Below are 54,659 nucleotides of genomic sequence, written 5' to 3' on the forward strand. Positions count from 1 at the left end.
GCGCGATCACGGGCGCCGTGGCCGCCGCCTCGGTCAGCAAGGTGGCGATGGCCTCCTTGCCGGAGCCAGTGATCCAGACCAAGCCGGACACCATGCCGCCGCTGGCACCCCGCACCGGCCGGCCGTACAACCCGGTGGTCACCCTCAACGGCTGGACCGCCCCTTGGCGCATGAACAACGGCGTCAAGGAGTTCCACCTGGTGGCCGAGCCGGTGGTGCGCGAGATGACGCCCGGCTTCAAAGCCCACCTGTGGGGCTACAACGGGCAGTCGCCCGGGCCCACGATCGAAGTGGTCGAGGGCGACCGCGTGCGCATCTTCGTGACCAACAAGCTGCCCGAGCACACGTCGATCCACTGGCACGGTCAGCGGCTGCCCAACGGGATGGACGGGGTGGGCGGCCTCACGCAGCCGCACATCGCGCCCGGCAAGACCTTCGTCTACGAGTTCGAGGCGCGGCGCCCCGGCACCTTCATGTACCACCCGCACGCCGACGAGATGGTGCAGATGGCGATGGGGATGATGGGCTTCTGGATCACGCACCCGAAGGGCCGCCATCCGCTGATCGACGCGGTGGACCGCGACTTCGTCTTCCTGCTCAACGCCTACGACGTCGATCCCGGCAGCTACACGCCGAAGATCATGACGATGCTCGACTTCAACCTCTGGAGCTGGAACAGCCGCATCTTTCCGGGCATCGATCCGCTCGTCGTGCGGCACATGGACAAGGTGCGCATCCGCATCGGCAACCTCACGATGACCAACCACCCGATCCACCTGCACGGGCATGAATTCCTTGTCACCGGCACCGACGGCGGGCCGACGCCGAAGAGCGCTCGCCAGTACGAGGTGACGACCGACATCGCCGTGGGCCAGATGCGGCAGATCGACTTCCTTGCCGACGAAGAAGGCGACTGGGCCTTCCACTGCCACAAGAGCCACCACACGATGAACGCGATGGGCCACGACGTGCCCACGATGATCGGCGTGGACCACCGCGGCGTGGCGAAGAAGATCACCGGCCTGGTGCCCGACTACATGGTGATGGGCGAGCGCGGCATGAAGGACATGACCGAGATGGAGATGCCGCTTCCCGACAACACCGCCGCCATGATGGCCGGGCAGGGGCCGTTCGGTGCGGTCGGCATGGGCGGGATGTTCAGCGTCGTCAAGGTGCGCAAGGACCAGAAGCGCGGCGCCTACGGCGACCCCGGCTGGTTCAAGCATCCGCCTGGCACCGTGGCCTACGAGTTCGGCGGCGCGCTGCCCGAACCCGCTCGCTTCAAGGCCGAAAGCAGCGGCTCCATGCCGGTCGTCAAGCAGGCACCGCAGGACGTCGAAGTGAAGGTCCGGAAGCCCTCCGGTGGCCATTCCGGCCATTGATCTCCATTCAAGAAAGGCACTTCATGCAAGTGATCAAGCCACTCCTGCTCGCCACCGCCGTGGCGTTCTCGTTCTCCGCCCTCGCGCATGAGGGCACGGACCACTCGAAGAAGGCCGGCCCGGTGAGGAAGGAGCAGAAGGACTGGGGCATCGCAGGCGACGCCAAGGCCGCCAAGCGCACGATCGAAGTCGGGATGGCCGACACCATGCGCTTCACGCCCGACAAGATCGAAGTCCGGCAAGGCGAGACGGTCAAGTTCGTCGTCAAGAACAACGGCAAGCAGATGCATGAGTTCGTGATCGGGACCAAGGCCGAGAACGACAAGCATGCGGACATGATGATCAAGTTCCCGACGATGGAGCACGACGAGCCCTACATGGCGCATGTGGGCCCCGGCAAGACGGGAGAGATCGTCTGGACCTTCAACCGCGCCGGCGACTTCGACTTTGCGTGCCTGATCGCGGGTCACTACCAGGCCGGCATGGTCGGGAAGATCAAGGTCGTGGCGGCGGGCTCGACCGCTGCTGCGAAGGCAGGCAAGCCATGACTCGGGCTCGCATCCATGGCACAGCGCGTCGGACGCTTCTCATGTTGGCGCTCTCCACGCCGTTCGCCTCTCGCGCGCAAGCTCGTACCGCGATGGAGGTCTGGAAAGGCCCCAAGTGCGGCTGTTGCAAGGACTGGGTGACGCATATGGAGAAGAACGGCTTCTCCGTCCGGGTTCACGACGACGGCAACACCGACGCCCGCGAGCGGCTGAAGGTGCCGATTGCCTTCGGCTCTTGCCACACCGCCTCCGTGGGCGGCTACGCGATCGAGGGCCACGTACCGGCGGCCGATGTACGCCGGCTGCTGAAGGAGCGGCCCGATGCGGTAGGTCTTGCCGTGCCCGGCATGCTGATCGGCTCACCAGGCATGGACGGTCCCGCCTACGGCAAACGGAAGGACCCCTACGACGTGCTGCTGATCGGCGCCGACGGCCGCAGCAGCGTTTTTTCCCGCTACTCCTCCAAGTGAAAGGTTCCGACATGAAGTTCATCCGACCCCTCGTTCTCGTTGCCGCCGCATCGGTGGCTGGTATCGCCTTCGCCGCGGGCGACCACGGCGGTGCGGTCAAGGTGCAAACCCAAGCTACCGCACCTTCCGCGTCATCCGCCGAGATGACCGACGGCGAGGTGCGCAAGATCGACAAGGAAGGCGGCAAGCTCACGCTGAAGCACGGCGAGATCAAGAACCTTGAAATGCCCGGCATGACGATGGTGTTCAACGTGAAGGACAAGTCGATGCTCGACGCGGTGAAGGCCGGCGACAAGGTCAAGTTCAAGGCCGTCAACGAGGCCGGCAAGTTCACGATCACCGAGATGCAGATGGCAAAGTAGGACCCGCTCGCTGCAGGACGGCCTCATGCCGCACGAGCTGAAGGGGTTCGACAAGCTGCCGCATGACACCTACACGCTGATCATCATCGGTGCCGTGTTCATCGCGGTGGCGCTGCCCGCGATCGTGGCCTTCTTCAAGTGGCGGCACCCTTCGAAGAAAAAGCCTCGCTCGTCGCGTGCACCGCCTAGGCAAGGTAAGCCGGGCGGCCGCAGTCGTTGAGCGCCTCACGCCTGGCCTCCGTTCAACCGGTGGCACTGGCGGGGTGCCGAGGTCGTCGGCCCGGTTGACTCAGTGGCGGTAGCCGGCATCACCGTGTTTGAGTTGCTTCGCGGGTGATGGCAGCAGCAACTGCCTCTCCTCGGTCACCGCAACGCCGCGTGCGCTTCGCTTGCAAGCATTGAACGACCGAGGCACTGCTGCAGCCAGAGAGGGAACGTGATTTGCCGCATGGTTCGAGCGCCTGTGCGCCCTCGGACATGCAGACCGAATCACGCCTCTCCTACTTGTTCGCCTTGCACCGCCAGCCATCTAGGCTGGGAGGCTTGCGGCGCCCGAGCCAGGGGCGATGGCCACCCCGGCGCTTTCACCGCTGGGTCGCGATGGTCGCGTTGCTGAGCTTCGTAGCGTCCGTTGGCGCCATGATGATTTGCGAGGTGCATTGCGTTGCTCAGATGCTCGCGGGAGGCCAAGGGTCGTCCCTAGCGCACGACCATGTCGATGAGAACTCGGCGTCGAAGGGGTTGGGGAGTCATCTCAAGGATGCCGGCCCTTGCCATTTGGCGGCGACGCCGATCTCCACCCTGGCGACATCGGACGCCACCGCAGTAGCCCCTCCACTGGAGGATCTGTGGCTGTCCGGATCGTCGCTCCCTTTCGCGTCGGTTATCTGGCCCCCGCCGAGACCCAGGCCGAAGTTCGTCTCCTGAAAAGCTTCTCGCCATCGCGGCTGACGCCGCGGCACGTTGTCGTTGGGCAGTCGCCCAACGCGGCACCCTTTTCTCAGGAGACTCTCATGCCCCACCAGATCAATCAAGCCTGCATCGAGGCTTGCAACGCATGCGCAACGGCGTGCGACCACTGCTTCGCGTCGTGCCTACAAGAGCAAGACGTCAAGATGATGGCGCGCTGCATCGCGCTCGACGCCGACTGCGCTGCAATCTGCCGACTCTCAGCCGGCTACATGGCTCGCGGCAGCCAATTTGCGAAGCAGGTTTGCCAGCAATGCGCGCAGATCTGCGACGCGTGCGCCGAGGAGTGCGGCAAGCACCGCATGGACCACTGCCAGGCCTGCGCCGAAGCGTGCCGCCGATGCGCCGAGGCCTGCCGAGCCATGGCGACTTGAGACGGCGCCGCTTGCTCTGTCCACCGCCTACCGGAGCTGCCTCACGGGGCAGCTCTACGACACCCCTATGGAGATGCACATGAAGTCTTTCAGAACCATCGCGGGCGCCATCGCGCTTGCCGCCACGCAGACATCTGCCCTCGCCGACGCCCCCGGCCAAGGACTCACCGCTCGATACGAGGTCGAGTTCATGCAGATGACCATCGATCACCACTACTCGGCGCTGCGCATGACCGAGTTGGCAGCGGGCACTGATCTTCAGCGCTCACCGGAGATCAGCCCGACGGAAGGCACTTCGCCGACGCCTGGCCTCGGCGCGACACCAGCCAAGGCAACGCTCGATGAACTGAAGTCGATGGCCCGCCGCAACAACCGGATGCAGCGCGAGGAGATCATGACGCTGCAGCGCTTCCTGCGCGATTGGTACGGCGTCGACTACCAGCCCCGCCTGCGTGAGGACGGCAAGGCTGCGATTGCGATCTTGGAGCAAGCGCAACCGGGCGCCGACTTCAACAAGGCGTTCTACGAAACCCTCAGCCGCCATCACTACATGTTGATGGAGCCTGTCAACGGCTGCATGACCGGCAGCGATCTGATGCACCACGACCTGCGCCGGGAATGCCGCGGCATGTGGCACAGCCAGATCGCGGACATCGAGATGATGCGCAACGAGTTGAAGAAACAGTTCGGCATCGCCGACTACCAGCCGTTCCGCGGCCTTGAGCCGCTGCGGAGCAACAAGGGCAGCCCGCGCGGCCACCGCAGCGGCAGCCAATGACTCGCTGGCACCAAAAGGAGTTTTTCCATGAAGCACAACGTACTGAAACGCCTCGGCGCTTCGACGGCACTGGCACTCGCCTGCGGACTTGCTTTTGCACAGAGCACGGAAGCGCCGATGAGCAAATCCATGGGCCAAGGCTCTCAGCAGATGCATGAGCAGATGATGAGCGGCATGCAGAAGATGCAGTCGATGCAGCCCGGCGGCGACACCGACAAGGACTTCGCCATGATGATGCGCATGCATCATCAAACGGCCATCGACATGGCGAAGGTCGAGGTCGAGCAAGGCAAGTCCTCCGAGATGAAGGCGCTCGCCCGCAAGATCATCAGCGACCAGCAGAAGGAAATCGCCCAGCTCGACAAGTGGCTGGCTACGAAGAAGTAGGTAGGCGATGGTGCGTCGCGGCGGTCAGGCCTCCGCGACGCGCTGCTCGCGCATCGAACCTTCCGCGCTCCGACCCCGCCTGCGCATCAAGAGATACACGGCCGGGATCACGAACATCGACAACAGCGGCGCGGTGATCATCCCGCCGACCATCGGCGCGGCGATGCGCTGCATCACCTCGGAGCCGGTGCCGCTGCCGAACATGATTGGCACGAGGCCGGCGACGATAACCGCGACCGTCATCGCCTTCGGTCGCACGCGCAGCACCGCGCCATCGCGGATCGCATCGAGCAGCGCGGTGTCGTCGAGCTCGCCGCGGGCAAGCCGCGCCTCCCACGCCTGCTTCAGATACAGCAGCATGATCACGCCGAACTCCGCCGCGACACCCGCCAGCGCGATGAAGCCGATCGCGCTCGCGACGCTCAGGTTGTGCCCCAGCAGGTACAGCAGCCAGAAGCCGCCGACCAGCGCGAAGGGAAGCGTCGCCATGATCAGCAGCGCCTCGTCGAAGCGGCGGAAGGTGAGGTAGAGCAGCACGAAGATGATCGCCAGCATGACGGGCACGACGGTCTTGAGCCGCGCCGTCGCGCGTTCGAGGTACTCGAACTGCCCCGACCAAGAGACCGAGTAGCCCGGCGCGAGCTTCACCTGCTCGGCCACAGCGCGCTGCATGTCCTGCACCGCCGAGCGCAGGTCGCGGCCGCGGATGTCGACATAGACGAAGCCGGCGAGGCGCGCGTTCTCGCTGCGCAGCATCGGCGGGCCGTCGGTGATGCGCACGTCGGCCACGTCGCTCAAAACGATGCGCGCGCCGCGGTCGGTGAGGATGGGCAAGCGGCGCAGCTTGTCGAGCGAATCGCGGATCTCGCGCGGGTAGCGCACGTTGATCGGGAAGCGCTGCAGGCCTTCGACGGTCTCGCCGACGTTGTCGCCGCCCACGGCCGCGCCGATTATCGACTGCACGTCGGCCACGTTCATGCCAAAGCGCGCGGCGGCGTCGCGGCGGATCGTCACGTCGATGTAGCGCCCGCCGCTCAGGCGCTCGGCCAGCGCGCTGCTCACGCCGGGCACGGGCTTCACCGCGCGCTCGATCGCGCCGGCGATGCGGTTGATCTCCGCGAGATCGGCGCCCGCGACCTTGATGCCCACGGGACTCTTGATGCCGGTGGCCAGCATGTCGATGCGGTTGCGGATCGGCGGCACCCAGATGTTCGACAGGCCCGGCACCTTCACGATGCGATCGAGTTCCTCGACGAGCTTGTCGGTCGTCATGCCGGTGCGCCACGCGCTCTTCGGCTTGAACTGGATCGTGGTCTCGAACATCTCGAGCGGCGCGGGGTCGGTCGCGGTCTCGGCGCGGCCGGCCTTGCCGTAGACCGTCTCGACTTCCGGCACGGTCTTGATGAGCCGGTCCGTCTGCTGCAGCAGCTCGGCCGCCTTGCCCGCCGAAAGGCCGGGCAGCGCGCTCGGCATGTAGAGCAAGTCGCCTTCGTCAAGCGGCGGCATGAATTCGCCGCCGATCTTCAGGATCGGCCACGCGGTGCTCGCGAGCACAAGCAGCGCGACGGCGATCGTGGCCTTCGGCCACGCTAGCACCGCATCGAGCAACGGCCGGTACAGCGCGATCAGTGCACGGTTCAGCGGGTTGCTACGCTCGTCGGGGATGCGCCCGCGGATCAGCCAGCCCATCAGCACCGGCACCAGCGTCACCGAGAGCCCGGCCGCCGCGGCCATCGCATAGGTCTTGGTGAAGGCCAGCGGCGAGAAGAGCCTGCCCTCTTGCGCCTCCAGCGTGAACACCGGAACGAAGCTCAAGGTGATGATGAGCAGCGAGAAGAAGAGCGCCGGCCCGACCTCCGCAGCCGCATCGCCGATCACGCGCCACTGTGCATCGCCTTGCAGCGTCTCGCCGGGATGCGCATGCCGCCAGGTCTCGATGTGCTTGTGCGCGTTCTCGATCATCACCACCGCGGCATCGACCATCGCGCCGATCGCGATCGCGATGCCGCCCAGCGACATGACGTTCGCATTGACGCCCTGGTAGTGCATCACTATGAAGCCGGCGAGGATGCCGAGCGGCAGCGTGACGATCGCGACGAAGGCCGAGCGCAGGTGGAACAGGAACACCGCGCAGACGAGCGCGACGACGACGAACTCCTCGATCAGCTTGTCGCGCAGGTTCGTCACCGCACGCTCGATGAGGTTCGAGCGGTCGTAGGTCGGCACGATCTCGACGCCCTTGGGCAGACTGGCTTGCAGCGAAGCGAGCTTGGCCTTCACCGCCTCGATCGTCTCCAGCGCGTTCTTGCCCGAGCGCATCACGATCACGCCGCCGGTGGCTTCGCCCTCGCCATCGAGCTCGCCGATGCCGCGGCGCATCTCGGGTCCGATCTGCACCCGGGCCACGTCGCCCAGGCGCACGCTCACGCCGGCGTCGGTCGAGGCGAGCGGGATCGCGCGGAAGTCGTCGAGCGATGCGAGCAGGCCCGAGGCGCGCACCATGTACTCGGCCTCGCCCAGCTCAAGCACCGAGCCGCCGGCTTCCTGATTCGCGTTGCGGATGGCCTCGACGACACGGCCGTGCGGGATCGCGTAGGCCGCGAGCTTGTCGGGATCGAGCACCACCTGGTACTGCCGGACCATGCCGCCGACGGACGCGACCTCGGCCACGTCGGGTACGGTCTTGAGCTCGTACTTGAGGAACCAGTCCTGCAGCGCTCGGAGCTGGCCCGCGTCCATCGCGCCGCTGCGATCGACGAGCGCGTACTGGTAGATCCAGCCGACGCCCGTCGCGTCCGGCCCGAGCGCCGGCTTCGCGGCGGCAGGCAGCCGCGACTGCACCTGGTTCAGGTACTCCAGCACCCGCGAGCGCGCCCAGTACGGGTCGGTGCCGTCTTCGAACAGCACGTAGACGAAGCTGTCGCCGAAGAACGAATAGCCGCGCACGACCTTCGCGCCAGGTACCGACAGCATCGTCGTCGTGAGCGGATAGGTGACCTGGTTCTCGACGATGCGCGGCGCCTGGCCGGCATAGGTCGTGCGGATGATGACCTGCGTGTCGGAGAGATCGGGCAGCGCGTCGAGCGGCGCACGCTGCACCGTCCACACGCCCCAGCCGGCCAGCAGCAGCGTCGCCATCAGCACCAGGAAGCGGTTACCGATCGACCAGCGGATCAGCGCGGCGATCATCGCGAGGCTCCCGACGCAGGCGCAAGCGGGACGATCCGGCTGACGACAGGGCCGTCGGTCGGGTCCATGACGAATTCGAACTCGACGCGGTCGCCCGCCGCCAGTCCTCGCGGCAGCCGCTCGGGCGGCGGCAGCGCGAACTCCATCGTCATCTCGGCCCACTTGAGGCTGGGGATCGGGCCGTGACTCAACGTCACCGCATCGCGACCGATGGCCTCGATGACGCCTTGGCCGCGATGCACCTCGGCTGGCTTGGCTGTCGCCGCTTTCGGGTCCCCGTTCAAGCGGGCCTCGACGCCGCGAAGGCTGGCTTCGGAGTCGATCAGGAACTGCGACGAGACGACCACGCGCTGGCCGGCTTCGAGGCCGCGCCTGATCTCGATCCGGCCACTGGTCTCGAGCCCGGTCTCGACATCGACCGGCCGGAAACGGCCGTTCTCCTCCGCCACCATCACCACCGCGCGGCGACCGGTCTGGATCACCGCCTCGGTCGGCACGAGGAGCGCCTTGCCCGCGCGCGCGTCGGTGAACTGCATCGTGACGAAGGCGCCCGGCACGAGGCGGCCGCCGGGGTTGTCGAACTGCACGCGTGCCTTGACCGTGCGCGTGGTCGCGTTCACTTCGGGCAGCAGGGTCTGCACGGTGCCGCGATGCACCCTGCCCGGATCGGCCGGGCTGCGTGCCTCGACCGTGCTGCCGGGCCGCACGAGCGCCGCCTGGCTCTCGGGCACTTCGGCGAGCGCCCACACGGTGCCTAGGCCGTTGATGCGCGCGAGCGTCATGCCGGCGCTCACCGTCATGCCTTCGCGCACCGCGAGTTCGGCGACCACGCCGCTCGATGGCGAAGTGAGCGTGATGCGCGGCTGCACGCGCCCGGCCGCTTCGACGCGTGCGATTTGCGGCTCAGTCATGCCCACAAGCAACAGGCGTTGACGCGCCGCCGCCAGCAGGGCCGAGTCGCCCGGCGCGATGCGGCGCATCGCGAGGTACTCCTCCTGCGCGGCGATCCAGTCGGGCACGTAGAAATCGACGAAGGGCTGGCCTTGCTTCACGCGATCGAGCGTCGCGCGCACATGCAGCTTCTCGACGTAGCCGCTCGCGCGCGCCTGCAGCACGGACTGGTCGCGCTCGTTCCACGCGATGCTGCCGACCGCGGCGAGCTTCGGCTGCAGCGTGCCTTCGACCACCTCGGCCGTGCGCACGCCCAGGTTCTGCTGGATGCGCGGGCTGACGGTGACGGTGCCCGCGTCTTCGCTCGCGCCTGCATAGACAGGCACTAGCATCATGTCCATGAAGGGCGACTTGGCCGGTGCGTCGAAGCGCTTACCCGGCACCATCGGGTCGTGGTAGTAGAGGATGGACTTGCCGGTCGCCGGATCGACCTGGCCGGCCTTCAGGCCCTGCTGGATGTGCCGTCGCGTCGCGGCCTCGCCGGCGGCGATGCTGCTCGTCGGGTCTTCGGCAGTCGATGCCGTTTGCACCGATGCCGGGGCCGTCATGCCTCGCTGCATGCCCGCGCGGTAGGCGGCATAGCTCGCGAGCGCGAGGGCCGCGACGATCGCGGCGGTGATCAAGGTGTGGCGAAGCTTCATGGTGCGGTCCTCGATGTCGTCGGGCCGTCCTGCGGCATCAGGAAGGTGAGTTGCGCCCACAGGCGCGCGATGTCCGCCTCGATGCGCAGGCGATCGAGGTGGACCTGCAGCGCGTTGCGCCGCGCTTCGAGCACGCCGGCCAGCGAGCCGCTGCCCGCGGCGTAGGCCGCAAGGGCGGCGGCGCTGCGCTGCTCGGCCAGCGGCAGCAAGGCCTCGTCGTGGCGACGAAGCCGGCGCTCCTGGTTGCGCCACGCCGCTTGCGAGGCGCGGATGTCGGCCTCGACCGCGCGCTCGGCGTCCTCGAGCCGCGCGCGCGCTTCGTCGAGCATCGCGAGCCTGGCTGCGTGTTCGCGGTCCTGCCGGTTCTTCTGGTCCCACTGCAGCGGCACCGAGAGGTTGATTGACACCATGTTCGAATAGGCCGGCCCGCGTTGGCTCAGCATCAACTCGACGCTCCAGTCGGAGCGGCGCTCGGCATCGGTTACGCGGGCTTCCGCCAGCGCGGCGTTCTCTTGCGAAAGCCGCTCGGCGACGACGAGCGTGCGCTCGATCGGCAGCGCGTCGTCCGCCGCGAGGGCGAACGCAGGTCGCGACGTCAGCGGCTCCTTCGCTACATCGCCGACGAATCGCGCGAGGCGCACGGTGGCCACGTCGATCTCGCGCTCCGTCTCGTCGAGCCGATCGCGCAGGCCTTCGAGATCGCCGCGTGCGGTGAACACCTCGGTCTGCGAACCGCGGCTGCTGCGGTACAACGCCTCGGCTGCCTGCACTTGCTGTTGGGCTTGCTCGATCTGCCGCCGCAATTGATCGCGCATGGACTCGGCGAAGGAGCGATCGAGCCAGGCGAGCGCCGCGTCCCGCTGCACCTCGGCGACCGCTTGCTTTCTTCCCACGTCGGCCAGCGCGACGTTGCGTTCGGCGCGCTCGACGCGCGCCGCCCGCTTGTCGGCGCGCGTGAGCTCCTGCATCACGCCGACCGAGCGCATCGTCATGAAGTCGCGCGTGACGCTGAAGCGGTCCGGGCCGTCGATCGGCAGGTTGTTGAGCCCGAGCCTCAGCACGGGGTCCGGGCGCTGGCCTGCGGCGACTGCCAGTTCGCTCGCCGCGCGCGACTGCGCGGACGCCGAAGCCACCAAGCGCGACCGCTCGGCGGCCAAGGCCACCGCGGTCTCCATTGAAAGTGATGCTGATCGGGCAATGGTCGGCCATGCGACCAGCAGCACCAGCACACCGCAGACCGCGCGACGCGCGGACGCGAGCGGCAAACGTACGTTCATGGGAACTCCTGAAGATCGGATCGGAATCGGTCCCCGGGGCCGTAGCCCGGGCCGTCAAACCGCGAACTTCAGGAGATCAAATGCGCCAACAGCAGTGGACGATGCTGTGATCGTCGGGTGGAGCGCGATCACGTCGGATCTGATGGCTCGCCCAACGACCGTGCTGGGTGCCAAGCGGTTCGACCGCTGGCAGGACGATGACGGTCAGCAGCGCCGGCAACGCCATCGCTGCGACCGGCGACTGATCGAGCGGTGGGTGCGCCGGGTCGATCTGACAATGCTTGAAGCACAGGCCGGGCTGCTCCGCATCAACTGCCTGCACGCCCGACATCATCTCGGCGCAAGGCATGCCGGCCATCGGGTTCCCTCCGGAATCCTGGCGCTGCAGGGGGCAGGCATAGCTCACGGCTGCGAGCTGCACCAACAGCATCGTTGCTGCCAGGAAACGCGCGAGGAAGCGCCGGAATGGTCGGGGAAAAACCATGCTCTGGAGCTTAAACGATCGACCACTGAGCCGTACTCGGTCCTCCGCGCCGACGCTCGAACCGCCGTTATCGCGGGCCTGACGGAACCAGGGGGAGTTTTGGGCGACGGTCAGCAACTGCACGATCGCGCCATGGACGGCGCACCGCGGCACGGCGAGGTGGTCGAGACTGCGGGGCCAGATCAAGAGGATTGGCTGCAGCAGCGTCGATGAAATCAGCGACCGTCTGCCAAGCCTGCCTCAGTTGCGCTTCGCTTTTGCCGACGTAGCTGCCAAGCGTCACGTCGCGGCCCGTCGCGTGGTTCATCATCTTCTTAAGTGCCGCACCCGACACCAGTTCCTCTGCGATGCTGGCAAAGGTGTCACGCAAGCCATGTCCCTGCACTGATGTGCCGGCCTTCGCATTGATCCACGCCAAGGTCTTGCGTGCATCGACGATCGGGAACAGCGCCGCGTCCGCCTTCTTGTCGGTCGCGTTACGCACCACAATCTCCAACGCTTGTCGCGACAGCAGCAGCTTATGGTCGCTGCGATTCTTGGTGTCGCGCAGCGTGATCTTGCCGCCGACAAGGTCGAGATCCGCCACCTTGATGGGTGGGTAACCGTGGCGCTTGTGGCCGTGAATCTCGACGCCTCGGCAGCCAGTGAGCAGCTGGAACCTGTAGTAGTCGGCTGCCACCCGAGATGGCGCTGTCGCTGCTGCGTTCCACCATGCACCAAGCTGTTCGGGCGGTATGGGCGCCGGTTCGCTGGACCCGGTCGTGATGACGATGCGGTCTCGGCCGGCGGTATCGCGTGCCAGCGGGTTGTCGGTGATGACGACACCGTGCCATCGCAGCACGGCCCGCAACACCTGCATCGCGTACGTCGCCTGTCGCTCTGATCGCTCCCGCAAGTCCGTATGGAGCTTGCGGATGTCCTTGCCCGTGATCGTGCTCACAAGCTTGTGCGCCAGTGGGTAGAGCTCGCCGTCCGCGAACTTCTTGCCGCTGCGCATCGTTCGGCCCGGTTCGACCATCGCCAAGTAGTCGGCGCGAGTGCGTGCCTTCAAGGCCAGCCCGTCCTTGGCGCGACGCTTCCTCTCGACGTAATCGCGCACTGCCTGAGCGAGAGACAGCCCTTCGAGCCGGCCAGCCGCCTCTGACTCGGCAGCAACTCTCCTGAGTCGTACCTCCTCCTGCGCCGGCCAGTCCACACCCTCTCGTGCGAGTGCGCGAATGCGAGCGGCCTCGGCACACGCGGCGGCAAGCCTGATCTGCCCCGCGCCTTCGCCGTACTCCTGCGGAAGTCGGTACTGCCGTTCGCCGTCACTGCCGCCCTTCACGGTGTAGCGAATGAGCAGGGTCCGCACTCCATCCGGTGCGATGCGAAGTTGCAGGCCACGCTCCAAGGTCACCTTGAAGGCTTGCTCCCTGGGCTTGAGGGCATCGATGGCCCGAACGGTCAAGAGCGGCATAAGGGCAGTTCCGTGTCCGAACCGTGTCCGAAAAATCGCTGGATCGGATGCTATGAGTCGGGACATCGTGGAACAAGAATTCTTCGTAAGCCATTGATCCGCAATGGATTTCTGACGTCCCAAACAGTCTCGGAAAAGCCGTTGAAGTCCGCCGGACTCCGACTGTTAATCCGTAGGTCCCTGGTTCGAGCCCAGGTCGGGGAGCCAAGAAATGCAAGGCCTCGCACGCAAGTGCGGGGCCTTTTGCTTGGGCGCGTGCGGCCTCGCGGCGGATGCCCGCTTTCGCCGCCACCACCCCGCACATCGCGCCTAACCAAGCTCGAAAGCCTTCGTTGGCCGGCGGCGCGGCGGCTCCTATCGTGCGGGCTCCTCGACTCGCATCGGCATCCGCATGTCCCGCATCCTCAGCCTGCTCGGCAGCCCTTCGGCCCGTTCGCGCTCCGGCGCGCTGCTTGCCGAAATGGAAGGGCGCCTCGCGGCCGCGCTCGACGTGCCGCAGCCGCCCCGGCGCGTCGTGCTGCGCGAGCTGCCGGCCGCCGCGCTGCTCGCCGGCGACGCCGCGGCGGCGCCGATCGTCGAGGCCATCGCGGCGCTGCGCGAAGCGCGCTTGGTTCTCGTCGCGACGCCGATCTACAAGGCGGCCTACAGCGGCTTGCTGAAGGCCTTCCTCGACGTGCTGCCGCAAGACGCGCTGCGCGGCAAGACCATCGTGCCGCTGGCCAGCGGCGGCAGCCTCGCGCATCTGCTGGCGCTCGACTACGCGCTGCGGCCGGTGCTCGCCGCGCTCGGCGCGCACGACATCCGCGCCGCGGTCTTCGCCACCGACGCGCAGCTGCCCTTGCATGCGGATGCGCACCGGCCGGTGCACGAGCTCGGCCTGCGGCTCGACCGTGCGGTCGCCGACCTCCTCGAGCCCGCCGAGGCCTGGGCAGCGCGCGTCGAAGCGCGCCCGGTCGCGGTGGTGCCGCGGGCGCGCATCCCGGCGCTCGACGTGATCGAGGCGCGATGTAGCGCCTGACGCGCGCGCCAACCCCGGCGCCGCAACGCGCCGCCTGCCCTTTACGCCACACATCCAGCCGCGCGCATCGCTGCGGCGAGCCGCTGCTTTGCCTTGAAAGACGACCCGATGACCCACCCTCTCGCCCCCACCTCGAAGCGCCGCCGCCTGCTGCTGGCGCTGGCCCTCGCCGCATCGACGGCCGTGCCCTTCGGGCTCGCGCACGCCCAGGCCGCGGCGGCCAGGGAGACGCTGCGCATCGGCTACCAGAAGTACGGCACGCTGACGCTGCTGAAGGCACGCGGCGATCTCGACCGCCGCCTCGCCGCCCAGGGCATCGCGGTGCAATGGAGCGAATTCCCGGCCGGGCCGCAGTTGCTCGAAGGCCTGAACGTCGGCTCGATCGACTTCGGCACTGTCGGGGAGGCGCCGCCGATCTTCGCGCAGGCCGCCGGCGCGCCGATCGTCTACGTCGCGAACCAGCCGCCCGCACCGAGCGCCGAGGCGATCGTCGTCGCGAAGGACTCGCCGCTGAAGCGCGTTGCCGACCTGAAGGGCAAGAAGGTCGCGCTCAACAAGGGCTCGAACGTCCACTACCTGCTCGTCAAGGCGCTCGAGAAGGCCGGCCTCGGCTATGCCGACGTGCAGACGGTCTTCCTGCCGCCGGCCGATGCGCGCGCCGCCTTCGAGCGCGGCAGCGTCGATGCCTGGGTGATCTGGGATCCCTTCCTCGCCGCGGCCGAGACGCAGCTCGGCGCGCGCGTGCTGGCCGACGGCACGGGCCTCGTCGCGAACCACCAGTTCTACCTGGCCGCGCGCAGCTACGGCGAGCGCAGGCCGCAGGTGATCGAGGCCATCGTCGAGGAGCTTGCGAAGCTCGACGCCTGGGCCGCGAAGGACGCGAAGGCGGTCGCCGCGCTGCTCGCGCCGCAGATCGGCTTGCCGATCGACATCACCGAGCGCTCGGCGCAGCGCTTCGCCTACGGCATCCAGCCGATCTCGGCAAAGGTCGCGCAGGAGCAGCAGAAGATCGCCGACGCCTTCTTCGAGCTGAAGCTGATCCCCAGGCCCGTGAAGATCGCCGAGGCACTGCCCGCGTCGATCAAGCTGGCTCAGAAGCCCTGAGCGGGAGCGCGCGATGACGATCGACCGACGCTCGTTCACGCTCGGCGGCGCGGCACTCGCGCTGGCCGCTTCGGGCGGCGCCAGCGCACAGGGGAAGGCGCCGGTGCAGCTGCGCATCGGCTTCCAGAAGAGCGCCGTCAACCTCGTGTTGCTCAAGCAGAAAGGCGTGCTCGAACAGCGCTTCGCCGGCACGAAGCTGCAGTGGATCGAGTTCCCGGCGGGGCCGCAGCTCCTCGAAGCGCTGGCGGTCGGAAGCCTCGACATCGGGCTCACCGGCGATTCGCCGCCGGTCTTCGCGCAGGCCGCGGGCAAGGACCTGCGCTACGTCGGCGCCGAGCCGCCGAAGCCGCGCAGCTCGGCCATCCTCGTCAAGCACGATGCGCCGCTGCGCACGCTGGCCGACCTGAAAGGCAAGCGCGTGGCGCTGCAACGCGGCTCGAGCGCGCACTACCTGGTGGTCGCGGCGCTGCGCAAGGCCGGCCTCGCGTGGAGCGACATCACGCCGATGTACCTGCCGCCGTCGGACGCGCGCGCCGCGTTCGAGCGCGACAGCGTCGATGCCTGGGGCATCTGGGACCCGTTCTACGCCGCCACGGAAATCGACGTGAAGACGCGCGTGCTGCACGACGGCGTCGGACTGTCGAGCAACAACAGCTTCTACCTCGCCTCCAGCGCCTTCACGCGGCAGCACCCGGCGACGCTGCTCGCGCTGTTCGACGAACTCAGCGCGTCCGACCGCTGGCTGCACGCAAACAAGAAGGAGGCCGCGCAGATCCTGGCCGGCTTCACCGGCCTGAGCCTCGCGACCATCCACCGCTTCATCGAACGCCGGCCGAAGGCCGCGACGGGGCCGGTGCCGCCGGCGCTGGTGCTCGAACAGCAGCGCGTGGCCGACGCCTTCTTCGAGCTGGGCCTGATCCCGAAGGCGGTGAAGGTGGCCGAGATCGTCTGGCAGCCGGCGTCCGATCCCTCCAAGCTCGCGAAGGCCATCACCTCATGAAGATCCTCTGGTTCATCCCCACCCACGGCGACTCGCGCTTCCTCGGCAGTGCCGTCGGCGCGCGCGCCGTAAGCTTCGATTACTTCCGGCAGATCGCCGTCGCGGCCGACAGCCTCGGCTACGAAGGCGTGCTGATCCCCACGGGCCGCTCCTGCGAAGACCCGTGGATGGTCGCGTCGAGCCTGATCGAAGTGACGCGGCGCCTGAAGTTCCTGGTCGCGTTGCGACCCGGGCTGGTGACGCCATCGCTCGCCGCGCGCATGGCGGCGAGCTTCGACCGGCTCTCGGGCGGCCGGCTGCTGATCAACCTGGTGACCGGCGGCGATGCGGCCGAGCTCGCCGGCGACGGCCAGTTCCTCGACCACGCCGAGCGCTACGAGCAGAGCGTCGAGTTCATGACGATCTGGCGCGAGGTGATGACGCGCAGCCATGAAGGAAGCGGCTTCGACTTCGACGGCAAGCACCTGCAGGTGAAGGACGCGAAGCTGCTCTACCCCGGCCTGCAGCGGCCCTACCCGCCGTTGTTCTTCGGCGGCTCGTCGGAGGCGGCGCACGAGCTCGCCGCCGCGCAGTTCGACACCTACCTCACGTGGGGCGAGCCGCCGGCCGCGGTGGCCGAGAAGGTGGCCGACGTGAAGCGGCGCGCCGCGAAGCACGGCCGCACGCTGCGCTTCGGCATCCGCCTGCACGTGATCGTGCGCGAGACCGAGGACGAGGCCTGGCGTGCCGCCGGCGAGCTGCTGAGCCACCTCGGCGACGCGACGATCGCCGCCGCGCAGTCGCGCTTCGCGCAGATGGACTCGGTCGGCCAGCGCCGCATGGCCGAGCTGAACAAGGGCCGCTTCAACCGCGCGAACGTGCGCGACGGCCTGGAGATCGCGCCCAACCTCTGGGCCGGCGTCGGCCTGGTGCGCGGCGGCGCCGGCACCGCGCTGGTCGGCAATGCGCGGCAGGTCGCCGAACGCATCGAGGAGTACGCGGCGCTCGGGCTCGATCACTTCATCCTTTCCGGCTACCCGCACCTGGAAGAGGCGCACCGCGTCGCCGAGCTGCTGTTCCCGCTGCTGCCGGTGCAGCGCGCGTCGAGCGACGCGGCGCGGCCGGTGCTGAGCGGGCCGTTCGGCGAGATCGTCGCGAACGGGATCGTCCCGCCCGGGCAACGGGCCGATCGCAGCGCGCCCGCTGGGCCGCGGCCGGCGCTCAAGGAAGCCGCGAGCTGAGGACCGCCGATGAAGCTTCGACATCGACTGCCGCTCACGTCGCGCGAGCTGCTGCCCTGGGCCGTGCCGGCCGGCCTCATCGCGCTGTGGCAGCTCGCCTCGCAGGCGGGCTGGCTCTCCACGCGCATCCTTCCCGAGCCCTGGGCCGTCGCGAAGGCCTTCGGTGCGCTGTGGGCGTCGGGCGAGATGCAGAAGCACGTCGCCACCAGCACCTGGCGCGCGCTCACCGGCCTTGCGATCGGCGGCGGGCTCGGGCTGGTGCTCGGGCTCGTCACCGGCAGCTTCCGTCGCGCCGAGACCGCGCTCGACTCGACGCTCCAGATGGTGCGCAACATCCCGCCGCTCGCGCTGATCCCGCTGGTGATCCTGTGGTTCGGCATCGACGAAGCTGCGAAGCTTTTCCTGGTCGCTTTCGGCGTGTTCTTCCCCGTCTACCTGAACACCTTCCACGGCATCCGTGCGGTCGATCCGGCGCTGATCGAAATGGCCAGGAGCTACGGCCTCGGTGGCTGGCGGCTCTACCGCCACGTGATCCTGCCCGGCGCGCTGCCGAACATCCTGGTCGGGCTGCGCTTCGCGCTCGGGCTGATGTGGGTGCTGCTGATCGTGGCCGAGACCATCTCGGCGCAGGCCGGCATCGGCTACATGACGATGAACGCGCGCGAGTTCCTGCAGACCGACGTGGTGCTGGTCGGCATCCTGCTGTACGCCCTGCTCGGCAAGCTGGCCGACGTGCTTGCGCGCGGGCTCGAACGCGCCGGGCTGCGCTGGCACCCCGGGTACCGGTGGCCGCTCGAAGGATCGACGACATGAACACGCTCGAACTGGAAGTCACCGAGTTCTGGACGGCACGGCGCGAAGCCCGGGTGCCGCTGGGCACAGCCGTGGCGCCGGACGCGCAGCGCGGCGCGGCCGTCGCGCTGCGCGGCGTGGGCAAGCGCTACGGCGCGCGCGAGGTGCTGCGCGGCCTGGACCTCGAGATCGCCGCCGGCGAGTTCGTCGCGATCGTCGGGCGCAGCGGCTGCGGCAAGAGCACGCTGCTGCGGCTCGTCGCGGGGCTGGAGACGCTCGACGACGGTCGGATCGACCGTGGCGATCGCGCCCAACCCGATGCCGTGCGCGTGATGTTCCAGGACGCGCGCCTGCTGCCGTGGAAGCGCGTGGTGGACAACGTCGCGCTCGGGCTCGACGGTGCCGACGCGAAGGCGCGCGCGCTCGAAGCGCTCGCGCAGGTCGGGCTCGCCAACCGCGCGCGGGAGTGGCCCGCGGTGCTCTCCGGCGGGCAACGGCAGCGCGTCGCGCTTGCCCGCGCGCTGGTCCATGCGCCGCGGCTGCTGCTGCTCGACGAGCCGCTCGGCGCGCTCGATGCGCTGACGCGCCTGGAGATGCACCGCCTCATCGAAAACCTCTGGCGCCGCCACGGCTTCACCGCGCTGCTGGTGACGCACGACGTCAGTGAGGCGGTCGCGCTGGCCGACCGCGTGGTGTCGATCGACCAGGGCCGCATCGTGCTCGACGAACGCATCGGGCTGCCGCGGCCGCGCTCGCGCGGCGAGCCTGCCGCGGCGGCGATCGAGGAACGGGTGCTGCGCGGCGTGCTCGCCGCGGCGTGAAGCCGCTGAGGCGGCAGGCCGCGCAGCCTTCGCGGCGGCTCAGGCCGGCGCGAACGGCAGCGCGAGCCGAACGCAGGTGCCGCGGTCCGGCTGGCTCTCCACCGCGATGCTGCCGCCCATCGCCTCGACCAGCTGCTTGACGACCACCAGCCCCAGGCCGGTGCCCGGGATGGCGCTGCGTTCGCGGCCGAGCCGGTTGAACGGCTGGAACAGCTGCGCGCGCTGCCGTTCGTCGATGCCGATGCCGGTGTCGCGGATCGCGATGCACAGACGGCCGTCCTCGCACAGTTCGGTCTCGATGCGCACCTCGCCTTGCGGTCGGTTGTACTTGATCGCGTTGCTCAGCAGGTTGGTGCAGATCTGCCGCAGGCGGCGCAGGTCGCCGCGCCATGTCCGCGCGGCCGGCTCGACGGTGGTGGTGATGGTGATGTCGTGCGCGAGCGCGTTCGCCTTCAGCTCCAGCTCGCAGTCGTGCAGCAGCTTCGGCACGTCCACGTTCTCGGGCTCCAGCGTCATGCGGCCCGCGTCCAGGCGCGAGATGTCGAGCACGTCGTCGATCAGGCGCAGCAGGTGCCAACCGGAACGCTCGACGTGGTCGACCCACTGGCGGTGCTGCGGCGAAAGTTCGTCGGCCTGCGACTTGAGCAACTGGCCGAAGCCGAGCACGCCGTTCAGCGGCGTGCGCAGTTCATGGCTCACGCGCGAGAGGAACTCGCTCTTCGAGCGGCTGGCCGCTTCGAGCGCTTCGCGCTCGTGCTCGAGCGCCTGCAGGCGCTCGCGCTCGGCGGTCTCGAGTTCGAGCGCGCGGGTGCGCTCGGCCACACGGGCCTCCAGTTCCCGATTGAGCCGGTCGAGTTCGGCTTCGGCGGCCCGGCGCTCCTGCACCTCGCCTTCGAGCCGCCGCACCAGCGCCTCGAGCTGCGCCGTGCTGGGCAGCCGCAGGGCACGGGGGATGAGCGGCCACAGAAGCACCGCCGTCACGACCGAGATGATCGCGGTCGCCGCCTTGAACACCGCTTCCAGCCGGTATTGCGGCGACCAGATGGTCACGATGTCGATCACGTGCGTCGTGCCGCACATGAACACGAACGCGGAGAAGAGGACAAAGATCCACTTGAAGTGCAGATCGGCCCTGCGCCGGGCGAACACCAGCAGCGCGACGGGAATCGAGTAGTACGCCAGCGCGATGAAGGCGTTGCCCGCGACCATCGTGGTCAGCAGCGCGCTGTCCCACTGGAAGCAAACCCCATGCGGCAGGAAGCCCTGCGTCGCGGCAAGGTCGAACCAGGACTTGTCCATGCGAGCGTCTTTCCTCCATCTGGGAATCGGCAGTTGCCGACGCGCGAAGGCCAGCATAGGTTTGCCGGAGGCCGCGTTGGAGCGGCGGAAATACCGAGGCTGAACAACTGCGCAGCCCTTAGACGATGGGACTGCCGCGGCTGCGGAAGTGTTGCTTTCATGCCACCCACTGGCACGGCATTCGGACGCGGTGGGCCGGAATCGCCCAGCCTTTGTGCAGGACGGGCGGCATGCCTGATCGCAGGCGTGCCGGGGGCGTTATGCCCTTGTGCCGCCGATCCAGGTGGCGCGCACCACAAGCGCTTCGTCGAGCTCGACGAAATCCGCCTGCAGACCCACGGCGATGCGCCCGCGTGTCGCCGCGAGCCCGAGGAACTCGGCCGGATAGCGGCTCGCCATCCGTGCCGCTTCGTCGAGCGGCACGCCGAGCAGCCGCACCGTGTTGCGCACCGCATCGACCATGCCGAGTGCCGAGCCGGCGAGCGTGCCGGCCTCGTCGCGGCAGGCACCGTCGGCACAGACGATGCGCCGGCCGTCGAGCATGAAGTCAGGCCGCTCGCCGCCGACCGGCGGCATCGCGTCGGTGACCAGCATGGCCTTGCCGCGCGGCTTCGCGGCCAGTGCGATGCGCAGCACCGCGGGGTGCACGTGGTGACCGTCGACGATCAGGCCGCACCAGCTGCGCGCGTCTTCCAGCGCCGCACCCACGACGCCCGGCTCGCGCGCGGCCATCGGCGTCATCGCGTTGAACAGGTGGGTGAAGCCGCGCAGGCCGGCGTCGAGCGCCGCCCGCGTGGTCGCATGGTCGCCTGCGGTGTGGCCGGCGCAGACGATCACGCCCGCGCGCGTCAGCTGCTCGATCAGGCCCGGCGCCACTCGCTCGGGCGCCAGCGTCAGCATCCGCACGCCGAGATCGGGGCGCATCAGCAGCGCGAGATCGCGCGGGTCGGGTACGCGGAACTTCGCGCCGTCGTGGATGCCCGCGCGCGCACCGTGCAGAAAGGGCCCTTCGAGGTGCAGGCCGAGCACGCCGGGCACGCCCTCGGCGAGCGCCGCGGCCACCGCATCGGCCGCCGCGTGCATCACCTCGGGCGTGTCGGTGATCAGCGTCGCGACGAAGCCGGTGGTGCCGAAGCGGCGGTGCGCCGCGGCGATGACGCGCAGCGATTCGACCGTCGGCGCCGCGTTGAACAGCACGCCGCCGCCGCCGTTGCACTGGCTGTCGATGAAGCCGGGCAGCAGCGTGCGGCCGGCGAGGTCGTGGCGCCGCAAGGTCGCGAGCCGCGGGTCGTCGTCGCCGACGAGCGCTGCGATGCGGCCCGCACGGACCACCACCGCGAGGCCGGTGCGCAAGCCGTCTTCGGTGAGCACACGCGCGTTGACCAGCGCGAAGGCCGCCTCGCCGCCGTCTAAAGCCTGAGCTGCATCCATGCCGGCATGTTGCCGCCCAATGCCGCTCGCTACCATGGCCCGCGCCATGAACCTCGCCCCTGCCTTCATCGCCGCCGACATCGGCGGCACCCATTCCCGCATCGGCCTCGTGCGTGCCGGCACGGGCCGATCCGTCGAGCTGCTGCACAGCGAGCACTACCGCGGCCGCGAGTGGCCGGGGCTGCCGGAGATCCTGGCCGACTTCATCGGGCGCTTCGCCGCGCACGGCGGCCAGCCGGTACGGCACGCGGCACTGGCCTGCGCCGGCTACCTCAACGACGACGCGGTGATCAACGACAACCTGCCCTGGCCGCTGCCGCTTGCGCCGCTGCGCGAACGGCTCGGCTTGCAGCGGGTGGAAGTCATCAACGACTTCGAAGCGGCCGCGCACGCGGTCGCGGCGCTCGAGCCGGCCGCCTTGCGCAGCGTGATCGAGCCGCCGCGCCCGGCGAGCCCCGGCGGCCCGATCGTCGTGATGGGCCCCGGCACCGGACTCGGTTGCGCCTTCGTGCTGCCCGGCACCGACCGCGACCCGCGCCGGCGCGTGCTGCCGACCGAAGCGGGGCACGCCGGCCTCGCGGTGGCCACGATGCGCGAGGCCGCGGTGATGCGCGAGGTCGCGCGCGACGCCGACTTCGCCGAGGCCGAGCACGCGCTGTGCGGTCCGGGGCTGCTGCGCCTGTACCGGGCGATCGCGCGGCTCGACGCGGCCGAAGCGCCACTGCAGTCGCCCGCCGAGGTCACGCGCGCCGCGATCGCCGGCCACGACGCGGTGGCCGTCGAGGCGCTCGACATGTTCTGCGCGCTGCTCGGCGGCGTGGCGGCCGATCTGGCGACCGTCGCGCGCGCCAGCGGCGGCGTGGTGCTGGCCGGCGGCATCGCCGCGCAGATCGACGGCTTCCTCAAGCGCAGCCGCTTCGCCGAACGCTTCCTGCGCCGAGGCGTGATGCGGCCCTTCCTCGAGCAGGTGCCGGTGCGGCTGGTCGATCACGGCGACTTCGGCGTGATCGGCGCGGCGCGATGGTCCCTGGCCTGGGGTGCGGCGAGCGATTTCGCTTGACGCGGGGCAGCGCCCGCGGCGCTGCTGAAGAGCTGCCGATGCTCGCGCGCTGTGGCTCGCGCACGGCGATCGGGCCGAGGCGCGCCGGCCGCGCGCCTACGCCCCTCGGCGTTCGACGAACTTGTCCTGCAGGCCGCCCCAGCAGTCGGCGTACGCGCTGTCGAGGGAGCCCCCATGCAGCGCGAACGCGGTCGGGATGAATCGATAGCGGCTCTCGAACATGAAGGCCAGCGTGTCGTCGAGCTTGTGCGGCGCGAGCGGCGCGCTGCTGGCTTTCTCGAAGGCCTGCGCGTCGGGGCCGTGCGGAACCATGCCGTTGTGCAGCGATGCGCCGCCCGGCCGGAAGCCTTCGGGCTTGGCGTCGTACCGGCCCAGCACCAGCCCCATGAACTCGCTCATCAGGTTGCGGTGGTACCAGGGCGGTCGGAAGGTGTCTTCGGCGACCAGCCAGCGCGGCGGGAAGATCACGAAGTCGCAGTTGGCGGTGCCGGGCGTGTCGGACGGCGAGGTGAGCACGGTGAAGATCGACGGATCGGGATGGTCGAAGCTGATCGAGCCGATCGTCATGAAGTTCGCGGTGTCGTACTTCAGCGGCGAGAGGCTGCCGTGCCACGCGACCACGTCGAACGGCGAGTACGCGAGCGTCGTGTGCCACAGGCGGCCGCCGAAGCGCTTGACGACTTCGCACGCAACGTCGGCGGCGTCTTCGTAGGCGGCGACCGGCGCGAGGAAGTCGCGCGCGTTCGCGAGGCCGTTCGAGCCGATCGGCCCGAGTTCGGGCAGGCGAAACGGCGCGCCGTGGTTCTCGCAGACGTAGCCGCGCGAAGGACCGTCGAGGCCGTCGACGCGGAACAGCATGCCGCGCGGCAGCAGCGCGATCTCGCCCGGCTTCACCTCCAGCACGCCGAGCTCGGTGCGGATCGCGAGCCGCCCCTGCTGCGGCACCAGCAGCATCTCGCCGTCGGCATTGACCAGCGCGCGCTTTGCCATCGGCCGGTTGAACAGGTAGACGTGCGCCGCGATGCCGGTGTGCATCTCCACGTCGCCGTTCGCCGCCACCGTGCGCAGACCGTCGACGAAGTCGAGCGGCGCGGACGGCAGCTCGAACGGCGCCCAGCGCAGCGGCTCGGGCGGCAGCACGCCGCCGCTTCGCATCGCCTGCTGCGCACCGCTGAGCCAGTGCGGCTGCTCGTAGGGCCGGTACGCGGCGGCGACGACCGAGGGTCGCCTGCGGTACAGCCAGCTGCGCCGGTTCTCGGCGCGCGGCGCGGTGAACGCGGTGCCCGAGACGAGCTCCGCGTACAGGTCGAACGGCGCGCGCTGCGGGCTGTTGCGCCCACGCGGCAGCGCGCCTTCGACGGCCTCGGTGGCGAACTCGTTGCCGAAGCCGGACTGGTAGCGCAGCGGGCCGTTCATGTCGGTGCTCTCGTGGCAGGCGCCGTGCCGCGCGCCGCGACGAGTGCTTCGCGCAGGACGGCGAGGTCGCCCACGTGGTTGGCCAGCAGCAGCACGAGCCGTGCGTCGAGCGCACGGCTTGCGTCGGCACTCAGGCCCCGGTGCGCGTCGATCAGCGCTTCGTAGAAGTCGTCGGGCGCGGTGAGGTTGGGCGTGGTGATCAGCGGCATCGCGGTCTCGTTCAGGCGCGCGCGAGCGCGCGTGCGAGCGCGTCGCGCACGCCGGCGGGCGTCGGTTCGCGCCAGCGGGCGCAGACGTGGTGGTCGGGACGGATCAGCACCGCGGCGCCCGGTGCGAGCGCGTAGCGGCGCGCGACGAGACCGTCGATGTCGCGCAGCGTCGCGTCGGCCTCCGTGCCGACGGTCAGCACCTCGATGTCGCTCAGCTCGGCCGCCGCCGCGCGCGCCTGCTGCGCGATACGCCGGGCGCCGCCGTCGTGCGCGAGCAGCAGCGTGAAGCCGCCCCGCAATTGCCGCAGCAGCCAGCCGCGGACGCCGTCGCGTTCGACCGGCGCGTCGCAGCAGGGCGCGCCGGGCCGCATCGGCCCGGCGAAGGCGCCCTCCTCCTGCGTGTTCAGTGGCGACCCGTCCAGCGTGGCCGGCAGCGACAGCCGGCCGCTGTTGACCAGCGTGCGCGCGAACGGGTGCGTCTTCGCGAGCTGCAGCACCGCGTCGCGGTAGAGCCGGCTCGCCTCGCTCTTCGGCGTGATGAAGTCGGTCGAGCGGGTCGAGTGGAGGATGTTCTCGTCGGCGGCGGCTTCGCGTTCGCTGGCGTAGCTGTCGAGCAGCGCCTCGCTCGCCTGCCCCTGCACGACGGCCGCGAGCTTCCACGCGAGGTTCTCCGCGTCCTGCACGCCCGAGTTCGCGCCGCGCGCGCCGAACGGCGAGACGCCATGCGCCGCATCGCCGGCGAACAGCACCCGGCCATGCCGGAAGCGATCCATGCGCTGGCACGCGAAGGTGTAGACGCTGGCCCAGACCAGCTCGAACTCGCGCGCCTCGCCGAGCAGCGCGCGGATGCGCGGCAGGATGTTCTCCGGCCGCTTCTCCACTTCGGGATCGGCATCCCAGCCGAGCTGGAAGTCGATGCGCCAGACGCCGTCGGGCTGCATGTGAAGCAACACGCTGCCGTTGCGATGAAACGGCGGATCGAACCAGAACCAGCGCTCGGCCGGCTGCGCGAGCTTCATGCGTACGTCGGCGATCAGGAAGCGGTCGCGGAAGACGCGGCCCCGGCTCTCCTGGCCGATGAGCGCGCGCACCGCCGAGCGCGAGCCGTCGCAGGCGCAGAGGTAGTCGGCCTGCACCTGCTCGCGGCCGCGTGGCGTTTCCAGGTCGATGCAGACGCCGTCGTCGCGGGCATCGACGCCGACGACCTCGTGCTGCCAGCGCAACTCGATCGACGGCAGCGCCTGTGCACGCGCCAGCAGGAAGGCCTCGACGTGGTACTGCTGCAGGTTGATGAAAGCCGGGCGGCCGTGACCCGGCTCGGGCTGCAGGTCGAAGCGGTAGATCTCCTCGTCGCGGAAGAACACGCGGCCGACCTGCCACGAGACGCCCTTCGCGACCATCGCTTCGCCGCAGCCGAGCCGGTCGAAGACCTCCAGGGTGCGCTTGGCGAAGCAGATCGCGCGCGAGCCGGCCGCCGAGCGCTCGGCGTGCTTGTCGAGCAACAGCACCGGGATACCGCGCTGGGCGAGGTCGATCGCCAGGCTCAGGCCGACCGGCCCGGCGCCGACCACCGCCACCGGATGCCGCGCCGGGTTCATCCCTCGAGCGTCCTCCACATCTCCACGTCGCGCTCGGCGGTCCAGATGCGCGGGTCGGGGTGCTGCGTCGCCTCGTCGTAGCAGCGCGTCACGTCGAAGGGCATGCAGTGGTCGAAGATGACCCAGTGGCCGTACTTCGGCTTCAGCGCCGCGAAGGTGTCGCGGTAGACCGCGTTCAGATCCTTGCCCGCGGCGACGCCGGCCTGCACGTTCGCGTGCACGTCGGCAATGAAGGCGCGCGTGCCGGCCAGGCCTTCGGCCACCAGCCCGGGCGTCGTCAGCGCCGCGCCACGGCCCGGCACCAGCTTCAGCGGCTCGAGCGCGGCGACGCGGTCGAGCGTCGCGGGCCAGTCCTTGAAGTAGGCGTCGCCGGCATACGGCGTCGCGCCGAACTCGACCAGGTCGCCGGAGAACAGGATGCGTTCCTGCGGCAGCCAGGCGACGGTGTCGCCCTTCGTGTGGCCGCGGCCGAGCTGGATCAGTTGCACTTCGAGCTTGCCGAGCCAGATCGACATGCGGCCGGTGAAGGTGATGGTCGGCCAGGTCAGGCCCGCCGGCACCGACTCGACGTTGCGGAACAGGCGCGGGAAGCGGCCGATCTCGCTGGCCTTGTCCTGCTCGCCGCGCTCGACGATGAGGTCGTAGGTGTCGCGGCTCGCGATGACGTGCTCGGGCGCGTAGCCCGAAGCGCCGAGCACCCGCACCGCGTGGTAGTGGCTCAGCACCACGTACTTGATCGGCTTGTCGGTCACTTCGCGGATGCGGCGGATCACGTCCTGCGCCATCACCGGCGTGGCCTGGGTGTCGACGACCATCACCGCGTCGTCGCCGACGATCACGCCGGTGTTCGGGTCGCCTTCGGCGGTGTAGGCCCAGGCATGGTCGGAGAGCTTCGTGAAGCTGACCTGCTTTTCCTCCAGGTCGGCCTGCGAGGCGAAGGCTTTGTTCATGACGGATGCGTTCGGCGGTGCACGAAGTCGCTTGAGCTTAGTCAGCGGGTTTGCTAATGTCGAACGCATTCGTTTAAGTGAAAACCCGGAGCTTCCCGATGGACGAGGTTCGATGAGCGGGTCGGCACGCGCCGCCGCGTCCCCGGCCGCCGCCGCGAAACCCGCGCGCGGCGCCGCGCCGGCGCCGCGCGCCTCGCGCGGCATCCAGAGCATCGAGGTGGGCGGGCAGCTGCTCGTCGGCCTGGTGCACCTGGGGCGGCCGGTGCCGCTGAAGGACTTGGCCCAGGCCGCAGGCATGACGCCCGCCAAGGCCCACCCCTACCTGGTGAGCTTCTGCAAGCTCGGCCTGATCCAGCAGGACGCCGGCAGCGGCCACTACGGACTCGGCCCGCTGGCACTGCAGGCCGGGCTCATCAGCATGCAGCAGGTCGATCCGATCCGGCTCGCCGGCGCCGAGCTGCCGCGGCTGGCCGAGGCGATCGGCCACACCGTCGGCCTCGCGATCTGGGGCAACCGCGGGCCGACCTTCGTGCGGCTGGCCGAAGGCCCGAGTGCGGTGCACGTCAACATGCGCCACGGCACGGTGGTCTCGGTCTTCGGCACCGCGTCGGGCCGGCTGTTCGCCGCGTTCGTCGCGCGCGAGGACGTGCTGGCCGCGCTGCGCGCGGAGACGGGTCGCGCGTCGGCCCGCATCGAGGCGGGCCTCGCCGACGAGCTCGCGCGCATCCGCAAGCAGGGCTTCGCCGGCCTGAAGGACGGCACGATCCCCGGCATCAGCGCGATCGCCGCGCCGGTGTTCGACGGCTTCGGCACGATGGTCGCGAGCCTCACCGCGATCGGTCCCGGCGCGACGCTGGACGCCTCGATCCGCGGCGGCGCCGCGCGCACGCTGATCGACACCGCCGCGCGGCTTTCGGCGCGCCTGGGTGCCCGCCCTGCCGCCTGAGCGGCATGCCGCGTTCACGGGGGCGGGGCCGCTCGCGCTGCAGCCTCCCCTGTTCGAAACCGGCGGTGCATGACGTGCTTCACGGCGGGCACACCATCTGCCGATGCGAACGTGCAGGGCCGCGAAACCCGTCACGGCCCGACCGCGCGGTGTAGGCGTTCTTCGGACACGCCTCACCTTTCGGTCCGACACACAGTACAGCGTCGAGACGATGGTCGAGGGCCCGTCGTTGCCCGACATTGAGATCACGGCGTGCGCCTCGCGCACGTTTCAGGAGCCCGAGATGAACGCCTCTCCGTCAGCCTCCCGCAACCCCTTCGTGCTGCGCTTCGCGTCGCTGTTCGCCGAGGGCCGCGCGCTGGCTTTCCCCTGCGACGCGCAGGGCCGGGTCGACCTCGACGCGCTGCCCGAGCGGGCCCGCGGCAACTACCTGTTCGCCCGTGCGCTGGTGGGCCGCGACTTCGCCGTGCCCTGCGTCTGCCCCGCGGCCGGCGCGATGTTCGCGTCCTGATCCGCGGCGCGGGCCCCGCGGCGGGCCGGCCGAGCCCGCCACGGCGCGCATCGAGCCTGCCGCCGAGCCCGGGCACGCGCTCGTCGACGCGCTCCCTACACTGCGGCCCCGATGGCCGCACCCGACACCCTCTTGACCCTCGTGCTGCTCGGCGGCGCCGCGCTCGGCCTCGCCTTCGGCGCGCTGGTGCAGGCGACGCGCTTCTGCACGATGGGCGCGATCGCCGACGTGATGACCTTCGGCGACGCGACCCGGCTGCGCATGTGGGTCGGCGCCGCGCTCGTCGCGATGCTCGGCGCGCAGGCGCTGATCGGCTTCGGCGGCGTCGATCTTTCGTCGTCGATCTACACCTCGCGGCGCATCCCCTGGCTGTCGCAGGCGCTCGGCGGTGCGCTGTTCGGCTTCGGCATGGTGCTGGCCGGCGGCTGCCCTTCACGTGCGCTGACGCGGCTGGGCAGCGGCAACCTGAAGGCGCTGGTGGTGCTGCTGATGGTCGGGCTGTTCGCGCAGATGAGCCTGCGCGGCGTGCTCGCGGCGCCGCGCGCGAACGGGCTCGATTCGGTCGCGCTGATGCTGGCCGGGCCGCAGGACCTGCCCGGCACCGTCGCGCGCCTGTCGGGCTTCGGCATCGACGTCGTGCGCGTTGCGCTGTGCGCGGCGATCGCCTTGCCGGTGCTCGCCTGGATCGCGCGCGGCGCCGGCGGCCGCCGCCCTGCGGCCTGGCTCGCGAGCCTCGCGATCGGCGCCATCGTCGCCGGCGCCTGGTGGCTGACCGGCGCGCTCGGCCACCTCGCCGAGCACCCCGAGACGCTGGAGCCGGCCTGGCTCGGCACCGCGTCGAAGCGGCCCGAGGCCTTGAGCTTCGTCGCGCCGAGCGCGCACGCGCTGGACCTGCTGACGCTGTGGTCCGACCGCGGCACGGTGCTCAGCTTCGGCGTCGCGCTGCTGGTCGGCACGACCTGCGGTGCCGCGCTCAGCGCGCTCGCGCGGCGCGAATTCCACTGGGAGTCGTTCCGCGACCTGCGCGATCTGGCACAGCACCTCGTCGGCGGCGCGCTGATGGGCGCCGGCGGCGTGCTCGCGCTGGGCTGCTCCATCGGGCAGGGACTGAGCGGCGTCTCGCTGCTGTCGATCGGCTCGTTCGTCGCGCTGGCGGCGATCGTGCTGGGCGCCTGCGCGGCGCTGCGCTACCAGGCCGGCGTCATCGAGCGCTGCGGCTGATCGGCCGCCGCGACCTCAACGCGCGGCGCCCTCGAAGAACGCGCTCAGCGTGCGCCCCACGTCGACCAGCGCGAGCTGCGGCTTCGCCTGCTCGAAGAACACGCCGACCAGCAGCGCGATCATCAGCATCGCGACCGCGCCCTTGACCGGCTGCGCGAGCGAGTTGGGCTCGAGCTTGTCGGCCACGCGGCCGAGCAGCCCGAAGGCGAGGTCGATCAGCACCAGCGTGATCAGCGCCGGCGCCGCGACCCGCGTCACGATGCCGAGGTAGTCGGCCACGTCCTTCTGCACGAAGCGCAGCAGCAGGTCGCCCCACTGCGGCAGCGCCTGGCGCACCGGCCACCACGCGTAGGTCTCGAACACCAGGCCGACCAGCGCGACCAGCCCGCCCAGCATGAAGAACGCGCAGATCGACAGCTGCGACAGCAGGTTGCCCAGCGGCGTGCTCTGCTGGCCGCTCAGCGGATTCGACTGCTGCACGTTGTTGAAGCCGGCCATGTTGTCGATCATCGAACCCACCCCCTCGGCGACCCAGAACACCGTCGATGCGGCGAAGCCGAGCAGCAGCCCGATCAGGCCCTCCTTCAGAATCAGCAGCGAGTACGAAAGCATGTCGAGCTCCTTCATGAAGTCGAGCGGCTGGCCGTAGGCGACGTACAGCCCCACCCACAGCGGCAGGCCGTTGCGCGCCATGCCGGTCAGCGCCTGGTCCGAGGTGGGCGGCAGCACCAGCATCGCGACCATCAGCCGGGCACTGCACAGCATCACCAGCGCCATCAGGATCAGCACGTCCTCGGCGTAATGGACCAGCCGCACCAGCGAATCGAAGCTCGCGTCCATCACGGGGACTCCGGTGCGGCCCGCGCGCGCAGCAGCCGCGCGGTGGAGGACTCTTCCGCCTCTTCGTCCTGCTCGTCCTGCGCCGCGTCGGCGCGCGTGCGCAGCAGTTCGTCGCGGCGTTCCTCGATCACTTCGATGCGACGGTTCGCGCGCTTGACGACGCGGCGCGCTTCGACCAGCGCGTCCAGCGCCGCCTGGACGCCGCGCTGCGACTGTTCGACCGCGGCCTGCGCCTGCGTGGTCTCGGCGGATCGGTCGGTCACCAGGGTGCTGAGCACGATCATCTCGCTGGGCAGGAAGCCGCGGCCGGCCCCGGTGCGCTCGGCCAGGCGATCGCGCATCGCCTGCTCGGCCGCCTGCTTCTGCGCATGTTCGCGGCGCCTTTGCTCGGCCGCCTGTTCGGCCTCCGCGCGCTGCGCGTCGGCGGCGCGCACGCCGTCTTCCAGCGCGGCCAGGCCGCGGCGCTTGATGCCGGCCAGCACCGAAAGCGTCTCGGGCCTCATGACCGTGCGATGTGCATGAGCAGCTCGACCGTGTCGTCGAACACCCACGAATGGTCGGTCGGCTGCGAGAGCAGGTCCTTGATCGCGGCGATCTTGGCGACCGCCTCGTCGGCCAGCGGATCGCCGCCCTGCTTGTATTCGCCGAGCTGGATCAGCAGCTCGAGCTCGTCGTGCCGCGCCATCAGCTTGCGCAGCTTGCCGGCGGCCTCGCGGTGCTCGCGCGCGACCACCTGCGACATCACCCGGCTGAGGCTGCCGAGCACGTCGATCGCCGGGTACTGGTTGCGCGCGGCGATCTTGCGCGAGAGCACCATGTGGCCGTCGAGGATGCCGCGCACCTCCTCGGAGATCGGGTCGCCGGACGACTCGTCCTCGGCCAGCACCGTGTAGAGCGCGGTGATCGAGCCGCGGATGCCCATGCCGGCGCGCTCGAGCAGGCGCGGGATCTCGGCGAACACCGAAGGCGGGAAGCCGCGCCGCGCCGGCGGCTCGCCCGCGGCCAGGCCGATCTCGCGCTGCGCGCGCGCGAAGCGCGTCAGCGAATCCATCATCAGCAGCACCTTCAGGCCGCGGTCGCGGAAGTACTCGGCCACCGTGGTCGCGGTGTGCGCGGCCTTCGCGCGTTCGATCGACGAGCGGTCCGACGTGGCGCACACCACGACCGAGCGGGCCATGCCCTCCTCGCCCATGATGTCCTCGACGAACTCGCGCACCTCGCGGCCGCGTTCGCCGATCAGCGCGATCACGCTGATGTCGCATTGCGTGCCGCGCGCGAGCATGCCCATCAGCGTGCTCTTGCCGACGCCGGCCGGCGCGAAGATGCCCATGCGCTGGCCTTCGGCGAGCGTGATCAGGCCGTCGATCGCCTTCACGCCGGTGGGCAGCGGCGGGCCGATCATGGCGCGCTCCATCGGGCTGGGCGGCAGCGCGAACACCGGGCGGCTCTCGCCGGTGAGGATCGCGCCGTGCCCGTCGATCGGGCGGCCGAGGCTGTCGATCACGCGGCCGAGCAGGCGGTCGCCGACGGGCACCGCGAGGATCTTCCCCGAGCCCGCGACCTGCGTGCCCGGCCGCACGCCGAGGATCGAGCCGAAGGGCGACAGCAGGCTGCGCCCACCCGCGAAGCCGACCACCTCGGCGGACTCCAGCACCTCGCCGCTCTCGTCGAGCAGTTCGCACAGTTCACCGACCTGGGCGTCGAGCCCGGCCACGCGCATCAGCGTGCCGATCACCTCGACCACCTTGCCGGTGCGCCTGAGCATCTTGGTCGTCGCGAGCTCGGACTCCATCAGCGAAGCCAGCCGCTCGACGGCGCCGAGGCCATCGTTCCGCCCGAGCTTCATGCGTCGCGCTCCGCGTCGGTGGCGGTGTCCTCGCGCGACGAGGCTTCGTCGTCTTCGTTCTTGTCGGTCCTGACGTTCCGACTCTCCTCTTCCTCTTCCTCTTCCTCTTCCTCTTCCTCTTCCTCTTCCTCTTCCTCTTCCTCTTCCTCTTCTTCGTCTTCCTCTTCTTCGTCCTCCTCCTCGTCGTCGTCCTCGTCCTCGTCCTCGTCCTCGTCCTCGTCCTCGTCCTCGTCCTCGTCTTCGTCCTCCTCCTCGTCGTCGTCGTCTTCGCCCTCGTCTTCGCCCTCGTCCTCGTCCTCGTCCTCGTCGTCGTCGTCGTCGTCGTCTCCGTCGCCGTCCTCGTCGTCGCTGTCGTCGTCCTCGGTTTCGTCCTCGCCGTCGCTTTCGCCGCCGTGTGCATCGTCATGCGACGACGGCATCTCCGCCCCGTCGCCCTTGGGCTCGTCGTCGGCGTCTTCGGGTTCCTCGTCCGGCTCGTCGTCGCTTGCCAGCAGGCCGTCGGCCACCGCCGCCTTGCCGAGCGCGCGCTCCATCGCGTGGCGCAACGCACCGATCTGCACGTCCAGGCTCGCGTCCACCACCCCGAGATCCGACTCGAAGATGCAGGCACCGGCCTTCAGCGAGGTGTCGATCTCCAGTTCGAGCGCGATGCCCTGGTCGCGCAGGCGCTGCAGCGAGGCAAGCGCCGCGCGCGCCGGCTGCACGTCCTGCTCGGCGACGCGCAGGGTCATCGCGGTCGCGCCGCGGCACAGCGACGCGACGTTGTTCGCCGCACGCTCGTAGAGCGCCTCGCGCGGCTCGGCCTGCACGATGCGCTCGACGGCCGAGGTGACGATCTGCGACAGCCGCGTCTGCATCTTCTCCATCACCTGCGCGCGCGACAGCGTGTTCTTCAGATGGTGGCGGTGCCAGACCTCCGAGCCCGCGCGCTGGCCGGCTTCGAAGCCTTCGGCACGCGCCTGCTCGAAGGCCTTGCGCGCGGCTTTGCGGCCGGCTTCGACCAGCCGCTCGGCTTCGGCCTTCGCGGCTTCGAGCCGCCGCGCGACCTCGGCCTCCGCCTGCGCGAGCCGCTGCCCGGCCTCGGCCTCGGCCTGCGCCAGGCGCTCGGCGCACAGCCGCGCCGATTCGTCGTGCAGCTCGCCGAGCGAGACGAAGCGCTCGACGTCGGCCGCCCGCACGATGCCGTCGGGCACGCCGATCGTCGTGTCGCCGAGTCGGAGCCAGACGAACATCGGCTCTCCTCAAGCCGCCATCGCGGCGTCGGCGCCGAGCCAGCCCTCGACGCGGGCGATGCCCTGCTCGCAGGCTTCGCGCGAGCGCGGAAGCGAAGCGCCCAGCGGCAGGCCGGCCGTGAGCGCGAGCCGCAGTTCGCGGCGCGGGGTTTCGGCGGGCAGGCACAGGCGCGCCAGGCGGCGCAGGCTGCGGTCGGGCCAGGCACCGCAGCGTTCGATGTCGGCATAGCCGACCCGGGCCCACAACAGCGGCGCGCCGACGTCCAGCGAGGCCGGCGCCGCGCGCCCGCCGCCGCCGGCCGCGCGCCACATCGGCTCGAAGGCCGCTCCGAGAGCGGCCTCGAGCGCCTGCCGGGTCGCGCGCTGCACGCAGCTGCGCAGCACGCCGGGGCGCTGCAGCAGCGCGTGGGCCGCGAGCCTGGGCAGGAGCTCGCCGCGCGCGAGCAGGCTCCAGGCGCCGGCGGGCGTCGCCAGCGCCGCGAGCGCCGGCCACGGGCCGCATATCCGGGTGAAAAGCGACTGCGCGACGCGCGCCTCGCGCGCCGCGCCGGCGTCGTTCAGCAAGGCGGCGAGCTCGGCGTCGGCGAACCAGCGGGCGCGCCAGGAGGGATCGATCGACGCGAGCGAGCCGCTCAGGCGCCGCTCCAGCGCGAGATAGGCCTCGGCCAGCCGGGCGGTCTGCGCGGGGTTCACGTCGCGCCCTGCCCGGCGGGGTCGAGCGACTCGTCGGTGCGCGCCTCGGCCGGCTCGGCGGCGGCCGCGGCGGGGCCGGCCTTGACCTGCCGGTACGCGTGCACCAGGTCGCGCAGCTTCTTCGGCAGCCGCTCGGGACGACGCAGCGCGAGCCAGGTGAGCCCGCCCGCGCCGATCGAGGCGAGGCCCAGCAGCGCGCCGAGCAGGTACCAGCCCCAGCCGATGCCGCCTTCGGGCGGCGGCGCCGGCGCGATCGCCTGGCCCGGCACCAGCGTGATCGAGACGTTGTCGTAGCTGAGCCCTTCGACGCTGCGCGCGACCATGTTCTTGATCGCCGGCGTCAGCCCCGAGAGGTTGGCGTGCGGGCGGTACTTGACGAACACCGAGGCGCTCGACGGCTTGACCACCGGGGCCAGCGGATCGTTGTTCGGCAGCACGATGTGCACCCGCGCCGAGATGACGCCGTCGATGCGCGAGATCGTCTCGGACAGCTCCTGCGACACGCCGTGGATGAAGCGCACGCGCTCCTCGGTCGGCGTGGAGATCAGGCCGTCCTTCTTGAAGATCTGGCCGAGCGAGTCGTGCCGCTTTTGCGGCAGGCCGACGGCTTCGAGCACGGCGACCGCGCGCACCATGTCGTCGGACTCGACCATCAGGTTCCAGGTCTTGCCGCCGTCGGGCGACTCCTTGCTCGCGCGCACGCCGTTCTCGCGCAGCGCGGCGAGCATGACGTTGACGTCGGCCTCGACCTGCTTGGTGAACAGCTCCGTCTTACAGCCGCACAGGAGCGCGGCCACCACCACCGCGGCCGCCAGGCCGCGCCGTCGCATGAAGGCATTCATCGAAGGGACCGTGCAGCTTCACTGGTTCTTCATCAAGGTGGAGAGGCCGTTCTTGCTGCTCTGCGCGGCATAGATGACCCCGTTGTTCTGCATCGCGACCTGCGCCATGTGGTACTGCAGCTCGATCTGCCGGCCGACCAGCTCGTGCGGGTCCATGCGCGGGGCCTGCACCGAGAACGACTGCACTTCGTTGAACAGGTCGCGCAAGCCGAGTTCGTAGCGCTCGACCACGTGCGAGGCGACGTTGGGCGAGCCCACCGGCGCGAGCATCGGCTGCGCCGGTTCGTGGGCCATCAGCTCCGCGAAGCGCGACGACAGCGCTTCGGTGGCATGGCCGGGGGCCATGGTGGCCCGCTCGAGGATCTGGTTGGCGGCGATCTCCGGAATCATGACGGCTCCTCGATCAAGGTTCTCAGGCGCGCAGCACGCGCCAATCGTGTTCGTCCAGCAGGTTGTCGGGCGCAGCTGCCTCGCCGGGCTCGGACGGCTGGGTCGTCGACGACTCGATGCTGTCGTGCTCGTCCGGATCCTTTTCGCCCAGCAGCAGGCGCATCAGGTCCTTTGCCTCGGCCGAATCGCTTTCGCTGATCACCTGGTCCGCGGTGCAGATCCAGACGGCGTCACCGGTCGCGTACTGGCAGAACGCCAGCAGCGCCTTGCCGAGCGGCCACTCGAGGATGCGTTCCTCGGCGCCGCGGATCGTCCGCAGCGCCTGCAGCCAATCCAGCCGGCGGATCGAGATCCAGGCGTCGAACACCACCAGCTCCGCGAGCTGCGGCCGCAGGTGGCGTAGCGCCTTCAGCACGTCTTCCGCATCGTCCAGCCGCTCGTGACCGATCGCGGTGCCCAGCACCTCGACGAGACAGGCCACGAACTCCCTGCGATGGCAATCTGCGTATGCGTCCAATTGAATGCTCCGAGCGCTTCGAAACTGCGCGACGGCGCGGTTGCGCCGTCGCGCACGTCTGCGTTATCGCGCGTTCAGCAGTTGCTGCACCTGCTCCAGGCTGAACTTCTTGTCGGGGGTGTCCCACTTGCCGTTGTAGCCAGCGCCAAGGTTGACGTCGAGCGAGTCCATCAGCGCCGGGTTCCTCTGGAGGAACCGCAGCGCGTCCCCGGCCTCCTTGTTGCCCATCTGATCCGCCTTGGTGATGTATTCGCCGATCTTCGTCATGTCGAAGGGCTGGCCCTGGCCGACGATCGCGTTCCAGTTCTTGGCGAGGCCTTGCAGGTTCACCCTCTCCGGCTCGTTGGCCACCGTGTTGCCGAGGAAGTTCGTCAGGCCGGACATCTGGATCTGGCCGTCCGGCTTGTCGCCGCGCCCCTTGTCGAGCTTGTCGAGCAGTCCCGGGGTGTCCAGCAGCATCTGCAGGGCGGCGCGCTGCGGATCCTTCAGGTTCGGATCCTTGAGCTTCTCGTCGATCTTCCCGCGGTTCATCACGCCGTCGGGGAACAGCGCCAGGAAGTTGCTCATCACGATGCCGACGGCCTCGCGCGGCGACTTGGGATTCGCCGGGTTCGCGCTGCCGGACGTCGACAGCGGCGAGCCGAGCAACCGGTCGATGTCGCCTTCCGAGAACACGCCGTTCATGTTGGGGCCCGCGGCTCCGCCATAGAGCGAGCCGGCCGAGTCGAGGCGGTCCATCAGGTCCTTGTTCTTCACCAGACGGCCCGCGGCCTCGCGCAGCTCCGGCGAAGCCGCCACGCCAGGCCGGATCTCGCCGGTGTCCGCGATGCGCTGCAGATCCGCGGGGCTCATCGTGCCGCCGTTCGCGAACAGCTCGCGGGCGTTGGCCTTCAAGACCTGCAGGGCCGCGCGATCGCCGGCCGTGAGCTTGTCGCGGTTCATCGTGACCAGGAAATCGCCGCGGTCGTACTCGTTGTCGACCCGGCCCGGCAGGCCGGCGTTGTCCTGGCGCGCGGTGTCCAGCGCGCGCAGCATGCTGGGGTTCTCGAGCAGGTAGCGCGCCGCCTCGCGGATCTCGGGATTGAGATTCGGGTTCTGCGCGGCGCGCTCCAGATCCGCCTTGGTGAGGTTCTGCGCGCCCGGCGTCTTCAGGGAGTCGAACGCGTTGTAGATGACCGACAGCGCGCGGTCGTCGTTCATCACCTGCGGACGGCCCGAATTCATCGGCGGGGTGTAGCCGGCATTGAAGTTCGGGAAGCCGAAGTTCGGCATGTTGAAGTTGCCCGGGTTGAACCACGGCATCCCGCCCTGCTGCGGGTTCGCGAACGGATCGCCCGGAGGGGTGAAGCCGTTGTAGTTCGAACCCGGGTAGCTCGGGCCTTGCGTGTTCGACCCGTTGAAGTTCGGGCCGGGGTAGCTCGGGCCGGGGTAGCTCGGGCCGTAGTTCTGGCCGGGGACGCCGCCGTTCTGCGGCTCGCCGAGGAACGGGGGCGCCATGTTGTCGAAGCCGCCCAGGAACTTCTGCGCCATGCCGCTGAGCGCGCCCATGTCGCCGTTGTTCAGCGCCTTCAGCACGATGCCGAGCACGAACTTCATCGACTGGATCAGCTCGGCCTGGGTGCGAATGACGTTGACGAGCTCGTTCGGGACGGTCTTGAAGTCGCCCCAGTTCTGCATCCCCTGGTTCTGCGGGCTGGGCTGGTTGCGGTAGGACGGGTACGAGTTGTCGTAGCCGCCGTACCGGGAGGAATAGTTGGTGTTGACGCTCATGATGGTTTCCGTTGCGGTGGTGAAGTCAGGCGAGGTTCTTGATTGCGTCGCCGAGCGCCTTGAACAGCTTGGCGAGCGCTTCGTTGAGCTTGGCGATCATCTGCAGGATCCCCATCTCGGTTTGCAGACGCATCTGGGTCAGCGTCATCTCGCGGATCGAGCCCATGCCGGCCTCGGCCGCTGCCTGCCCTGTGTCGCCGCCCGCGTTCTGGATTCCGAGTGCGCTGCCGACGGAAGGAAAGTTCATGCCCATGTTGGACCTTTCGTGGTGAAGGACACCCGCGTCGATAAGGCCGTGTGCGCGCGGACGGCGGGGTTGGCGTCTTGCACGCTGGCCGAAGAAAAGCGGATCAGGCTGGCTGGCTCATGTAGTCCATGACGCCGTTGACCGCGCGTCGCACCACGTCGTTGGTGGTGGTCGCGAGCACGCTCTCGAGCGCCGCGCGGCCGTCGGGGTCGCCGGCCAGCATCAGGGACACGGCCATCGCGACACGCGCGGCCTCGTCGTCCGGGTTCTCGCGCAGGTGATCGCCGAGCACGCTCTTGGCGAGGCTGCCGTCGCCGGACATGCCGGTGACGATCGCGCGGCACGCGCGGAACTGCATCGGGTGCTTGAGCGTCGCCTCGACGGCGTCGTTGACGATGTCGGCGTCCTCTCGCGTGCGATAGACGATGCCGAGCAGGCCGACGGCCATCAGGTAGCGATAGACGAGCGGGGAGCGGGTGGGCATGGCGGACCTCTCGAAGGGCTGCGACCGGGCGGCCGTGTCAGTGGACGAGCACGGTGCCGTGGGCGGTTTCCCACACGTGCGCGATGATTCGTTGCGATGCGCGGAAGCCCTGCGCGAGCTCCTGGATGAGCTTGCGGTCGTTCGGGTCCTCGGTGACACCGACGCGCTGGTCGCTGGCCTCGGCCACGACCTTGAAGTAATCGATCATGGCCCGTGCCTTGTCGCCGGAGTGGTCCTCCGTCAGGCTCTTCTCCAGGTTGGCCATGTCGCCGAAGATCGACTTTTCGAGGTTCGACTCGCTCATTGCGTTGCTCCTGATATGACGTTGCGCGTCTGTGGGGAATCACCGGCGGCGACGCGCCCCGCCGTGATGGAGATGAACTTCGAGCCGTCGCGGCTCTGCACGTACTCGACGCCGTCGGCCGACAACATCGCGCCGACCGGCATGCGCGGCGGCGCCGGCAGCTCGACGACCTCGAAGCGGATCTCGCGCACCAGCGGCGCCAGGTCGACGACCAGCCGCGACGCGCTCGCGCGCAGGCGATCGAGATGCATCGCGCGGCCCGAGACGAGGAAGGCGCCCTTGCCGACGTGGCTCACCTGGATGCCTGGGGCGGCCAGCGTGTCGGTGATGCTCTGCGCGATGTCGGGCGCCGCCGCGTAGCGCTGCTCGACCGCCTCGCCTTCGAAGGGCGCGAGCGCGTCGCGCAGGCGCACCGCATCGTCGGTCGTGTTGAACAGGCCCTCCACCACCACGCGATCGCCGACGCGGTAGACCTCGGCCTGAGGGATGCCGGTCGCACGCACCGACTCGAAGACGCGCGCGAACAAGGACAGCGGCTTCTGGCGCGCCGCGGCCGCGTCGCCCGAGGCCGACACGATCAGCCCCAGCGCGCCCGCCATCGCGAGCGCCGCCGCGGCGCCGACGCCCCACATGCCGACTCGGCGGCGCTGCGTGGCCGCCACCGACGCCGCGGCGGCCGGCGCGTCGGGCAGCGGCGCCGGTGCGGCCTCGGCCGGCGAGAACACGTTCGCGAGCGGGCGCAGCAGCCGTTCGAGCAGCTCGACGTCGTCGGGCCAGGCCGCGTCGTCGTTCGGGCCGAGGCACAGCACGACGGAACCGAAGCGGCGCGGCATCAGGTCGTCGAACGCGACCGCGCCGGCATCTGGCAATTGAAGCGTCGCGGTGAACATGCCGTCGTCCTGCTCGGTCAGCGTGAGTTGCAGTGCTGGTTCAGTCCAGTCGGTGATGCACAGGTCGGCTTCGGCATCGGCCGAAATCGTCCAGTTCGATGCATGCAAGGCTAGGCGGGTGCCTGCATGAAAGCCGGTCAGAACGCGAAGCTGTTTCACGGTTAGCGAAGGTGACGAAATCAAGGCTGCGGGTAAGCGCCGAGCTCTCCGTTCACCGGCTCGACGCGCGGCGCCTCGGGTGCGCGCGACACCGGCGGACGGGCGGGCAACGCGGCGCCCTGCGGCGCGGCGGACGAAGCCGATGCCGGCTGCGGAGCGGAGGCGGCCGCTTGCGGCGACGCAGCGGACGCGGCCGCTTGTGGCGACGCAGCGGACGCGGCCGCCTCGGGCAACGCAGCGGACGCAGGCGCTTGCGGCGGCGGAGCCGGCACGGCCGCTTGCGGCAGCGGAGCCGGCACCGCGGCTTGCGGCCATGCAGTCGAGGCACCCGCCTGCAGCGACGGGGTCGACGCAGCCACTTGCGGCAACGCCGTCGTCGCAGCCGTTTGCGGCGGCGCGGCCGATCCCGCGCCCAGAGGCGACGCCGCAGCCGGGCTCACCGCGGGCAGCAGCGGCGCCGAAGCGGCCACGGGCCGCAACGCGGCTTGGTCCGGCGCCGTCACGACCCACTCCGACGACGTCGCGCGAACACCCTCGCCGTTCACGAGCCGCGGCGTGATGAGGAACATGCGCTCGATGTGCGCGCTGCGCTCCGCGCGCGTGCGGAACAGCCCGCCGATGAACGGCAGCTTCGACAGGCCCGGCACGCCGACCATCGCGTTCGACGCCACGTCGGTCGTGATGCCGCCGATGAGCAGGCTCTCGCCTTCGGTGACGTGCGCCTCGGTGCGGATCTCGGTGCGCTTGACGATCGGCACGCCGTCCACGTCCTGCGGCTCGAAGCTGCCGTCCTCGATGTAGAGCGACATCTTGATCTGCGCGCGGCCATCCTGGGCGGTGACCTGCGGCGTCACCTGCAGGAGCGTGCCGGCCTCGACCTGGTAGAGCTGCACGTCGAGATTGCCGGCCACGCGCACGTTGGCGATGCGCTTGTCCTGCATCGTCGACGGACGGTTCGCGACGCCAAGCACCTTCGGCTTGGAGACGATGCGCGCCTTGCCCTCGCCCTGCAGCGCATTGACGCGCGCGAGCACCTCGCGCCCGGCATTGCGCAGCACCGTGCCGACCGAGAACGTGCCGGTGGCGCCGCTCGCGGCCGCCATCGCGGTGCCCTGCGACAAGGCCGGCCCTTCGAGCGAGGTGCGAGTGCGCCCGGTCGTGACCGACCAGTCGACACCGAGCTGATCGACGCTGTCGGAGCTCACGTCGATGATGACCGCCTCGAGTTCGACCAGCGTGGGCCGCGTGTCGAGGCGGCGCACGAGCTGCATCACTTCGGCGATGCGGCGGCGACGTGCGTAGACGATCACCGAGTTGGTGGTCTCGTCGGCTTCGAAGACGGGCTGCTCGTCGTCCTCCGACACCGGGCTCGCGACCGGGCGCGGCGTCGGCACGGCGCCGCTGCGGTCGGTGGTGCCGGTCGGCTCGCCGGGCCGGCGCTTCTTCTCGGCGCTCTCGCCGGCCGGCACGCCGAACAGCGAGCGCATCGCCTTCGCGCCCTTCATCGAAGCGGGCATCTCGGGCGGCTCGACGGCGCCCGAGGCCGCGACCGGCGCGTTGCCGCCGCCGAAGATGCTGCGCAGCACGCTGACCACCCCGGGCACCGTGACGGCGCCGAGCCGGCGGTCCTGCGCCGACGCGAACTTCAGCTCGATGACCTGTGCGACGCGGCGGTTGCCTTCGACGGCGCCGAGGTCCAGCGATTCGATCGCCAGGCCCACCAGCTCCACGTGCCGCGGCGGCCCGTAGACCATCAGCGTCTTGCTGCGCGCGTCCCAGCGCAACGGGTAGCGCTTGTCGCCGAGTGCGAGCGAAGTCATCAGCTGCTGCACCTGCTTCGGCTCGTAGCCCTTCAAGCGGAAGATGCGGCTTTGCACGGCACTCGACGGATAGAAGTAGAGCGCCGAGCCGTCGTCGTACCAGATCAGGCCGTAGGCGCGCGAGGTCGCGTTGAGGAAAGCGAGCGGCGTCGTGTCGAACTGGCCGGTGACGACGCCCTGCACCTGCGCGTCGATCACCGCGGGGCGGCCCTGGCTCGCCGCGAAGTCGGCCAGCACGTCGGCGAGCCGTTTGCCCTCGGCCCGGTAGACGAAGCGCGCGATGCGCGGCTGCGCGGGCTCGATGAACTCGCGAGGCTCGCGCTTCGCGGCCCGCTTCGGCTCGGCCAGCGCCGGCCGCGCGAGCACGATGAAGCTCACGCACAGCAGTGCCAGCACGCACCAGCGCAGCAGCCGCCCGGTGCGCGGGGCGATCGGCAGGCTCATCGCGTACTCCGTCTCAGGCCGGGAAGCGCTGGGCGGCGCCGCGCAACGTCTCGGCCGGTGTCTCGGCATAGAGATCGCGGTAGCTCTGGATCAGCGTCGAGCGGTTGGTCACGCCCCATTGCGACGCGATCTGCGAGACCACCGCGCGCTCGCCGAGCCCGGTACGGCGGTGCAGTTCCTGGTGGATGCGCTTGACACGCTCGCGGCGGATGAACTCCATCGGGCTCATGCCGAGGTGGGTGCGGAAGGTCAGCTGCAGCGCGCGCTCGGTGACGCCCAGCCGCGCCGCGACGCTGCGGCCGCTGAGCTCGGGGTCGCCGAGGTTGTCGACGATGTACTGGTAGGCGCTGCGGTAGCGCACCGGCAGGCGCAGCTTGGCCGCGTCGCCGTCGACCGGCACGCCGCCGTCGTCGAGCTTGGTCTGCGAGATCTGCGCGAGATCCCGCTTGACCGCGCTCAGCGCCTGCTCCATGTGGCGCCGGTACATCTGGAACGAATCGGCGTGCTGGCCCTGCGTGAGGTAGAGCTTTGCGAGGCAGTACTGCAGGTCGAGCGAGTAGCGGCCGTGGCGCACGTCGCGCTCGCTGCCGATCAGCGGCGCGAGCATCTCGCGCGCCGTGCCGACCGCGCCGCGCGTGAGCAGCGCGAGCGCCGTCTCGACGCGCGCCGCGGTCTCGGCGCCCAGCAGCCGGTGCTCGCGCAGCCAGCCGATGCAGCCGGCGAAGCCGGTCTCGGGCAGCGGCGAGATCAGCAGCTGCAGATGGCGCAGGCGCTGCGCGACCAGCGGCTTGCCTTCGCAGCGTTGCAGCGCGTCGTCGAGCCGCCGGCGCACCGACTCGGCATCGTCGAGGTTCTTCGCGTTGTCGCGGTAGCCGGCGGCCCAGGCGTGATCGGCCAGCTCGTCGGCCAGGCGCATGCGCTGCTGCGCGGCGAGTTCGATCTCGGCGCAGTCGATCAGCTCGACCGCCTCGAGGTCCTTCACGTGCGTGGCGCAGACCTTGGCTTCGCGCAGGGCCTGCGTGGCCCGCGCGCACTCGCCCTCGGCCTGCAGCGCGGCGGCCATGCAGGCCAGCGCCTCGACGCGCAGCAGCGGCGTGCACTGCGCGTCCTCGCACACCGTGCGGAAGCACTCGATCGCGCGGCCGATGCGGTTCAGGTACAGGCACATCCAGCCCTGATCGAGGCTCATGTGCCAGCGGATCGCGTTGCGGCGCAGGCCGGTGTAGGCGCGCGTGCACTGCTGGAACTGCTCTTCGGCGTCTTCCTCGCTGCCTTGGAGAAGCAGCGCGCGGCCGAGCAGCGGGGCCAGGTCGGACTGCTCCGCCGAGTTCGGCACCGCAGCCTGCTGCATGCGTTGGCGGCCGAGCCGCAGCGCCGCGTCGAGCCGACCTTCGAGCAGCCGCTCCTTGATGTCGGCATCGCAATAGCTGCTGCGATGGACGGCGAGGGCCAAGAGGATCTGCATACCAAACTCCTTGTCGTTACTGCGTTGGAGAAGTGCACAGAAAGCTTAGGAATGCACGATGTGGCGAGGATCAACAGGTCTCGCGGAAAAGCTCACCAACGCTCGGCGCGCGAGGCATCGGGCCGCGCGGCCGCTTGCATCGGTGCGGACTCCTGCGCACGCGTCGCCGCCGCGCGCAGCTGCGCGAGCCGCGCCTTGACCTGCACGACGTAGGACTGCGTCTCGGCGAACGGCGGGATGCGGCGGCCGTAGCGCAGCACCGCGCCTTCGCCGGCGTTGTAGGCGGCCATCACCAGCTCGGGACGGCCCGGGAACATGCGGCTCAGGTCGGCGAGGTAGCGCGCGCCGACGTCGATGTTCACGGCCGCGTCGTAGAGGCGATGGCGTTCGGCGACGCCGTAGCGCGCGCCGGTGGCCGGCATGATCTGCATGAGCCCCATCGCGCCTTTCGGCGAGCGTGCGCGCAGGTTGTGGCGCGACTCGACGTGGATCACCGCGCGCAGCAGATCCGCATCGACGCCGTGGCGCCGGCTCGCGCTTTCGACGATGGGCGCGAGCTGCTGCGCAAGGCGCGCCTGCTCGGTGGAAAGCTTCATCGCCGCGACGAAGTCGCGCGCGAGCGCGGGTGCAGGCGCGGGCGCAGCCACCGGTGCGGCCACCGGCACTGCAACCGACGCGACGACCGGCGCAAGCGGTGGCGCGGGCGGCGGCGCTTCGATCAGGGTGACGGCGACCGGCGGGGCGACGCGCGCCAAGCCGGACGCGATGCGCTGCACCCGCTCGCACAAGCCCACCGCACGCCGGAACGAAGGCTCGAGGTTTTGCTGCAGCAGCTGCACGCTGCCGTCGATCAGGGTGCAGCGCCAGCGCATCTCGGCGCCTTGCGCGCCCGTTGCGCCGAACATCAGCAAGGCGGCGCCCAGCACGCCGCCGCGCGGCCTGGCAAAGCCACCGCGCAGCGCCGGGGCGCCCATCAGGCGGCCGCTTCGCTGCAGGCGCCCAGGCGCGCCGCGGTGTCGGTCAGGCGCTCCTGCACCGCACGCTGGCGTTGCTCCACCTGCTCGACCATCGCGAGCATGTTGCGCGCCATGGTCGTGGCGTCACCGCCCTCGGCGATGTTGCCGAACGAGGCGTCGCCGACGCGCTGCTCGCCGAACAGCGCGTCGCGCACGAGGTCGAGTTCGGCGGCGATCGCCGCGAGCTCGGCCGCGCCGGGGCGTTCGCTCGCCGGCTTGTCGAGCAGGCGCTGCAGCAGCTGGCGCTGGTGGATCAGCTCGGCGCAGTGCTGCTGCGCGGTCTGGTGCAACGTCTGTAGCGAGGACATCGCGCCCAGCAGCTCGCGGGGGCCGGGCTGCGGCTCGGCCGCGCCGGTCGTCGTTGAGGTCATGGAGTGCTCCTGGTGTTGGCGGGTCCAGGCACGATCCGGCCGAGCCCGAAGGCACAGCGTGCCGTGGGCGGTCGCGCCGCAAGGGGCGCGCAGCGAAGGCGTGCACGCCGTTGCGAACCCCGGCAGGGCCGGAAATGTGTCACGCGCGCGACCCGCACCACGTGATGCAGGGCATGCTTTCGCGCGCTGCAGCGTCGATAACGGCACCGCCTCCTCGATGCCTGCTGTCATGTCCGAAACCTTCCTGGCCGACCCGCGCGGGTCGGCGCCCTCGCGTCGCCGCCGATCGCGCGCGCTCGCGCTTGCCGGCGCGCTCGGCGCACTCGCGACGTTGCCGCCTGCCGCGGCGGCCGCGGATTGCGCGCCGCCGCTTCGCCACCTCGACATGCCGGCGCAGCCGATGCCGCGCAGCCTGATCGCGCTGGGCCTCGAGTTCGGCGCGGTGCTGTCGTTTCCCCCGGCGCTGGTCGGCGAGCGGCAGGCGAGCGCGGTGCGCGGCTGCCACAGCGCGCTGAGCGCGCTGGCGGTGGTGCTGCAGGACAGCGGCCTCACCGCCGAGGCCGAAGGTGATCGCACGATCGCGATCCGCCACGTCGACCTGATGCCCACCGCCGCCGTCGCGCTGCCGCCGGCGGCGCTTGCGGCGAGCCCGTTGCTGCTGCTCGACCGGGTGCTGGTCGAGTCCTCGCAGGCGCCGACCGCACGCGAGGGGCTGGCGCCGCAGAGCGCGCAGTCGGGCACGCGCACCGAGACCGCGATGCTCGACCTGCCGCAGTCGGTCTTCGTGCTGACGCGCGACGCGCTGACGCTGCAAGGCAACCCGTCGGTCGCGCAGGCGCTGGGCAGCGTGATCGGCGTGGATGCGCCGTCGAACGAAATAGGCTCGTTGTTCGTCGACGCACCGCTGCACGTGCGCGGGCTGCCGGCCCAGATGCAGATCTCGGGCGTTCGCACGCTGCGCCAGCCGGGCACGGTGGAGAGCCAGCTGCTCGAACGCATCGAGGTCGCGCGCGGCCCGAACGGCGCGATCAGCGGCCCGGCGGCCGAGGGCGGCCGCGGCGGCGTGATCAACGCCGAACTCAAGCGCCCCGGCGGCGGCCGCGTGGCCGAGGTCGCGACGACGCTCGCCTCGCGCGACGGCGGCACCGTCTCGGGCGCCTTCGATCTCGCCTCCGGCGGCAGCCAGGGCCTGAGCTGGCGCGTCGCCGGCTACGGCAAGCGCAGCGGCGAGACCGAAGGCGGCTACAAGCCCGACTGGGCGCGCGGCGGGCTCGGCGCGCTGCGGCTGCGCGAAGGCCCGCTCGACGCGACGCTCACGCTGCTCGGCGAGCAGCGCAAGACCGCGCCGCCCGCGGCGACGACCACTTTCCAGGCGGACTACGGCGAGGAGAACGCGCCCGACGTCGAAAGCTTCAGGCCGGGCCGCCTGGTGCCGCCGTCGCGCGGAGACGGGCTGTCCCTGAAGACGGCACTGGTGGATGTCGACCTGCGCTGGCGCCTGTCGCCCGACTGGCGCACGACCTTCCTGCTGCGCCGCGAGACGACGCGGTCGACGACGATCCAGACGCGCCTGAGCATCTTCGGGTTCGAGGAACCCTCGTTCGACGAGGTGCGCTCGCGCACGCGGCTGGAGAGCATGCAGTGGAGCCTGGCGGGCAACGCGGCCACCGGCCCGGTCGAGCACCGGCTGCTGTTCGCCGTCGACAAGGACCGCTGGTCGGTCGACGACCTCCTGCTGCGGGGCCAATGGTTCTATCCCTTCGACGCGCCGTTCGTCCCTGGCGTGGACACGCTCGACCCGGCCTACCTGCTGGTGAGCGAAATTGGCGACGGCTCCCCCGGCAGCCGCGTACGGCATTGGGGCGTGTTGATGCAGGACCAAGCGTCATGGGGGCCGCTCGAGCTGCGCCTGGCGCTGCGGCGCGGGGAGTTCCGGCAGTCGTCGCGCTTCGAGGACGACGAGTACGTGAGCAGTCGCGCGCCGCGACGCACCAGCGGCGACGTCGGCATCGGCCTGCGCGTCGCGCCGAGCGCCACGGTCTACGCCGGCACCCAGCGCACCTACGAGGCGAGCTACCGCGCCAGCGACGACGAAGCCGTGCTGCTGCCGCGCATCCGCCAGCACCAGATCGGCGCGAAATGGGCGCTGCAAGAGGACCGCGCACTGTTCGGCGTCGAGCTGTTCGAGCTGGAGGTGCTCGACCTCAACACCTTCGAACAGCGCGAGGACGTCGAGCTCGACGAGCTGAGCACCGGCCTGCCGGGGCGCGTGACGCGCGGACTCGAGATCGAGTACGTGGGCCGCGTCACGGCGGCGCTCGACGCGAGCATCGGCCTGAGCTTGATGCGCTCGCGCGAGACCGCCTTCAACATCTTCGCCGAGACCTACCAGGCCGACGGCAGTGGCGTGCCTTCGCGGGCCCTGCGGCTGCTCGCGCAGTACCGGCTCGACGCGCACGGGCTGGCGCGCACCAGCGTCGGCTTCGGCCTGCTCGCCACCTCGTCGCGCTGGGTCACCGCGCGCGACACGACGGACCCGAACGATCGCTCGGCGATCCGCCTGCCCGGCGCGGCGACCCTGGACCTCTCGATCAAGCGCGAGTTCGACGGCTGGGACCTGACCGGCTCGGTCTACAACCTGACCGACCGCCGCGTCTACGGCAACTACGCCGCGAGCACCTTCGTGCCGATCGGCCCGCCGCGCTGGTACTCGCTCGGCGTGCGCGTGCGCTTCTAACCCGGCCCGGCCTGTGATCAGGCCGCCGAGATCGTGACCCAGTAGTCCGTGCGGCGCGTCACCTCGACCGGCAGCGTGCGGGCCACCGCGCGCAGCGTGGCCTCGGTGTCGTCGAGCGAGAACACGCCGCTCAGCCGCAAGGCGCCCGCGCGCTCGTCGGCGCGCAGCACCCCCGCACGGTAGGGCTGCAGCGCGGCGACCAGCCGCGCAAGCGGCTCGTTGTCGAGCTGGACCAGCCCGCGCGTCCACAGCGTGTCGTTCACGCTCACCGGCATCGACTGCAATTCGCCGTCGGCGAGCACCACCGCGCGTCCGGCCGACACCTCGGCCGCTGGGCCGTCGCGCCGGCCCAGCGCCACCGCGCCCTCGAGCGCCGCGACGCGCAGGACCCGGCCGCGCAGCTCGATCGACGCCCGCGCACCGTTGGCGACGACCTCGGCCACCGGCGTGAGCAGCCGCCAGGGCAGGCCTTCGACGCGGTCGATGCCGACCATCAGGCGACCGTCGAACAGCCGCGCGACGCGCGGGCCGATGGGATCGAGCGCGGTATGCGCATCCAGCAGCAAGGAGCCCGGGCTCGTGGCCGAGGCGAGCGTGCGGCGTTCGCCGGTGCCGGTGCGCGCGTCGGCGAACAGGCCGGCGTCGTCGGCGCGGCGCCAGCCGAGCACGCCGCCAAGGCCGGCCGTCGCACCGAAGATGCCGAGGGCGAGAGCGCCTCGGCGCGTCGCACTCACGCGCGCGCGCCGCGTCACCGCCTGCACCATCGCAGGCGAACAGCCGCCCGCACGCAGCGTCGCCAGCGGCTTGAGCGAACGCAGCACCTCCTGGTAGGCGGCCTCGTGCCGCGCGTCCGCGGCGCGCCAGGCTTCGAAGGCCGCGCGGTCCGCGGCGCTGGCGTCCTCGCCGCGCAGCCGCACGGCCCAATCGACCGCTTGCCGCATCGCGGCCGCCCGCATCGCCGTGTCGAGCGCCGAGGCCGGGCCGCTCACGAAGAGGGCCCTTCCGGCTCGGAAACCTTCACCAGCGCCGCCATCGCCTGCGCCACGTACTGCCGCACCATGCTTGCCGAGACGTTCAGCCGCTCGCCGATCTCGGCATAGGTCATGTCGCTCAGTTGACAGTACAGGAAGGCTTGGCGGGCCTTGGGCGACAGCCGGTCGAGCGCGGTCTCCACCGCGTTCAGCGCCTCGACCATCGACAGCCTTTCCTCCGGCGACGGGTAGGTCGCGACTTCGGCGGTCGCCAGTTCCTCCAGATAGGCGCGCTCCAGGTCGCGGCGCCGCCAGAGCTCGAAGACGACGCGTTTGGCCAGTGTCGTGAGCAGTGCGCGTGGCTCGCGCACTTCGTCCAGCGAGCGGTAGGTCGCCACCCGCAGGAAGGTTTCGCTCACCACGTCCTCGGCACTCGCTACGGACTCGGTGCGTCGGCGCACGCGGTCGAGCAGCCATTGGCGGTGTTCGCGAAAGAGGGTTTCCAGACGGCTCGGCATTCGCGGAAGTCGATGCGCACGACCCGAAGAAGTTCGCGGACGTCGAAGCGAAGTCCAGTGTGTTGAAGGCCGTCGAATCCGAATATGCACAAGCGGACCGATGCACGGGGTTTCCCCCGGGAATCGGGGAGTTCGTGCGCCGCAGCGGGCGGCGCACTGTCACTTCGAGGGGCCTCGTTGCACAAGGCAGGCAAAGGAGGCCGTATGTTTGTTTTCGACATCTCCAGCCACGATCGTGTTGTCCCGCTTTGGTACGCGGCGAGAAGCTGCGCTTCCGACGCCATGTCGAAACCCGCGACGCGCACACCCGACGCGCGCGCCTACCGCGTTGCCGATGCCTTCACCGAGTTGGTGCGGCTCGGCGTGCTTCGCAGCGGCGACAAGCTGCCGGCCGAACGGCAGTTGGCCGCCACGCTCGGCATCAGCCGCGATGCGGTGCGCATCGCCCTCGACCTGCTGCAGCAGCGCCGCATGGTGAAGAAGCGTCACGGCGCGCGCTCCGAGCTGTGGAACGCGCAGGTCGAACCGGCGCCGCCGCTCGTGCTGGCCGATGCATGCCGCGCCTTGCAGGCGTCGATCGATGCGGCCGCGTGCGCGCCTCTCGAAGGCGGCGGGCCGCCGGCTCTGGTGGACGATCTGATCCGCCTTGCAGCCGCCCGCGCACACGACGCGGCCGATGCCGAAGCGATCGAGGTGTGCCGATGCATGGCCGCTGCACGGGGCATCGAGCCGTCCTGGAGCAGCGGTGTTCAGGACGGGGCCGGCGCGATCCCGGGTGCTTCGTAGCGGTGCGCGTGACGCCCTTCATCGGCGTGCCCGAAGGTGCCGACACGCACCCGGGCACGTCGAGAGGGCGGCGCCCACATTGAACATGTCGATACACATGCGGGCGATCGATTCGGCCTGCGTCGAGCTTTCGAAGCGGATGCCACGACAGCTCGATGCCGCGGCCAGCAACCGCAGCTACGCGGGCCGCGAGTACGCGGAAGCGTCGGCGCGGCGACGCGCCGTGAGCCCTGCCGGAGCTGCCACGCCGCAGTGCTCGTCGATCTCGAGCCGGTAGCCCACGCCGTAGACCGCCTGGATGCGCGAGCCGGGCCGGTTGCCGATGCCGAGCTTGGTGCGCAGCTTGTACATGTGCTGCTCGATCGTGCGCTTGCTGATGTCGATGTCGCGGCCCCACACCTGCGCTGCGATGCGCGACAGGCTGACCACGTTGCCCGCCGACGAGAACAAGGCCCATGCGAGCGCGAATTCGCGCGGTGTCAGGAGCACGTCAACGCCGTCGCGGCGCACGCTCATCGTGTCGCGGCGAAGCACGAAGCCGCCGAGTTCGAGCACGTTCGATTGCCGCAGGCGCCGCGCCGCGCAGTGCGCCGTCAGCCGCAGCGGCAGGTCCGCCACCTGAGCGAGCGGCAGGTAATCGCAGGCGCCGCCGGCGAACGCGCGGGCCGCGGTGCGCGCATCCATCTGCATCGACACCACCACCACCGGCACCTCGCGCGGCAGCCGCTCGCACAGGATGGCGAGCCAGTCGTCGATCTGTTCCTCCGCCGGCTCGACCACGACGGCGTGCAGGAAGCCCTGCCGTACCGCGTGCAGCAGGGCGTTGAGATCGTCGCAGTGACGCACGTCCATGCCGGCCAGCGCGAGGTGGGCGCCGATGGCCGTGGCCGCGGTTTGCGTGGAAGTGAGACAGGCGATGTTCATGGCGAGACCGCGAGGTAGTTATGCCTGCATGAGACCAGCGCTATGAAGTGGTTGCATTTGCATTCGATCCCGATGTAGCCCCATGTCGACGGGTGCGCTTCGAGCCGCTTCATCGCCGCGTTGTCACGGTGTCGACATCGTTCGACGGTGGAACGCGCCACACGGCGTTGCCCACCGCGGCATCGCCGTTGCCTTGCCAGCGCCAGGCCGACGGCGACACGCCGATCTGCAGCGAATTCAACTCGCTGCGCGCGAACAACGCGAACACGAACGCGGCGAGGCCGGCGACCAACGCGATGCCCAGGCTCAAGCGCAGCGCGCGACGCTCGGTACGCACGCGATGGCGTTTCAGATGCTGCTCGGCCGTCGCACTCGCCTCGAGCGCCTTGACCGGCCGTGTGCCGGCGGCGCCGCGCGAACGCGCCTCCGTGTTCGACGCGAGGCCTGGCGTGTCGCGCCGGCTCGCGACGGCGACGCCGTTCGCGCCGGCCGACGCGCCCGCCTGCGCGTTCGCGTTCGCGGCAGGGCTCGGCACCACCACCGTCGCAGGCGTCGGCGCCGGCGCCGGATGCGCGTCGACGGCGGCCGGCTCGCGGTCGAGCTCCTCGAGCATCGTGACCAGCTCGCGCGCCGGCTGCGCGACGCTTGCGAGCGTGGTCGTGACCACCGGGCCCGGCGTCGCGCGCGCAGCGCGCCACGGCCCGCGGCTGCGGGCGGGGCGCGCGCCGGCGTGCTCGGCGTCGTCATCGGCTTCCTCTGCCTCGCCGACCTCCCTCAGCAGGTCGATCACGCGCCTTTGCGTCTGCGCGAGATGCTGCTCGAGCCGCTGAGAAACCTCGCCTTCGTCGACCGCGCGCAGCCGGCTCGGCAGCGCCGTGTCGAGCGCCGGTACGGCCTGGGCCTTCGGCGCGACCGGCGGCGCGGCCGGCACCGGCGCCTCGGCCACGGCCTCCCAGCGCTGCTCGGCACGCTCGGTCGCGTCGAGCGGCGCGATGCCGCGCGCCGGCGCATAGCGGGAGTCCATGGGCGCCGGCCTTCGGCGGCGACGCGGCCTAGTTCTCTTCCTCGTCTTCGTCGTCGCCGCCGTTCGGGTTCCAGGTCTGCACGGTCGACGCCTGCAGCAGCGACGTGAACTGCAGCTGCAGTGCGGCCTCCGTGACCGGATCGATGCGCGTGGTCTCGGTGCGGCTGGTGGTCTTGGATTCTTGGGTCGTCGTCGTGGCTTGCGTGTTCATCTTGGCCCTCGCGATATGCGACGGTCATCGCACCGTTGGTGCGACGAGCGCGGGTTGGGTTGAAGCCTTCGGACCCGTTGGCCCGATCAGGCGTCTCAATGAAAGTCGGCGCTCATCGGCCCATCAGCGGCTCACGATGTCCTTGATCGCGTCGCCACCCTTCGTCAGGACGGCCATCGCGGAAGCGGAGTCGGTGGCGATCCGCTTCAGGATCGAGAAGTTCGCTTGCTGGAACATGCTGCGGTTCATGTTGTCCGCGATCTGCTGCTGACCGACCTCGGACGCCGTCTCGCCGTACTTGCCGATGAGGGCCTGGTTCCCCAGACCTTGCTTGGTGAGGCTCGAAAGAGTGCTGAGCCCATCCTCGCTGTTGCTGAGGGTCTGCTTCCTCAACGAGTTGAGGATGTGCCCCTGTCCTTCCGCGTCCGGGATCTCGTCATTCAGATTTCCATACGCCCGTGCCGCTTCTTCAGCAGCAAAACCCGCATACCTGCCGATGCCGTCCATCGTTCACTCCTCGAGACGGCCACGTTCGACGAACGCACAAAGCCGTTTCGCGGTCACGAGGCTAGGGGCGGGCGGAAGCCGCAGGCACCGCTGCGGCGAAGGACAGCTTCGCCGAACGAAGTGGAGCGCCCGCATGCCGCCACCTGCGGCCGGCCGCGTTTGCCGCTTCGCAAACACGCCGCGCGCTTCGCGGCGCCCACTGGTGGCAGGCGGCGGCGCTCGTAACTTGCGCGGGTCGGGCGGTGGCGCCCGCTGCAACCGTTGCCCGGTCCATGAACGCCTTCCAGCCCAGCATCGATTTCGCCTCCGCGCCGCAGGAGGTTCGTGCGGCCGTACTCGCCGACGCGCCGCCGATGGCGCGTATCTACAACGAGTGGATCGACGACCAGCGCGCCCTGCCCGTCCCGCCGCGGCGCGCCGAAGATGCGAGGCGCCCGATGGCCAGCAGCCACGTGCCGTACCTGAGCGATGCGCAGGCGCGCGCCTGGCTCGACTCCCACCGTTCGACGCGATGCCCCGCGTGGGTGATGGAGCGCCACGGCGGCGTCGTCGGCTGGCTCAGCTTCTACGGCCAGTGGGGCCGCACCGGCTTCACGCACTGCGCGGAGATCGGCCTGTTCGTCAGCGCGCAGGCGCGCCGCAGCGGCGTAGGGCGCGGCCTGGTCGAGCATGCGATCGAGCAGGCGCCGGCGCTCGGCATCGACACGCTGTTCGCACTGATCTGGCACGACAACCAACCCAGCCTCAGCCTGTTCGAAAGCATGGGCTTCGAACCGTGGGGCCGCATGCCGCGGCTCGTGTGGGCCTACGGCCGCTCGCACGACATGCTCACGCTGGGCCGCTCGCTTGCAAGCGCCGCGCGCGCGCCGGCGCCGGCCGGGGAGCCGGCCCGTGTCTGACGAGAAGACCGAAGAGCCGACCGACAAGAAGCTGCAGGACGCCCGCAAGCAGGGGCAGGTCGCCAAGAGCCAGGACCTGGCGATGGCGATCAGCTCGGGCGGCATGGTGCTGCTGCTGTCGGCCAGCGCGTCGATGACCTGGGACCGCCTGGGCGCGATCTTCGAACGCAGCTTCAGCGAGGTGCCGAAGGTCGTCGGCGGCGACTTCGTGCACCTGTACGCCGTGATGCTGCAGCTCCTCGCCGACACCGCGATGGCGATCCTTCCGTTCGTCGCCTGCTCGGTGCTGCTGGGCGTGCTCGCCAACATGGGCCAGACGGGCGTGCTGCTCTCGTTCGAGGCGGTGTCGCTCAAGTTCGAGAAGCTCAACCCGGCCGACAACCTGAAGAACATGGTGTCGGTGAAGTCGCTGGTCGAGCTGGGCAAGTCGGTCGTCAAGGCGATCGTGCTCGGCTGGGTGCTGTGGATCTTGATCCGCGACCTGACGCCGCTGCTGGTCGGCTCGTCCTACGTCGATCCGGTGTCGATCGGCCGCATCGCATGGGAGGCGATCCTCAAGCTGATGTTCGCCTCGGTGATCCTTTTCATCGTGATCGGCCCGGTCGACTACGGCATCCAGAAGTGGCTGTTCCTGAAGGACCAGCGCATGACGAAGGACGAGATCAAGCGCGAGCACAAGGACGCCGAAGGCGACCCGGAGTTGAAGGGCAAGCGCAAGCAGATCGCGCAGGAAATGATCGAGTCGCCGCCGGAGCGCACGGTCCCGGGCGCATCGGTGGTGGTCACCAACCCGACGCACTACGCGGTCGCGCTGCGCTACGAGGCGGGCGAGACGCCGCTGCCGATCGTCGTCGCCAAGGGCGTGGATGGCGAGGCGATGCGCATCCG

At 70.1% G+C, this 54,659-nt stretch carries 56 protein-coding genes (1 of these 56 running past the window's edge); 22 read left to right on the forward strand and 34 right to left on the reverse strand.

Annotation, left to right across the window (positions count from 1 at the left end):
* From VFR90_RS10470 to VFR90_RS10505, 8 genes are all read left to right on the forward strand, one after another.
* Nucleotides 1-1,382: multicopper oxidase family protein (locus VFR90_RS10470; RefSeq protein WP_326406073.1), on the forward strand; the 1,382-nt coding region annotated here is incomplete at its 5' end.
* A 23-nt stretch (nt 1,383-1,405) separates the two neighbouring features.
* Nucleotides 1,406-1,930: a cupredoxin domain-containing protein gene (locus tag VFR90_RS10475; protein WP_326406074.1), complete on the forward strand. Its 525-nt coding sequence runs from the start codon at nt 1,406-1,408 to the stop codon at nt 1,928-1,930.
* Between the two features lie 41 nt (nt 1,931-1,971).
* Nucleotides 1,972-2,400 carry a DUF411 domain-containing protein gene (locus tag VFR90_RS10480; RefSeq protein ID WP_326406075.1) on the forward strand — a complete coding sequence of 143 codons (429 nt, stop codon included), beginning with the start codon at nt 1,972-1,974 and terminating at the stop codon, nt 2,398-2,400.
* Between the two features lie 11 nt (nt 2,401-2,411).
* Complete coding sequence (locus tag VFR90_RS10485; protein ID WP_326406076.1) at nt 2,412-2,762, forward strand: copper-binding protein; 351 nt, start codon at nt 2,412-2,414, stop codon at nt 2,760-2,762.
* A gap of 25 nt (nt 2,763-2,787) precedes the next feature.
* Complete coding sequence (locus VFR90_RS10490) at nt 2,788-2,982, forward strand: hypothetical protein (protein ID WP_326406077.1); 195 nt, start codon at nt 2,788-2,790, stop codon at nt 2,980-2,982.
* Between the two features lie 793 nt (nt 2,983-3,775).
* Nucleotides 3,776-4,105 carry a four-helix bundle copper-binding protein gene (locus VFR90_RS10495; protein WP_326406078.1) on the forward strand — a complete coding sequence of 110 codons (330 nt, stop codon included), beginning with the start codon at nt 3,776-3,778 and terminating at the stop codon, nt 4,103-4,105.
* 79 nt (nt 4,106-4,184) lie between these two features.
* Nucleotides 4,185-4,883, forward strand: a complete 699-nt coding sequence (locus VFR90_RS10500; RefSeq protein WP_326406079.1) for a DUF305 domain-containing protein — start codon at nt 4,185-4,187, stop codon at nt 4,881-4,883.
* A gap of 27 nt (nt 4,884-4,910) precedes the next feature.
* On the forward strand, nt 4,911-5,270 hold the full coding sequence (locus VFR90_RS10505) for a DUF305 domain-containing protein (protein ID WP_326406080.1): 360 nt from the start codon (nt 4,911-4,913) through the stop codon (nt 5,268-5,270).
* 24 nt (nt 5,271-5,294) lie between these two features.
* On the opposite strand, the gene VFR90_RS10510 is transcribed toward VFR90_RS10505, so the two are convergent.
* The 5 genes from VFR90_RS10510 to VFR90_RS10530 form a co-directional block, all read right to left on the reverse strand.
* Nucleotides 5,295-8,459: an efflux RND transporter permease subunit gene (locus VFR90_RS10510; RefSeq protein WP_326406081.1), complete on the reverse strand. Its 3,165-nt coding sequence runs from the start codon at nt 8,457-8,459 to the stop codon at nt 5,295-5,297.
* Nucleotides 8,456-10,051 carry an efflux RND transporter periplasmic adaptor subunit gene (locus VFR90_RS10515; RefSeq protein WP_326406082.1) on the reverse strand — a complete coding sequence of 532 codons (1,596 nt, stop codon included), beginning with the start codon at nt 10,049-10,051 and terminating at the stop codon, nt 8,456-8,458. Before VFR90_RS10515 ends, VFR90_RS10510 begins: the two co-directional genes overlap by 4 nt.
* Complete coding sequence (locus tag VFR90_RS10520; protein WP_326406083.1) at nt 10,048-11,328, reverse strand: TolC family protein; 1,281 nt, start codon at nt 11,326-11,328, stop codon at nt 10,048-10,050. Before VFR90_RS10520 ends, VFR90_RS10515 begins: the two co-directional genes overlap by 4 nt.
* A gap of 76 nt (nt 11,329-11,404) precedes the next feature.
* Nucleotides 11,405-11,935, reverse strand: coding sequence for a hypothetical protein (locus VFR90_RS10525; protein WP_326406084.1), 531 nt, complete (start codon nt 11,933-11,935; stop codon nt 11,405-11,407).
* The gene (locus VFR90_RS10530; RefSeq protein ID WP_326406085.1) at nt 11,880-13,268 is read right to left on the reverse strand and encodes a tyrosine-type recombinase/integrase; all 1,389 of its coding nucleotides are present in this window, start codon (nt 13,266-13,268) and stop codon (nt 11,880-11,882) included. Before VFR90_RS10530 ends, VFR90_RS10525 begins: the two co-directional genes overlap by 56 nt.
* Nucleotides 13,269-13,659: 391 nt before the next feature.
* Between VFR90_RS10530 and ssuE the strand changes: the two genes are divergently transcribed.
* From ssuE to VFR90_RS10560, 6 genes are all read left to right on the forward strand, one after another.
* Nucleotides 13,660-14,286, forward strand: coding sequence for an NADPH-dependent FMN reductase (ssuE, locus tag VFR90_RS10535; RefSeq protein ID WP_326406086.1), 627 nt, complete (start codon nt 13,660-13,662; stop codon nt 14,284-14,286).
* A gap of 108 nt (nt 14,287-14,394) precedes the next feature.
* Nucleotides 14,395-15,390 (forward strand): sulfonate ABC transporter substrate-binding protein, encoded by a 996-nt coding sequence (locus VFR90_RS10540; protein ID WP_326406087.1) that lies wholly within the window; start codon nt 14,395-14,397, stop codon nt 15,388-15,390.
* A 13-nt stretch (nt 15,391-15,403) separates the two neighbouring features.
* Complete coding sequence (locus VFR90_RS10545; protein WP_326406088.1) at nt 15,404-16,390, forward strand: aliphatic sulfonate ABC transporter substrate-binding protein; 987 nt, start codon at nt 15,404-15,406, stop codon at nt 16,388-16,390.
* Complete coding sequence (gene ssuD / locus VFR90_RS10550; protein ID WP_326406089.1) at nt 16,387-17,610, forward strand: FMNH2-dependent alkanesulfonate monooxygenase; 1,224 nt, start codon at nt 16,387-16,389, stop codon at nt 17,608-17,610. The genes VFR90_RS10545 and ssuD overlap by 4 nt, the downstream gene beginning before the upstream one ends.
* A 9-nt stretch (nt 17,611-17,619) precedes the next feature.
* The gene (gene ssuC / locus VFR90_RS10555) at nt 17,620-18,423 is read left to right on the forward strand and encodes an aliphatic sulfonate ABC transporter permease SsuC (RefSeq protein WP_326406090.1); all 804 of its coding nucleotides are present in this window, start codon (nt 17,620-17,622) and stop codon (nt 18,421-18,423) included.
* Nucleotides 18,420-19,223, forward strand: coding sequence for an ATP-binding cassette domain-containing protein (locus tag VFR90_RS10560; protein WP_326406091.1), 804 nt, complete (start codon nt 18,420-18,422; stop codon nt 19,221-19,223). The genes ssuC and VFR90_RS10560 overlap by 4 nt, the downstream gene beginning before the upstream one ends.
* Before the next feature lie 39 nt (nt 19,224-19,262).
* Here VFR90_RS10560 and VFR90_RS10565 read toward each other — a convergent pair whose 3' ends face one another.
* Together VFR90_RS10565 and nagA are read right to left on the reverse strand one after the other, a co-directional pair.
* Nucleotides 19,263-20,522, reverse strand: a complete 1,260-nt coding sequence (locus tag VFR90_RS10565) for a sensor histidine kinase (RefSeq protein ID WP_326406092.1) — start codon at nt 20,520-20,522, stop codon at nt 19,263-19,265.
* A gap of 258 nt (nt 20,523-20,780) precedes the next feature.
* The gene (nagA, locus tag VFR90_RS10570; RefSeq protein WP_326406093.1) at nt 20,781-21,953 is read right to left on the reverse strand and encodes an N-acetylglucosamine-6-phosphate deacetylase; all 1,173 of its coding nucleotides are present in this window, start codon (nt 21,951-21,953) and stop codon (nt 20,781-20,783) included.
* A gap of 34 nt (nt 21,954-21,987) precedes the next feature.
* Here nagA and VFR90_RS10575 point away from each other — a divergent pair, with 34 nt between their 5' ends.
* Nucleotides 21,988-23,013 (forward strand): glucokinase, encoded by a 1,026-nt coding sequence (locus VFR90_RS10575; protein ID WP_326406094.1) that lies wholly within the window; start codon nt 21,988-21,990, stop codon nt 23,011-23,013.
* Between the two features lie 96 nt (nt 23,014-23,109).
* Here VFR90_RS10575 and hmgA read toward each other — a convergent pair whose 3' ends face one another.
* From hmgA to VFR90_RS10595, 4 genes are read right to left on the reverse strand one after another with little or no spacing between them, the layout of a single operon-like run.
* Entirely contained in the window at nt 23,110-24,429 is a 1,320-nt protein-coding gene (hmgA, locus tag VFR90_RS10580) for a homogentisate 1,2-dioxygenase (protein WP_326406095.1), read from the reverse strand.
* A complete protein-coding gene (locus VFR90_RS10585; protein ID WP_326406096.1) occupies nt 24,426-24,638 on the reverse strand; it encodes a DUF2783 domain-containing protein in 213 nt (70 codons plus the stop codon). The genes hmgA and VFR90_RS10585 overlap by 4 nt, the downstream gene beginning before the upstream one ends.
* An 11-nt stretch (nt 24,639-24,649) precedes the next feature.
* A complete protein-coding gene (locus VFR90_RS10590) occupies nt 24,650-26,236 on the reverse strand; it encodes an FAD-dependent oxidoreductase (protein WP_326406097.1) in 1,587 nt (528 codons plus the stop codon).
* A complete protein-coding gene (locus VFR90_RS10595; protein WP_326406098.1) occupies nt 26,233-27,186 on the reverse strand; it encodes an MBL fold metallo-hydrolase in 954 nt (317 codons plus the stop codon). The genes VFR90_RS10590 and VFR90_RS10595 overlap by 4 nt, the downstream gene beginning before the upstream one ends.
* A 112-nt stretch (nt 27,187-27,298) precedes the next feature.
* Here VFR90_RS10595 and VFR90_RS10600 point away from each other — a divergent pair, with 112 nt between their 5' ends.
* The 3 genes from VFR90_RS10600 (at nt 27,299) to VFR90_RS10610 (ending at nt 29,864) form a co-directional block, all read left to right on the forward strand.
* Nucleotides 27,299-28,132 carry an IclR family transcriptional regulator gene (locus VFR90_RS10600; protein WP_326406099.1) on the forward strand — a complete coding sequence of 278 codons (834 nt, stop codon included), beginning with the start codon at nt 27,299-27,301 and terminating at the stop codon, nt 28,130-28,132.
* A gap of 283 nt (nt 28,133-28,415) precedes the next feature.
* Nucleotides 28,416-28,643 carry a hypothetical protein gene (locus VFR90_RS10605; protein WP_326406100.1) on the forward strand — a complete coding sequence of 76 codons (228 nt, stop codon included), beginning with the start codon at nt 28,416-28,418 and terminating at the stop codon, nt 28,641-28,643.
* Between the two features lie 111 nt (nt 28,644-28,754).
* Nucleotides 28,755-29,864: a YeeE/YedE family protein gene (locus VFR90_RS10610; protein ID WP_326406101.1), complete on the forward strand. Its 1,110-nt coding sequence runs from the start codon at nt 28,755-28,757 to the stop codon at nt 29,862-29,864.
* A gap of 15 nt (nt 29,865-29,879) precedes the next feature.
* On the opposite strand, the gene sctT is transcribed toward VFR90_RS10610, so the two are convergent.
* From sctT to VFR90_RS10695, 17 genes are all read right to left on the reverse strand, one after another.
* Nucleotides 29,880-30,704 carry a type III secretion system export apparatus subunit SctT gene (sctT, locus tag VFR90_RS10615; RefSeq protein ID WP_326406102.1) on the reverse strand — a complete coding sequence of 275 codons (825 nt, stop codon included), beginning with the start codon at nt 30,702-30,704 and terminating at the stop codon, nt 29,880-29,882.
* On the reverse strand, nt 30,704-31,207 hold the full coding sequence (locus tag VFR90_RS10620) for a hypothetical protein (protein WP_326406103.1): 504 nt from the start codon (nt 31,205-31,207) through the stop codon (nt 30,704-30,706). Before VFR90_RS10620 ends, sctT begins: the two co-directional genes overlap by 1 nt.
* Complete coding sequence (gene sctN, locus VFR90_RS10625) at nt 31,204-32,550, reverse strand: type III secretion system ATPase SctN (RefSeq protein ID WP_326406104.1); 1,347 nt, start codon at nt 32,548-32,550, stop codon at nt 31,204-31,206. Before sctN ends, VFR90_RS10620 begins: the two co-directional genes overlap by 4 nt.
* Nucleotides 32,547-33,782 (reverse strand): type III secretion system stator protein SctL, encoded by a 1,236-nt coding sequence (gene sctL, locus VFR90_RS10630; protein WP_326406105.1) that lies wholly within the window; start codon nt 33,780-33,782, stop codon nt 32,547-32,549. The genes sctN and sctL overlap by 4 nt, the downstream gene beginning before the upstream one ends.
* A 9-nt stretch (nt 33,783-33,791) precedes the next feature.
* Nucleotides 33,792-34,475 carry a type III secretion protein HrpB4 gene (locus VFR90_RS10635; RefSeq protein ID WP_326406106.1) on the reverse strand — a complete coding sequence of 228 codons (684 nt, stop codon included), beginning with the start codon at nt 34,473-34,475 and terminating at the stop codon, nt 33,792-33,794.
* Nucleotides 34,472-35,317, reverse strand: coding sequence for a type III secretion system inner membrane ring lipoprotein SctJ (gene sctJ, locus VFR90_RS10640; protein ID WP_326406107.1), 846 nt, complete (start codon nt 35,315-35,317; stop codon nt 34,472-34,474). The genes VFR90_RS10635 and sctJ overlap by 4 nt, the downstream gene beginning before the upstream one ends.
* Before the next feature lie 18 nt (nt 35,318-35,335).
* Entirely contained in the window at nt 35,336-35,707 is a 372-nt protein-coding gene (locus VFR90_RS10645) for a hypothetical protein (RefSeq protein WP_326406108.1), read from the reverse strand.
* 22 nt (nt 35,708-35,729) lie between these two features.
* The gene (locus VFR90_RS10650) at nt 35,730-36,224 is read right to left on the reverse strand and encodes an HrpB1 family type III secretion system apparatus protein (RefSeq protein WP_326406109.1); all 495 of its coding nucleotides are present in this window, start codon (nt 36,222-36,224) and stop codon (nt 35,730-35,732) included.
* Nucleotides 36,225-36,287: 63 nt separating this feature from the next.
* Nucleotides 36,288-37,994 (reverse strand): hypothetical protein, encoded by a 1,707-nt coding sequence (locus tag VFR90_RS10655; protein ID WP_326406110.1) that lies wholly within the window; start codon nt 37,992-37,994, stop codon nt 36,288-36,290.
* A gap of 25 nt (nt 37,995-38,019) precedes the next feature.
* Nucleotides 38,020-38,247 carry a hypothetical protein gene (locus VFR90_RS10660; protein ID WP_326406111.1) on the reverse strand — a complete coding sequence of 76 codons (228 nt, stop codon included), beginning with the start codon at nt 38,245-38,247 and terminating at the stop codon, nt 38,020-38,022.
* 97 nt (nt 38,248-38,344) lie between these two features.
* On the reverse strand, nt 38,345-38,725 hold the full coding sequence (locus VFR90_RS10665) for a hypothetical protein (protein WP_326406112.1): 381 nt from the start codon (nt 38,723-38,725) through the stop codon (nt 38,345-38,347).
* A 37-nt stretch (nt 38,726-38,762) separates the two neighbouring features.
* A complete protein-coding gene (locus tag VFR90_RS10670) occupies nt 38,763-39,029 on the reverse strand; it encodes a hypothetical protein (RefSeq protein WP_326406113.1) in 267 nt (88 codons plus the stop codon).
* The gene (locus VFR90_RS10675; protein ID WP_326406114.1) at nt 39,026-40,027 is read right to left on the reverse strand and encodes a hypothetical protein; all 1,002 of its coding nucleotides are present in this window, start codon (nt 40,025-40,027) and stop codon (nt 39,026-39,028) included. The genes VFR90_RS10670 and VFR90_RS10675 overlap by 4 nt, the downstream gene beginning before the upstream one ends.
* Before the next feature lie 71 nt (nt 40,028-40,098).
* Nucleotides 40,099-42,342, reverse strand: coding sequence for a type III secretion system outer membrane ring subunit SctC (gene sctC / locus VFR90_RS10680; protein WP_326406115.1), 2,244 nt, complete (start codon nt 42,340-42,342; stop codon nt 40,099-40,101).
* A gap of 13 nt (nt 42,343-42,355) precedes the next feature.
* The gene (locus VFR90_RS10685; RefSeq protein WP_326406116.1) at nt 42,356-43,807 is read right to left on the reverse strand and encodes a helix-turn-helix domain-containing protein; all 1,452 of its coding nucleotides are present in this window, start codon (nt 43,805-43,807) and stop codon (nt 42,356-42,358) included.
* 92 nt (nt 43,808-43,899) lie between these two features.
* Nucleotides 43,900-44,781 (reverse strand): lytic transglycosylase domain-containing protein, encoded by an 882-nt coding sequence (locus VFR90_RS10690; RefSeq protein WP_326406117.1) that lies wholly within the window; start codon nt 44,779-44,781, stop codon nt 43,900-43,902.
* Nucleotides 44,781-45,194, reverse strand: coding sequence for a hypothetical protein (locus tag VFR90_RS10695; protein WP_326406118.1), 414 nt, complete (start codon nt 45,192-45,194; stop codon nt 44,781-44,783). The genes VFR90_RS10690 and VFR90_RS10695 overlap by 1 nt, the downstream gene beginning before the upstream one ends.
* Before the next feature lie 229 nt (nt 45,195-45,423).
* Between VFR90_RS10695 and VFR90_RS10700 the strand changes: the two genes are divergently transcribed.
* The gene (locus VFR90_RS10700; protein WP_326406119.1) at nt 45,424-47,931 is read left to right on the forward strand and encodes a TonB-dependent receptor plug domain-containing protein; all 2,508 of its coding nucleotides are present in this window, start codon (nt 45,424-45,426) and stop codon (nt 47,929-47,931) included.
* A gap of 17 nt (nt 47,932-47,948) precedes the next feature.
* Here the strand turns inward: VFR90_RS10700 and VFR90_RS10705 are convergent, their stop codons facing one another.
* Both VFR90_RS10705 and VFR90_RS10710 read right to left on the reverse strand, forming a co-directional pair.
* Entirely contained in the window at nt 47,949-48,920 is a 972-nt protein-coding gene (locus tag VFR90_RS10705) for a DUF4880 domain-containing protein (RefSeq protein WP_326406120.1), read from the reverse strand.
* Nucleotides 48,917-49,420 carry a sigma-70 family RNA polymerase sigma factor gene (locus VFR90_RS10710; RefSeq protein ID WP_326406121.1) on the reverse strand — a complete coding sequence of 168 codons (504 nt, stop codon included), beginning with the start codon at nt 49,418-49,420 and terminating at the stop codon, nt 48,917-48,919. Before VFR90_RS10710 ends, VFR90_RS10705 begins: the two co-directional genes overlap by 4 nt.
* Nucleotides 49,421-49,597: 177 nt before the next feature.
* Between VFR90_RS10710 and VFR90_RS10715 the strand changes: the two genes are divergently transcribed.
* Entirely contained in the window at nt 49,598-50,206 is a 609-nt protein-coding gene (locus tag VFR90_RS10715; RefSeq protein ID WP_326406122.1) for a winged helix-turn-helix domain-containing protein, read from the forward strand.
* A gap of 177 nt (nt 50,207-50,383) precedes the next feature.
* On the opposite strand, the gene VFR90_RS10720 is transcribed toward VFR90_RS10715, so the two are convergent.
* From VFR90_RS10720 to VFR90_RS10735, 4 genes are all read right to left on the reverse strand, one after another.
* On the reverse strand, nt 50,384-51,130 hold the full coding sequence (locus tag VFR90_RS10720) for a winged helix-turn-helix transcriptional regulator (RefSeq protein ID WP_326406123.1): 747 nt from the start codon (nt 51,128-51,130) through the stop codon (nt 50,384-50,386).
* Between the two features lie 109 nt (nt 51,131-51,239).
* On the reverse strand, nt 51,240-52,154 hold the full coding sequence (locus VFR90_RS10725; protein WP_326406124.1) for a hypothetical protein: 915 nt from the start codon (nt 52,152-52,154) through the stop codon (nt 51,240-51,242).
* 28 nt (nt 52,155-52,182) lie between these two features.
* On the reverse strand, nt 52,183-52,365 hold the full coding sequence (locus VFR90_RS10730) for a hypothetical protein (protein WP_326406125.1): 183 nt from the start codon (nt 52,363-52,365) through the stop codon (nt 52,183-52,185).
* Between the two features lie 123 nt (nt 52,366-52,488).
* Nucleotides 52,489-52,872, reverse strand: coding sequence for a hypothetical protein (locus VFR90_RS10735; RefSeq protein ID WP_326406126.1), 384 nt, complete (start codon nt 52,870-52,872; stop codon nt 52,489-52,491).
* A 272-nt stretch (nt 52,873-53,144) separates the two neighbouring features.
* Between VFR90_RS10735 and VFR90_RS10740 the strand changes: the two genes are divergently transcribed.
* Nucleotides 53,145-53,771, forward strand: a complete 627-nt coding sequence (locus VFR90_RS10740; RefSeq protein ID WP_326406127.1) for a GNAT family N-acetyltransferase — start codon at nt 53,145-53,147, stop codon at nt 53,769-53,771.
* Nucleotides 53,764-54,659: the 5' portion of a type III secretion system export apparatus subunit SctU gene (gene sctU / locus VFR90_RS10745; protein WP_326406128.1), read on the forward strand. Its footprint extends 190 nt past the window's final position; only the first 896 of its 1,086 coding nucleotides appear in the window; it begins with the start codon at nt 53,764-53,766; the stop codon falls past the right edge of the window. The genes VFR90_RS10740 and sctU overlap by 8 nt, the downstream gene beginning before the upstream one ends.

It is taken from the genome of Methylibium sp., assembly GCF_035762065.1.
GTDB lineage: Bacteria > Pseudomonadota > Gammaproteobacteria > Burkholderiales > Burkholderiaceae_C > Methylibium.

What these genes read in the sequence shown, in the direction of transcription:
- VFR90_RS10660 (WP_326406111.1), bottom strand. Translation starts at nt 38,247, where the DNA reads ATGGGCATGAACTTTCCTTCCGTCGGCAGCGCACTCGGAATCCAGAAC.
- sctJ (WP_326406107.1), bottom strand. Translation starts at nt 35,317, where the DNA reads ATGAATGCCTTCATGCGACGGCGCGGCCTGGCGGCCGCGGTGGTGGTG.
- VFR90_RS10740 (WP_326406127.1), top strand. Translation starts at nt 53,145, where the DNA reads ATGAACGCCTTCCAGCCCAGCATCGATTTCGCCTCCGCGCCGCAGGAG.
- VFR90_RS10540 (WP_326406087.1), top strand. Translation starts at nt 14,395, where the DNA reads ATGACCCACCCTCTCGCCCCCACCTCGAAGCGCCGCCGCCTGCTGCTG.
- VFR90_RS10515 (WP_326406082.1), bottom strand. Translation starts at nt 10,051, where the DNA reads ATGAAGCTTCGCCACACCTTGATCACCGCCGCGATCGTCGCGGCCCTC.
- VFR90_RS10725 (WP_326406124.1), bottom strand. Translation starts at nt 52,154, where the DNA reads ATGGACTCCCGCTATGCGCCGGCGCGCGGCATCGCGCCGCTCGACGCG.
- hmgA (WP_326406095.1), bottom strand. Translation starts at nt 24,429, where the DNA reads ATGAACGGCCCGCTGCGCTACCAGTCCGGCTTCGGCAACGAGTTCGCC.
- ssuD (WP_326406089.1), top strand. Translation starts at nt 16,387, where the DNA reads ATGAAGATCCTCTGGTTCATCCCCACCCACGGCGACTCGCGCTTCCTC.
- sctT (WP_326406102.1), bottom strand. Translation starts at nt 30,704, where the DNA reads ATGGACGCGAGCTTCGATTCGCTGGTGCGGCTGGTCCATTACGCCGAG.
- VFR90_RS10500 (WP_326406079.1), top strand. Translation starts at nt 4,185, where the DNA reads ATGAAGTCTTTCAGAACCATCGCGGGCGCCATCGCGCTTGCCGCCACG.
- nagA (WP_326406093.1), bottom strand. Translation starts at nt 21,953, where the DNA reads ATGGATGCAGCTCAGGCTTTAGACGGCGGCGAGGCGGCCTTCGCGCTG.
- ssuE (WP_326406086.1), top strand. Translation starts at nt 13,660, where the DNA reads ATGTCCCGCATCCTCAGCCTGCTCGGCAGCCCTTCGGCCCGTTCGCGC.
- VFR90_RS10575 (WP_326406094.1), top strand. Translation starts at nt 21,988, where the DNA reads ATGGCCCGCGCCATGAACCTCGCCCCTGCCTTCATCGCCGCCGACATC.
- VFR90_RS10665 (WP_326406112.1), bottom strand. Translation starts at nt 38,725, where the DNA reads ATGCCCACCCGCTCCCCGCTCGTCTATCGCTACCTGATGGCCGTCGGC.
- VFR90_RS10495 (WP_326406078.1), top strand. Translation starts at nt 3,776, where the DNA reads ATGCCCCACCAGATCAATCAAGCCTGCATCGAGGCTTGCAACGCATGC.
- VFR90_RS10645 (WP_326406108.1), bottom strand. Translation starts at nt 35,707, where the DNA reads ATGATTCCGGAGATCGCCGCCAACCAGATCCTCGAGCGGGCCACCATG.
- sctL (WP_326406105.1), bottom strand. Translation starts at nt 33,782, where the DNA reads ATGTTCGTCTGGCTCCGACTCGGCGACACGACGATCGGCGTGCCCGAC.
- ssuC (WP_326406090.1), top strand. Translation starts at nt 17,620, where the DNA reads ATGAAGCTTCGACATCGACTGCCGCTCACGTCGCGCGAGCTGCTGCCC.
- VFR90_RS10490 (WP_326406077.1), top strand. Translation starts at nt 2,788, where the DNA reads ATGCCGCACGAGCTGAAGGGGTTCGACAAGCTGCCGCATGACACCTAC.
- VFR90_RS10480 (WP_326406075.1), top strand. Translation starts at nt 1,972, where the DNA reads ATGTTGGCGCTCTCCACGCCGTTCGCCTCTCGCGCGCAAGCTCGTACC.
- sctC (WP_326406115.1), bottom strand. Translation starts at nt 42,342, where the DNA reads ATGAGCCTGCCGATCGCCCCGCGCACCGGGCGGCTGCTGCGCTGGTGC.
- VFR90_RS10505 (WP_326406080.1), top strand. Translation starts at nt 4,911, where the DNA reads ATGAAGCACAACGTACTGAAACGCCTCGGCGCTTCGACGGCACTGGCA.
- VFR90_RS10565 (WP_326406092.1), bottom strand. Translation starts at nt 20,522, where the DNA reads ATGGACAAGTCCTGGTTCGACCTTGCCGCGACGCAGGGCTTCCTGCCG.
- VFR90_RS10475 (WP_326406074.1), top strand. Translation starts at nt 1,406, where the DNA reads ATGCAAGTGATCAAGCCACTCCTGCTCGCCACCGCCGTGGCGTTCTCG.
- VFR90_RS10590 (WP_326406097.1), bottom strand. Translation starts at nt 26,236, where the DNA reads ATGAACCCGGCGCGGCATCCGGTGGCGGTGGTCGGCGCCGGGCCGGTC.
- sctN (WP_326406104.1), bottom strand. Translation starts at nt 32,550, where the DNA reads ATGAAGCTCGGGCGGAACGATGGCCTCGGCGCCGTCGAGCGGCTGGCT.
- VFR90_RS10520 (WP_326406083.1), bottom strand. Translation starts at nt 11,328, where the DNA reads ATGAACGTACGTTTGCCGCTCGCGTCCGCGCGTCGCGCGGTCTGCGGT.
- VFR90_RS10670 (WP_326406113.1), bottom strand. Translation starts at nt 39,029, where the DNA reads ATGAGCGAGTCGAACCTCGAAAAGTCGATCTTCGGCGACATGGCCAAC.
- VFR90_RS10700 (WP_326406119.1), top strand. Translation starts at nt 45,424, where the DNA reads ATGTCCGAAACCTTCCTGGCCGACCCGCGCGGGTCGGCGCCCTCGCGT.
- VFR90_RS10545 (WP_326406088.1), top strand. Translation starts at nt 15,404, where the DNA reads ATGACGATCGACCGACGCTCGTTCACGCTCGGCGGCGCGGCACTCGCG.
- VFR90_RS10530 (WP_326406085.1), bottom strand. Translation starts at nt 13,268, where the DNA reads ATGCCGCTCTTGACCGTTCGGGCCATCGATGCCCTCAAGCCCAGGGAG.
- VFR90_RS10730 (WP_326406125.1), bottom strand. Translation starts at nt 52,365, where the DNA reads ATGAACACGCAAGCCACGACGACGACCCAAGAATCCAAGACCACCAGC.
- VFR90_RS10695 (WP_326406118.1), bottom strand. Translation starts at nt 45,194, where the DNA reads ATGACCTCAACGACGACCGGCGCGGCCGAGCCGCAGCCCGGCCCCCGC.
- VFR90_RS10655 (WP_326406110.1), bottom strand. Translation starts at nt 37,994, where the DNA reads ATGAGCGTCAACACCAACTATTCCTCCCGGTACGGCGGCTACGACAAC.
- VFR90_RS10685 (WP_326406116.1), bottom strand. Translation starts at nt 43,807, where the DNA reads ATGCAGATCCTCTTGGCCCTCGCCGTCCATCGCAGCAGCTATTGCGAT.
- VFR90_RS10485 (WP_326406076.1), top strand. Translation starts at nt 2,412, where the DNA reads ATGAAGTTCATCCGACCCCTCGTTCTCGTTGCCGCCGCATCGGTGGCT.
- VFR90_RS10560 (WP_326406091.1), top strand. Translation starts at nt 18,420, where the DNA reads ATGAACACGCTCGAACTGGAAGTCACCGAGTTCTGGACGGCACGGCGC.
- VFR90_RS10585 (WP_326406096.1), bottom strand. Translation starts at nt 24,638, where the DNA reads ATGCCGCTGATCACCACGCCCAACCTCACCGCGCCCGACGACTTCTAC.
- VFR90_RS10735 (WP_326406126.1), bottom strand. Translation starts at nt 52,872, where the DNA reads ATGGACGGCATCGGCAGGTATGCGGGTTTTGCTGCTGAAGAAGCGGCA.
- VFR90_RS10605 (WP_326406100.1), top strand. Translation starts at nt 28,416, where the DNA reads ATGAACGCCTCTCCGTCAGCCTCCCGCAACCCCTTCGTGCTGCGCTTC.
- VFR90_RS10620 (WP_326406103.1), bottom strand. Translation starts at nt 31,207, where the DNA reads ATGAGGCCCGAGACGCTTTCGGTGCTGGCCGGCATCAAGCGCCGCGGC.
- VFR90_RS10510 (WP_326406081.1), bottom strand. Translation starts at nt 8,459, where the DNA reads ATGATCGCCGCGCTGATCCGCTGGTCGATCGGTAACCGCTTCCTGGTG.
- VFR90_RS10720 (WP_326406123.1), bottom strand. Translation starts at nt 51,130, where the DNA reads ATGAACATCGCCTGTCTCACTTCCACGCAAACCGCGGCCACGGCCATC.
- VFR90_RS10710 (WP_326406121.1), bottom strand. Translation starts at nt 49,420, where the DNA reads ATGCCGAGCCGTCTGGAAACCCTCTTTCGCGAACACCGCCAATGGCTG.
- VFR90_RS10600 (WP_326406099.1), top strand. Translation starts at nt 27,299, where the DNA reads ATGAGCGGGTCGGCACGCGCCGCCGCGTCCCCGGCCGCCGCCGCGAAA.
- VFR90_RS10595 (WP_326406098.1), bottom strand. Translation starts at nt 27,186, where the DNA reads ATGAACAAAGCCTTCGCCTCGCAGGCCGACCTGGAGGAAAAGCAGGTC.
- VFR90_RS10610 (WP_326406101.1), top strand. Translation starts at nt 28,755, where the DNA reads ATGGCCGCACCCGACACCCTCTTGACCCTCGTGCTGCTCGGCGGCGCC.
- VFR90_RS10690 (WP_326406117.1), bottom strand. Translation starts at nt 44,781, where the DNA reads ATGGGCGCCCCGGCGCTGCGCGGTGGCTTTGCCAGGCCGCGCGGCGGC.